Here is a 55,331-nt window from a genome sequence, read left to right as displayed (position 1 = left end):
TCACCCGCGAGGTCCTCCGCGAGGCCGAACCCGACCGGGCCCGCCGACCCCGTGTCCACGGCGGATGAGCCGGGCGAGCACTGCGCGACGAGGCGGGCCGGGCCTTCGACCGGACTGGAACCACCACCCTGCGCGACATCAGCTACCGGCATGAGGCCGGCGGGTGAGCGGGCCTGCGGCCGGATGCGCCGGATGCCGCTTGTACTGCCAGATCAGCCCAGCAGTGCGCTCAAAGAACCGTCGGTGGTGTGCTGTTCCCGGCGCATCGTGCCCCGGGCCAGGTGTACCAGCTCTTCTGGCGTGAGGTCGGTGAGCGTGCGATGGAAGTGTGCGATGAGGTCGCTCGCGGCCCCGGACAGTGCCGCGTCGTCGTTGGGGCGGGCGGGCAGTCCGTCGCCGTCCAGCAGGAGTGCCTGGAGAACTGCGTACAGATGGGCGGAACCGGCCTCGCGGACCGTGAGCGAGAGGTGCGCCGAGGCGCTGCCCCCCGTGGTTTCGGCCCTATGCGCGAACCCGCGCGGTACGTAGAGGACTTCACCCTGCCGCAGAACCACGTCCAGCAACGGCTCGCCCGGGTCGCCGTCCACGCGCTCGGGCTGCCAGTTCCCGTCGGACGGTCCCGGATACACACGCCACCGCTTCGAGCCATGCATCTGCACGGCCAGCACGTCGGTGTCGTCGCGGTGCACAGGACGGCCCTGCGTTCCCGGCGGGGTGAGGAAGAAGAACGCCTCCACCTGGCGTTGAAGGCACTCCGCGAGCCCGTCGGCCAGTTCCCGTACACCTGCGTGCCACTGGTCGACGTACCGCAGAAGGAGTGTCGCTCCCTCCTCGGCGATCAGTCGGCGTACCGCCCCGGCATCCACGTAGCGGTCGTCGATCCTGCCCAGGACGACGCGGGGGGAACAGTAACGCTCTTCCGGTACAGGGCCGTCCTCGTGCACGAGCGTCGCATAGGGGATGGTGAGGAGCCCCGCATCCAGGATCCTGTCCAGCTCGGCGACCGTCAGCACCTCCATCGGGGGCGTACGGGGGTGCAGTACGGCGGGTGTACGGCACCACAGGATGTGGTGAAATGCCTGCTCGTCGTCCACATATCGTTCAAGCCAGTCCATCGTTGCCTCTCCACGCTCCATGCCGTCGGCCCGATCAGACGGTCTGACGGTTGCTGTACGCACGTGGCCGTGCCTGGCCGATGACATCCTCCGGGGTGACTGCATCGAGCTGCGCGCGCAGATGGTCCAGGAGATCGGCGGCGGTGTGCAGCAGGGCGTCATCGTCCAGTGGACGGCCCGGCAGGGCCAGGCCGTCGACGACCCGCGCCAGCAGAGCGGTGCGCAGATGTTCCGCACCGGCTTCCCTCACGACCACCGTCAGATGGGCCGACGAGGAGTCGCCCACGGCCATGGCGGTGTGCGCGAAGCCTCTCGGTACGTACAGCACTTCACCGGGCTCAAGGACCGTGTCCAGCAGTGGCGCTCCCGGATTCTCCTCGCGGACCGGCGCCCAGTCGCCGTCGGCCGGCCCCGCGTACACCTGCCAGTGCTTGGCGCCGCTGAGCTGAATGGCCAGCAGGTCCCCGTCGTCCCGGTGCACCGGACCTCGGCGGCCGGGAAGGCTCAGGAAGAAGAACGCCTCGACGAGTCGGCCGAGCCGCTCGGCGACGCTCCTTGTGAGCTCACGCACCGGGGGATGCCATTGGTCGATGTAACGGAACTGCAGGGTCGCCCGTTCCTCATCGATCAGTCGTCGGACCGCCGCTGCGTCAACGTACCCCTGGGCAGGGCTCCCGGTGATGACGCGCGTCGGACAGAAACGCTCGTCGGCGATGCTCCCCTGAGCGGTGTACAGGCCGACATACGGAACGCGCAGCAGCCCCGCGTCGAGGAGCGCGTCCACGTCCGAGAGTGTCAGCACCTCCAACGGCGGGTCCTGCGGCCGCAGAAGCACCGGTTCCTTCCGCCAATACGTACCCAGGAGCTGCTCCACGTTCGGTACGCACCGTTCCAGCCAGTCCATTGTTCCGTCCCTCTCTGAGCGGACCCGCCGGTGTGAGTACCGGCGGGTCCCGGACGCGCTTGCGCGCACTCGCGTGCGCGTCGGTCAGCCGATCACATGACGTCGGGGTAGCAATCCCCGCACCCGGCCTCGATCTTCTGGTCCGAGGTCGGGGACGCGGCGGCATCCCCGACAGACGGCACGAAGAACGCCCCTCCGGCAACGGCGAGCGCCGCCACGCTCAGCGCGGCACGCTTGGAGATCTCCGCACGCTTCGACGGCTCTACGGCCTGGGAATACGACATGACCACTCCTTTCCCCGGCAGCGGTTTCCGCCGCGCCCGGGTGTTCACTCGGCCCCGGTTCCGAGGCCGAGACAGATCTTGCGTCGGCCCACGTACGGAGGAGAAGCAGTACTGACGTGTTCCATACGCCGCTTACGGATCTCTAATGCGCCCTCTCCTCCTTGGCACTCCAAAAGCGTTTCGCAATTTTTCCCTGGTCAGAGGCTTGTTCATGGATGTGGCTGCCTGATGTTGCGTCAGGTGCGGGATTGGCGTGCCCGTAGTTCGAACGATGGGTTCGCGTACCGGTGCCGCCTCGGGCAGGGCAGCGTTCGGGGGTGATCGAAGATCCTGTAACTGGGTTGTGGGCGGCGGAACTTGAGGACCTTCTACTGCGGGTCGGCGCGAGACCCCTCTTCGCGACGCCACCATGGGCGCCCCCCCTGGTGAAGCTGATCACCAACAACCTGCGCCGGCCCGGGATGACCGCGCCCAGAGCGCCGGCCTCTTCCGCGACCTGCTCGCCCACCACTACGCCGGCGAACAGGTCTCCTGTGCACCGTCCGTAGAGGCCCCTGCCAGCACCTGGGGGAAGAATCCGTACGCCGCTTGAAGGCTCCCCAGGAGGCAGGCACACTCCCGGATCCCCGGGACGTCCAGATCGCCCGCCTGAAGTTCGACAACGACACGCTCAGGGCCCGCACAGTCCGCCAGAACGCGACGATCGGGGACCTGACCGCGTTCAAAACTATCGCGCTGTCTCGCATCGCCGCGCAGCACGAGGAGATCGCCCGCCTGCGCAGCCCGCGGCACGACGCGGGTACGCCGCTTGCCGCCCGCCTTGCGACCGTCCCCCGGGACGGCCGGACCATCGGATCCTGCAGCTGACCCCACCGCGAAGCTCAATGCTCTGCTACGAACGCGATGATCTTCCATAACGCTCCGGACATCGCGGAGATCGTGCGCCAGCTCCAGGAGAAGGGCCAAGAGACCCATCACGCCAGGAGGGTGCGCCAGCGGTCGGCCGACTCCATCATGTCCTCGACGACTCGCTCCAGGAACGTCCCCACCTTGGCCAGCCGCTGCCCCACGGGCGTTTCCAGCCCGAGCGTCTCGGCCGCCGCCATCGCGGCCTGCGCCGACTCGAGCGTCTGCCGCGAGCTGATCACGATCGAGTGGTACCAGGCGTCGTCGTCGACCACGTAGATGTCGCGACGCCGCTGCGGATCGCGCTCGCGCCGGACATATCCCTGCTGGACCAGGAAGTTCACGGCCACGGAGACGGAGGCCGGGCTGACCTTCAGCCTGCGGGTCAGCTCGGCTGCGGTGCGCCTGCCGTCCTCGGACAGCAACAGGTCGACGTGCACACGCGCTGTCATCCTCGGCATCCCCGACCTGACCGCCAGCTCGATGATCTCCTCTTCCATCGTGCCGCCCGGCACTCCGGCCGCGCGTGGGGGTGCCGGTGTGCCGCGCTGCGCCCGCTGGGCCGTCGCCCGGTGCGCCTGCTGGGGCCGGTAGCCGCCGGGGCCGCCGTTGCGTGCGACCTCCCGGCTGATCGTCGAGGTCGGCCGGTCGAGCCGCCTGGCGATCTCGGCATAGGAGAGCCCGTCGGCGAGTCCGGCCGCGATGCGCTGGCGGTCCTGCTGGGTCAACCGTCCTCCTGGCATGCCACCAGTATTGCCTTCGCCTCCATTCATTGCAACGTAGCATTGCATTCGAACCCAGCGTCATTGCATCAATTTACCGCCATCTACCTGCGCAGACACCTTTCGGGCGATTGACGGTATTCCGAATGCAACGTAGCTTTCGATATGCGTCAAACACGTAATGTCGCGAGATGAGGAATGGCCATGAGCGAATCCCTCCACACCGTCACGACGCTGCCGACGGAGCGTCGGCCCGGCTGCCCCTTCGACCCGCCGGCAGAGCTGATCGACGCCCGCCGGCACGGCCCCATCAGCCGCTACACCCACCCCGGCGGGAAGCCCGGCTGGCTGATCACTGGATACGACCTGGTCAGGTCGATCCTGGCCGACTCGCGGTTCAGCTCGCGCAAAGAGCTCCTGAACGTGGTCGACTTCGAGATCCCTCCGGCGCCGCCCGGCGAGTTCCTCCTCATGGACGAACCACAGCACGGGCGCTACCGGAAACCACTGGTGGGCAAGTTCACCGCACGGCGGATGCGACTGCTCACCGAACGCATCGAGCAGATCACCACCGACTGCCTGGACGCCATGGAGAAGACCGGGCCGCCGGCGGACCTGGTGACCGCGTTCGCCAAGCCCATCCCCACCATCATCATCTGTGAGCTGCTGGGGGTGCCGTATCAGGACCGGGACTCCTTCCAGGAACAGATCGACAAGTTCATGAACGGGGAGACGAGCGACGAGGACCTGATAGCGGCCTACACCGCGACCCAGAACTACCTCGCACAGCTGGTGGCCGCCAAGCGAGCGAACCCCACCGACGACGTGCTCAGCGAACTCACCGACAGCGACCTGACCGATGAGGAGCTGCAGGGGATCAGCCTGATCCTGCTGGCGGCCGGGTTCGACACCACCGCGAACATGCTGTCCCTCGGCACCTTCGCGCTGCTGCAGAACCCGGCGCAACTGGCCGCACTGCGCGCCGACCCCGCGCTCACCGACCAGGCCGTGGAAGAGCTGCTGCGGTATCTGAGCGTCGCCAAGACGTTCATGAGGACGGCGCTGGTGGACGTCGAGGTGGGCGGCCGGACCATCGAGGCCGGCACGACGGTCGTCCTGTCGTACAACACCGCCAACCGCGACCCCGAGCGCTTCACCGATCCCCACGTGCTCGACCTCCACCGGCAGGACGGCGGGCACCTGGCCTTCGGCCACGGCACCCACCTGTGCCTGGGCCAGCAGCTGGCCCGCATCGAAATGCGGATCGCCCTCTCCGCGCTGATCAACCGCTTCCCCACGCTGCGCCTGGCCGTACCGGCCGAAGAAGTCGGCCTGCGCCCGGAGACCGCGGACATCTACGGGGTGAAGAGCCTCCCGGTCACCTGGGACGTGTGACCGCGAACCGGTGACGCGTGAGTTCGCGTACGGTCGCCCGCCACCGCTGTGGTTGCTCGCCTGCGGTGATCGCGCCCGCGTCGCCCTCGCCGCCGGCGAACTGGACCCGGTCAACGGCCGGGCCCGACCGTCCCACCGACGCGCCGAGGAGATCTTCAACGAGCTGACCGAACCCGCGCCATGCTCGCCCGACCGGACTTCGTCGCGATCCCTCGGAAGTCCCTCGGACAGCGCTGAAAGCCCCTGAAAGGTCCCAGGAGCGGAGGAGCGGAGGAGCGGCGGACGCCTCTGAGCTGGGTCCGATCCGATCAGGTGCCATCGGTCTCCGTGCGCCGCCCCCCCCGACTGTCGTGAGGCAGGAGGTGGTGCCGGTTGCAGCGTGGGAGGTCGGCGGGCCGCGGGACAGGGTGAGTGACAGCCGGGCAAACCAGTCATCGCGACGGGGTGGAACGCTGCCTCCGAAAGGGGGGCAACCTGCTGCCCTGGTACATCGTGATCGAGAAAGTGCTGGCCGCCGAGTACGCGCGGCTGGGTGTGATCACCGACGCGGAGGCCCGCGCACTGGGCCGGGCGCTGCACACGGCGGACGCCGAGGCGCTCGTGGCCGATCCGCAGGCCGACATGTCGGACATCACCTTCGCCCTGGAGCGGTACGTCGAGCAGCGGCTGCCCCATCCGATTCCGTCCTGGCACGTGGACCGGAGCCGCAACGACCTCCAGGCCACTGCCCAGTTGATGTTCGGGCGGCACGAGCTGACCGGCGTCTCGGACATGCTGCTGGACTTCGGTGCGGCCGTGCACCGGCTGGCGGAGTCGAGCCGTGAACCGCCCATGCCAGGTCACACGCACTTCCAGGCGGCGCAGATCATCACCCCTGGGTACTACCTGGCGGCCGTCTCCGAACAGGTCCTGCACACGCTGCGCCGGCTGCTCTCGACCTACGACGGACTGGATGCCTGCCCGTTGGGCTCGGGCGCCATGGCCGGCCAGGAACTGGCCTGGGACCGCGACCGGATGGCGCGGCTGCTGGGCTTCCAGCGGTCCCAGCCGGTCGCGCTGACCGGAATCGCCTCACGCGGCTGGGTGGCCGAGGTGACCGCCGGCATGGGGGTCCTCGGCGTGGCGCTGAGCCGGTTCGCCATCGACCTGCTGACGTGGGGCAGCAGCGGGTTCGGCTTCATCGACCTGCCGGACGAGCTGTGCGGGATCTCGTCGGCCAGGCCGCAGAAGAAGAACTTCCCGGTGCTGGAACGCATCCGGGGGCGTACGGCGCACCTGCCCACCTACCACCTCGACGCGGTACTGGGCCGGCGGAACACCCCGTACACCAACCTCGTGGAGGTCGGCAAGGAGGCTGGGGCGAACCTGGCGACCGCCTACGCCACGCTTCGGAGCGTGCTCCGGCTGTTCACGGAGGTCGTCGACCGGCTGGCCTTCCGCGCCGACCGGATGCGGGCCGCCTGCGAGCGGGAGTACCTCGGCGGTTTCGCCCTCGCCAACGCCCTCACCCTCCAGGAGGGAGTGCCGTGGCGGCGCGCGCAGGTGGTGGCAGGGGCGTACATCGTCGCGGCGATGGAGGCCGGTCTGTCGCCGGACAAGCCCGACCCGGACCTGCTGCGGAGCATCGCCGGTGAGCGCGGGTTCACCCTCACCGATCCCGCCTCGGCGCTGAGCGCCGTACGGGACGTCGACGCGGGCCTGCGCCGGCCGGCTTCCGCGGGGTCCGCGCACCCGGACGCCACCACCGCCGTCCTGCGTGAACAGGAGGGCGAGTACGCACGGCTGCGCGCGGAGTGGGCGCGGCGGGCCGCCCTGGTGAGCGCCGGCCTGGCGGAAACGGACACCGGCGTCATCTCTGCGACGGCCCCGCTGCGCAGCTGCCTGGCTAGGCTGCGGGCATGAGCGACCTGTACGCCGTGGACCTCGCCCTGGACCTCCGGGCCTCCGCGCCGAGCGCCGTGCTCGCCGATCTGCGATGGCATCTCGGCATCGAGGACGCGGCGGACGGCCCGGCGGATGACACGACAGACGAGATCGGTGACATGTTCCCCCTGCTCGCGGCACGCGGGCCCGCGGCGCGCATCGGCGGAGTCCTGGTCGGTGAGCTGGCCCGGACTGCCGACGGATGGTCCCTGACAGCACGTCAAGAGGTGCACGCCGAATCCCTGCCCGAGCTGGACGCACTGGCGGTGCGGCTTGCGCGGAATTCCGGCACCGAGGGGGTCATCGGGCAGATCCGCTTCTACGAGGAAGATGTCCCCGATCTCCTGGTCAGCAGGGCGGGAGAGCTGGTGAAAATGGCTCTGGCTCCCACGGGAGAAGCATCCGGCTGACCGATCGGCAATCGGCGCAGTCCTTCAGGAGACGCCGAACTGCCCTTCCGGATCGGGGTCGTCCGGCAGTCGGCGTCGCCTTCGATGCTGTCGCAGAACTCAGTCCTCGCTCTTGCGCCAGTCCTTCGTGGGCCGGCCCTCTTCGTCCCATCGGCGGTCCGCCAGCACGGTCGGACCGTCGTCGGCGGGTCTATGGGTTCATGCCTGTCAACCCCGTGATCACGGGTGCAATGGCAGCGAACCCCCTGTGACACGCGCGTGACAGCCGGACGCAGAGACACCGGACCACATCATGGGAGACGATCTCGTTCGGTCCGTCCTCGGGAAAGGTTCTTCATGTCCGATCGCGCCTACGGAAACCGCGGTTCTCTGCTCGCGGTGAGCGACCTTCACGTCGGGATGGCGGACAATCGCCCCATCGTCGAGTCCCTGAGGCCGGATTCGGACGAGGACTGGGTCATCGTCGCCGGTGATGTCGCGGAGAAGGCCGAGGACGTGGAGTGGGCGCTGCGGCTGCTCGCGGGCCGGTACGCCCGGGTGATCTGGACCCCCGGGAACCATGAGCTGTGGACGACCAATCACGACCCGGTCCAACTGCGGGGCCGGGAACGCTACGAGCATCTGGTCGAGCTGTGCCGGAGCCTCGGGGTGTCCACTCCGGAGGACCCGTATCCGCTGTGGCCCGGCCCCGAAGGGCCGGTGGCCGTAGCGCCCGTGTTCCTGCTGTACGACTACAGCTTCCGGGCGCCGGGCACGACGACCAAGGAGGAGTCCCTGGCATACGCGCACGAGACGGGGGTGGTGTGCACCGACGAGTTCCTGCTGCACCCCGACCCGTACCCGAGCCGTGACGCCTGGTGCCGGGCGCGAGTGGCGGAGACCGAGCGGCGTCTCGCCGCACACGATCCGGAGATTCCGCTGGTCATCGCCAGTCACTGGCCCCTGGTTCGCGAACCGATGGCCGTCCTGACGTATCCCGAGTTCGCCCAGTGGTGCGGCACGGAACTCACCGCCGACTGGCACCGGCGCTTCAATGTAGCGGCCATGGTCTACGGCCATCTGCACATCCCCCGTACAACCTGGTACGACGGGGTGCGCTTCGAGGAGGTCTCCATCGGTTACCCAAGGGAATGGCGCAAGCGGGGCCACCCCAAAGGGCTCCTGCGGCGGATCCTCCCGTACGACGACGGCGTCACCGGGACGGGGCCGGTCAGCGATGGCCCAGCACGTTGATCACCCGGCCGTTGGGGTCGCGGACGAAGAAGCGGCGTACGCCCCATTCCTCGTCGTGCAACGGGTACACGATCTCCGCGCCGCCCTCCTGCATGGCGGTGTAGGCCGCGTCCACGTCCTCCACCTCCATGCTCATGTCCGGTGTGACCGGGGCGGTTGCGTCGGCCTCCATGATGCTGATCTGGGCCGAGGGATGGGAGGGAGAGGCGAGCGTCATGATCCAGCCGTGGTTCATGACCTCCTGGAGGCCCAGCAAGCCGTAGAACTCCGCGTTCCGCTTCATCGCGGCGGCAACGGCGGCGTTGGCGTCGGCGTCCGATTCGACACCGGGGCCGGTGGTGGTCCGAATGTTGGTGACGATCCTGCGGACGGACATCGGCAACTCCTGTCTCGGGACTGACCACCCGGCCCCGTCGCGGGTCAGATGACCGGTGGCCGTCCCAGTTTCGTCATCCGCCACACCGTGCGCCACCGCATGGGCTGCCGCCGCCCGCACGGCGTACGGACCCCCTCGGCGAAGCCGCCGGCCCAGGCGCGCAGCCCCGTCGCCGACCGGGTGCGGGCCACGGTCAGGAGGGTCCAGGTGCCCAGGTAGGCCGGGACCAGGGGGAGGGGAAGATTGCGGCGGGCCAGCCAGACCCGGTTGCGGGCCGTCATCCGGTAGTAGACGGAGTGCCTGGCCGGGGAGGTCTTGGGGTGCTGGAGCAGCAGATCGGGCTCGTACAGGATCTTCCAGCCCGCGTCGAGCGCCCGCCAGGACAGGTCCGTCTCCTCGTGGGTGAAGAAGAACTCCGCGGGCCAGGGCCCCGTCTGGGCGAGCATCTCCATGGAGAGGGCGTGGCCGCCGCCCAGGAACGCCGTGACCGGGCCGCGCCGCATCGGGTCGGCGGCGCGCAGGCGCGGGACGTGGCGGCGCTGGGTCTCGCCGTGCTCGTCGGCGATCCGGAAGCCGACGATGCCGAGCCGCGGGTCGGCGGCGTACAGCTCCTGGACCTTGCGGAACACCCCGCCGTCGACCAGGAGCCCGTCGTCGTCGAGCTCGATGACGACATCCACATCGCCGAACTCGGCCAGCTTGCGCAGGGCGACGTTACGGCCACCGGGGCAGCCCAGGTTCTCGTCGAGTTCGATCGCCGTCACACCACCGGACAGGTCGGACAGACCGGGAAACGCGGAGAAGTCCGGGAGCGGTGAGCCGTTGCCCACGACGACGAGCCGGGCCGGCCGGACGTCCTGTCCGGCCACCGAGGCCAGCAGGGCCTCGACCTGCTGCGGGCGATCGCCCATGGTGACGATGGATACGGCGATGCGCGGTCGGGACACGGTAGGCACTCCTGGTCTCGCTGGGTGCCCGCGATCGTAGCCGCAACTCTTCGTCGCCCGATGTTCAGCCGATCGTCGCTGCCGTGTCGTGCCCCGTGACTCCTCGTCGGGGGAGGCCTCGCCCGTCAGCCGGGTGCGCGGGCCTGGCTGGGGACTGATCCGAGGGTGCCGAACAGGCGCTCGCCACGGTCCTCGGCCATGTCGAGCGTGGCCAGCACGGCAGGGGTCGAGATGCTCGGCAGTACGTAATGCAGAAGGACCGAGATCCGTCGCCCCAAGTCCTCGCGCTTACACAGGGCTTGAGACATCACCTGAATGCCGGAGAAGGAACCCGCCAGCATTTCGGCGGTCTCGCGGGCGTCGACGTGCGGCAGGAGTTCGCCCTGGTTCTTCGCGGCGGTCAGCAGGTGTTCGAGCCGGTCTATCCAGGCACGGAAGGGGGTGCCCCGGTCGAGGCCTTCAACCGCCTGATCCATGGCCAGCCCGACGCTGGCGCGTACCAGTGGCTCATGCCGGATCCGGTGGGCGAGCAGCATGCCCTGATCGACCAATTCCTGAAGCTTCGTCAGCTGGGCGGGAAGCGGATCGCTGTCCAGCTGTACGTCCATCACCCCGAGTGCAAGGTCTTCCTTCGAGGTGAAATGGAAGTAGAGCGCACCTTTTGTCACTCCGGCCCGCGCAAGAATTTCACTGATGGTGGCGCTGCTGTAACCGCGTTCGTCGAAGACGGCGGCGGCCGCCACCAGGATTGACCGTCGAGTCTGGATCGCGCGCGCCTGCTGTGCCATCAGCTACGAGTCTCTCTCAGTCGTGGCGTGGTCAGCGCCACTGGGATAAGGCTGGATAGGAAAACCGGACTGTCAGTATCTTACTGCGAGGGCGGCCCGCCCTCCCGGTATGGATCCTCTGGGAGGAAGATTCATGGTTCAGCTCACCTCGCACAGCGCATCGGTGTCCGTCGAGGGCGCAGGCGCCGCTGAATTCACCGTAATCCCCGGAGAGGGCGGGACGGCGTCCGGGGGCAGACATGGGGAGGCGGACTTCCCGAGACACCTGGTTCACCGGTCCGATGCCGAGGATGTCTTTCCCACCGGCTGGACCCCGCAGACCGACACCCAGTTCTCGGTATCGGCCCGTTGGCCGCATGCGCACCGTTTCTTCGCCCCCGTGTCGGGCCGCTACCAGGACCCGCTGCTGATCGCGGAGACCATGCGGCAGACGACGATGCTCCTGGGGCATGCGGCGTTCGACGTCCCGGTCGGGGACCAGTTCGTGATGTGGGAGCTCGCGTACGTCTGCGAGCCCGATCGGCTGCTCCTGGGCGAGGCACCCTGGGACATCACGGTGGATGTGTCCTGCTCCCGGATCCGGCGGCGAGGCCGGAGCATCGGCTCCATGCATGTCGAGCTGCTCCTGCACCGGCTCGGCACCGTCCTCGCCAGAGGCGGAGGGCGTATCAGCTGCACCTCGGCCAAGGCGTACGACAGGCTGCGGGGCGACCGGCAGGACGTGATCGGCGCCCCGATACCCCTCCTGCCCGCCGTCGCACCGGCCGAGGTGGGCAGGAGAGATGAACGCGATGTCGTACTGGCACCGGGTTTGCAGCGGAACGTCTGGCAGCTGCGGCTCGACACCGCGCATCCGACATTGTTCGCCCGGCCCAACGACCATGTGCCGGGCATTGTGCTGCTGGAAGCGGCCCGTCAGGCGGCCGTCGCCGTCACCCCCGGCCATGACTTCCTCCCGGCATCGGTGAAGACCGACTTCCTCCGGTACGTGGAGCTCGACCGACCCTGCTGGATCGAGGCCCGTCCCGTCCCGGCCGGAGACCGCAGTACGACCGGAGTGCACGTCTCGGCGATCCAGGACGGCGAGCCGGTCTTCACCTGCATCCTCGGCTCCCCGAGCGGCCTGCACGGCACAGCCGGGAATCAGGGGAGCCGGCCGGACGACCGGCAGAATGACCAGTCATGACACTGCGCATACTCATCACCGGCGCGACCGGTTTCATCGGCAGCCATGTGGTGGCCGCGGCCACGGCCACCCCCGGTGTCCGGCTGCGGCTGATGACCCACCGGACAGCTCTCACCGCAACGGCAGGTGCGGGGCCCGGCATCGAGACGGTGTACGGGGACCTCGCCGACCCCGCGACGCTGCGCGGCAGCTGCGAGGGCATCGACGCGGTGATCCACTGCGCCTCACGGATCGGCGGCGACGAACCGGCCGCCCGGTCTGTAAATGATCAAGGAACCCGTGCCCTGGCCGAAGAGGCGGCTCGCTGCGGAGTCACCCGGATCGTCCACCTGAGCACGGCATCCGTCTACGGCCGGGGCCCGTTCACCCGGCTGCGGCCCGGACAGGCCGAGCCGGCCCCGGCCTCGGCCACCAGCCTGACCCGCGCCGCCGCCGAACAGCACGTCCTGGCGGCCGGCGGCGTCGTCGTGCGTCCGCACATCGTGTACGGGGCCGGGGACCGATGGGCCGTGCCCGGCCTGGTCGCGCTCGTCCGGCAGCTCTCGGCCGGACTGACCGGATGCGAGGCACGGCACTCGATGATCGACGTACAGACGCTGGGGCGGGCGCTGCTGGGTGCGGCCCTGTCCCCGAAGGAGCCGGCCGGGGTCTACCACGTCAACCACCCCGAACCGGTGAGCTGTTCGCAGCTGCTGTCCACGGTCGTCGACGAGCTGCGGCTGCCCTGGGGAGCCACCGGCATCGATGTGGACACGGCCCGCGAGCGGCTCGCCGACGTCCCGTACGCGCTGCACCACCTCGGCATGCTCGCCGTGGACCACTGGTTCACCGACGAACGGGTCGGCCAGGACTTCGGCTGGGAGCCGGGCGAAGGGTTCGCGACCGCGTTCGCCCGGCACGCGCCGTGGTACCGCCGGCACCTCAGCGGCTGACGGTGCCGAGGCGCCCCCTCGTCAGGCCTCGATCCGGGTACCCGTACCGCTCACCCGCACCCGCGTGTCGCCCGACCGCAGTTCGACCGTGAGTGTGCCGGGGCGGCCCATGTCCTCGCCCTGGTGGAGGGTGAGGACAGCGGTGTCCGGGACGAGGCCCAGGGTGCGCACATAGGCGCCGAAGGCGGCCGCCGCCGCGCCCGTGGCGGGGTCCTCCACCACGCCGCCGACCGGGAACGGGTCGCGGACGTGGAAGACGTCCGGCGCCGCCCGCCACACCAGCTGCAGGGTCGTCAGGTCCAGTCGGCGCATCAGGGCTTCGAGGCGCGCGAAGTCGTAACCGAGGTCGGCAAGCCGCTCACGGGTCGCGGCAGCCAGCACCAGGTGGCGGGCGCCCGCGAAGGCGATCCGGGGTGGCAGGGCAGGGTCGAGATCGGCGGCCGGCCAGTCCAGGGCGGCGAGCGCCTCCGCCAGGTCGTCCGGGGCGATGTCCATGACGTCCGGTTCGACGCTGGTGAGCGTGGCTCGGAGTTCGCCGCCCTCCTGGGCGACGGTGACCGGGACCGTACCTGCGAGGGTGCTGAACACCAGATCGCCGGGGCCGTCGCGCTCGGCGAGTGCGAGGGCCGTCGCCACCGTGGCGTGGCCGCAGAACGGGATTTCGGCCTTCGGGCTGAAGTAGCGGATCGTGTATCCCCGGGCGGCCGACAGCCCTTCGTCGCCCGGCTCGTCCCGCCCGGTCAGAAAGGCCGATTCGCTGTAACCCAGCTCCGCCGCGACGGCGAGCATCGCCGCGTCGTCGAGACCGGACGCATCAAGGACGACACCTGCCGGATTGCCGCCCTCCGGGTCGGCGGAGAAGGCGGTGTAGCGCAGGATCTCGGTACCTGAATTCTGGCTCATGCCGCAGGCCAACCCTGCCGCGGCCCGGGGTATTCCCGCTCCGGCCGGCCGGAGGATGCCCCGAGCCGCGGTTGCCCGGCTCAGTGGCAGTTCTTGGTGCCCTTGCTCGACTTCGTCCAGGAGCAGGAGTCCTGGAGCTTGCCGTTCGGCTTGATCAGCCGGGCCTTGTCACCGGTGTTGTTCCAGACGTACGAACCGCGGTCGCCCGCATCACGGGTGAGGTGATGCGGGCAATCATTTGCGGCGCCAGTGGCAGTTGTACCAACGCCGATACAGTGCCGAAGGGTGCCGTTGTTCCGGTGTTGCCCTTCAGCTTTTGACGTCCTTTGGGGCCGGGGGCCCCGGACTCCGGCCTGCCGCGACGTGGCACCGGAACGGCTTCCTCGGGTTCCTGCTTCGCAGGCCCCTGCCGCACCGCAAGATGCGGTCTTACATGGGCCTCCACAGGCGTCACTTCCCGCCCGCCCGGCGGTAGGCCTGCCGGCGCCGTCGACTGACACGGTAACGCTGACAACGGTTCCGCATGGTTTCCGGCGGGATGGGCTGCAGCACACCCGAACCAGCGTTGTTCCGGGCGTCTGTTCGTTTCGTGGGTGGGGTGGCCGGACTCGTGGCTGTGGGCCCCGTCAGCCGCGGCCCACGTACGGCATCGCCGTCGCCAGTACCGTCGCGAACTGCATGTTCGCCTCCAGGGGCAGCTCCGCCATATGGAGCACCGTCCGGGCCACGTCCGCCGCCGCCATCACCGGCTCCACCGCCAGTTCACCATTGGCCTGAAGGGTGCCGGTCCGCATCCGCTCCGTCATGTCCGTGGCGGCGTTGCCGATATCGATCTGACCGCAGGCGATCCGGTACGGACGGCCGTCCAGGGACAGCGACTTCGTCAGGCCCGTCATGGCGTGCTTGGTCGCGGTGTAGGCGACCGAATGCGGGCGTGGTGCGTGGGCGGAGACCGAGCCGTTGTTGATGATCCGGCCGCCCTGCGGGTCCTGCGCCTTCATCAGCCGGTACGCCGCCTGCGCGCAGAGGAACGCGCCCGTCACATTCACGTCCACCACCGAGCGCCAGTCCTCCACGGACAGGTCCTCGACCGGGACGGAACGCGGGCCGAACGTACCCGCGTTGTTGAAGAGCAGATCGAGTCGGCCGAAGCACTCCCGTGCCGAGGAGAAGAGCGCGTCCACGTCCTCGGGGCGTGACACATCGGTGGGGACGGTGATCACCCGGGCGTTCTCCCCGGCCAGCGCGGCGGTCTCGGTGAGGGGTTCCGGGCGCCGGCCCGCGAGAGCCACCGACCAGCCGGCGCCGGCCAGGGCGAGAGCCACCGCGCGGCCGATTCCGGATCCCGCGCCCGTCACGACGGCCGTCTTCGAGTCGGAATTCAACAGTTTGTTGCTCATGGGGCCGCAGCGTACGCCCTGCCGTCCCGCGGGCCGCGTGGGGCCACACGGGGTCAGGACGGCGTATGCGGCGGCGGGTTCACGTCACGGAGGGCCGGGCTTGATGATCATGGTCTCCGTCGCGTATGCGCACTTTGTCGTGGGCATCCATTCCCGCTGTATTCCTTATCCGCGCGACGCCGGAGCGACGCGAACACGACAGCCGCTCGATGTGCTGGTCCGGTGCACTGTCCGAGTGCACCACCAGCCAGGGGAGGGACAGATGACGCACTCATCGCACCAGCAGGAGACGCGCGACGCCGCCAGGCATGTCGGACGCCGCCGCTTCCTCACCGCCACCGGTACCGCTGCCGCGCTGGCCTTCTCGGTCAATCTGCCGGCCGCGGGCACCGCGAGCGCCGCCGAGCTGGACGGCCGGAGGATCGGCGAGGACCCGTTCACCCTCGGCGTCGCCTCGGGCGACCCGCAGCCCGACTCGGTCCTGCTGTGGACGAGACTCGCACCACGCCCGTACGAGACCGGCAGCGGACTTCCCCAGTCCCGTATCGAGGTGAGCTGGGAACTCGCCCGCGACGAGCGCTTCTCCCGCATCGTCCAGCGAGGGTCGGCCGCCGCCCACCCGGAGTTCGACCACAGCGTCCACATCGAGGTCAAGGGCCTCGAAGCGGACCACGTCTTCTACTACCGCTTCCGCACCGGTACGTGGATCAGCCCCGCCGGCCGGACCCGCACCGCGCCCGCCCCCGACGCCCGCAACAGCGCGCTGCGCCTGGCCGCCGTCTCCTGCCAGGCCTACCACGACGGCTACTTCACCGCGTACAGGCACCTCGCCCAGGAGGACGTCGACGTCGTCTTCCACCTCGGCGACTACCTCTACGAGTACGCCGTCAACGCGACCGGCGGAGCCCGTAACTACACGGACCGCAAACTCCCCGCCCACTTCAACCGGGAGACGGTCACGCTGGAGGACTACCGGCTGCGGTACGGCCTCTACAAGTCCGACCCCGATCTGCGCGCCGCCCACGCCGCGCACCCCTTCGTCGTCACCTGGGACGACCACGAGACCGAGAACAACTACGCGGGCGACATCCCCGAGAACGGCGTACCGCCGGAGGAATTCCTGCTGCGGCGCGCCGCCGCCTACCGGGCGTACTGGGAGAACCAGCCGCTGCGCACCCCGCAGCAGCCGACCGGCCCGGACATGAAGCTCTACCGGCGCCTGCAGTTCGGAAGCCTCGCCCAGTTCGACATCCTCGACACCCGTCAGTACCGCAGCGACCAGGCCTACGGTGACGGCTGGCACAGGCCCGGACCGGAGTCCGAGGACCCCTCGCGCACCCTGACCGGCGCCACCCAGGAGCGCTGGCTGCTCGACGGCTGGCACGCCTCACGGGCCACCTGGAACGTCGTACCGCAGCAGGTCACCTTTGCTCAGCGGCGCGATGTCCCCACCGACGCCTATCTGCTCTCCATGGACGCGTGGGACGGCTACCCCGCCTCCAGGGACCGGATTCTGAAGGGGGCCGGGGCCGCCGGGATCGACAACCTGATGGTGCTGACCGGCGATGTGCACGTCGGCTACGGCTTCGACCTGAAGAAGGACTTCGACGACCCGTCGTCCCGCACCGTCGGCACGGAGATCGTCGCCACATCCATCACGAGCGGCAAGGACGGTACGGACAAGCCGGCCGGCTGGAACAACCAGATGCGGGCCAACCCGCACATGAAGTTCTTCAACGGCCGCCGCGGATACGCGCTCATCACGCTGGGCCTGAAGCAGGCGCGCGCCGACTACCGCACGGTGCCGGCCGTCACCACGCCCGGTGCGCCCGTGACGACGGCCGGATCGTTCGTCACGGAGGTGGGCAACCAGGGCCTCACGCCCGCGTAGGACCGACCGGCACATGGGGGGTGGGAGAAGGAGCGGGGCCGGGTGCGTGCCCGGCCCCGCGCCGCCGCCTTCCATCTGCCGGTCGGTCCAAGGCCCTTCTCGGACAGGTCCCGGTCAGAGGACGCCGTCGGCCGGGTAGCGGACGCCGATGCGGTCACGTACCGCGTCGAGCGTCCGCATCACGGCAAGGGAACCGTCCAGCGGCACCAGCGGCGACTCCGTCTCGCCCGCCCGCAGCGCCCGCGCCACCTCGGCCTGCTCGAACTGCATCCCGCGCAGCCCCTCGCCCGCCGCCCCCGCGGTGAACTCCTCCGGCTCGCGCCCCTCCCGGTGCAGCACGAACCGTTCCGGGTAGAAGAAGCCGCGCGGGAAGTCGATCCGCCCCTTCGTGCCCGTGACCGAGGCGGTCAGCGGCGTCTCCGCGACGATCGAACAGTTCAGCAGCGCCGAGGCGCCCGCCTCCGACCAGCCCAGCAGCATCGCGGTGTGCAGATCGACGCCCTCGGGGGAGAGCAGCGCGTCGGCCTGCACCCGGTCCGGCTCGCCCAGCAGCAGATGCGCGAACGACACCGGATAGACCCCGAGGTCCAGCAGCGCGCCGCCGCCCAGCGCCGGGTCGCGCAGCCGGTGTTCGGGACCGAAAGGACCCGCGAGCCCGAAGTCGGCCTGCACGGTACGGATATCGCCGATGGCGTCGTCCCGCACCAGCTCCGTCATGCGCCGGATGACCGGGTTGCAGTACGTCCACATGGCCTCCATCAGGAAGAGGCCGCGGTCCCGGGCGAGCTTGACCAGCTCGTCCGCCTCCCGCGCGTTGAGCGTGAACGCCTTCTCGCACAGCACGTGCTTTCCGGCCTCCAGACAGAGCGCGGCCGCCTCCCGGTGCGCCGAGTGCGGTGTCGCGACGTACACCACATCGACCTCGTCGTCGGCGGCGAGATCGGCCCAGCTACCGTACGCCCGGGGTATCCCGAACCGCTGCGCGAACGCCTTCGCCGCGGCGTCCGTACGGGATGCGACGGCCACCACCTCCGCGTCCGGCATCGACCGCAGGTCCTCGGTGAACGTCGCGGCAATACCGCCGGTCGCCAGCACGCCCCAACGCACAGCCCTGCTCATGCCTGTCATGCCTGCTCCCCAAAAAGGTCTCGACCTGTCCGGCTGAGCTGAGAGCATAGAGGCGGATTCAACGACATGGAGATGAGAATGCCGGAGAGCGGCGCAAGCCGGGCCCAGCAGGAACGTACACACATATCGACCACCCAGACCGTGGCCGCGGAGTCCGCGGCCACCGGCGCACCTCCCGGAAATCCGGCCGCCACCGACGCGGCCCGGCGCACCGGGCTCCTCGTCACCCTGGTCCTGGGCGGCCTCACCGCACTGCCGCCGCTCTCCATGGACATGTACCTCCCGGCCCTGCCCGCGGTCACCGAGTCCCTGCACGCCCCCGCCGCGACCGTGCAGCTCACCCTCACCGCCTGCCTCACCGGCATGGCGCTCGGGCAGGTCGTCGTCGGACCGATGAGCGACCGGTGGGGGAGGCGCCGGCCACTGCTCCTCGGCATGATCATCTATGTCGTCGCCACCGCGATCTGCGTCTTCGCCCCCACCACGGAACTCCTCATCGGCTTCCGCCTCCTGCAGGGCCTGGCCGGTGCTGCGGGGATCGTCATCGCCCGTGCCGTGGTGCGCGACATGTACGACGGAGTGGAGATGGCCAGGTTCTTCTCCACCCTGATGCTGATCTCCGGCGTCGCACCGATCGTCGCACCGCTGATCGGCGGACAGGTGCTGCGGTTCACCGACTGGCGGGGGATCTTCGCCGTCCTCACCGTCGTCGGCGTGGTGCTCACCCTGGTCGCCTGGAAGTGGCTGCACGAGACCCTGCCGCCGCACGACCGGCACACCGGCGGCATCGGCGACGCGCTGCGCACCATGCGCGGGCTGCTCGCCGACCGGGTCTTCACCGGCTACATGCTCGCGGGCAGCCTCGCCTTCGCCGCCCTCTTCGCGTACGTGAGCGCCTCGCCGTTCGTCGTGCAGGAGATCTACGGGGCCTCGCCGCAGACGTTCAGTCTGCTCTTCGGCGTCAACTCGGTCGGCCTGATCGTCGTGGGCCAGATCAACGGCAAGGTGCTGGTCGGCCGGATCAGCCTGGACAAGGCGCTCGCCTTCGGGCTCTCGGCCATCGTGCTGGCCGCGGCCGCGCTGCTGCTGATGACGTCCGGGGTCTTCGGGCACGTGGGCCTGGTCCCGGTCGCGGCCGGGCTCTTCGTGCTGATGTCGGCGATGGGGCTCGCGATGCCCAATACGAACGCACAGGCCCTGATGCGTACGAAGCACGCCGCCGGGTCCGCCTCCGCACTGCTCGGTACGTCGTCGTTCCTGATCGGCGCCGTCGCCTCGCCGCTCGTCGGGATCGCGGGCGAGGGGACGGCCGTTCCGATGGCTGTCGTGCAGCTGGTGTGCGCGGTGGGTGCGATGGCCTGCTTCCTGGGGTTGTGCCGGCCCTGGCAGCGGGTTTCGTAGCCGGGGCCGGGTTCAGCCCCGGGTCTCGCCGCTGATCAGGTCCGGTCCGAGGTGGCGGGAGGCGACGAAGACGACCGCCGGGTTGTAACAGCGGGGTCCGGTGCGGCGCGAGCGTGTTTCCGCAGGCCCGGTCGGACCGAGTGGTACGCCCGGGACTTGTCCGGCCGATCATGTGCGCAGCCGTACCCGGTGCAGAATCCCGTCAATCACCTGCCCAGCTCGTTCAGACGTACGCGCGTCGGTGCTTGGACTGGTGGCACCGTGCGGTTCGGGGGTTCAGTGGCGGTGTCCGGGCCAATGTGAGTCGTCCCAGCGTTCGGGGCCGGCGAGGCTGAGCAGTTGTATCTGGTGGAGTAGCTCTTCGGGGGCGCCGTGGGCCCGGAGCCGGGCGGGGGCATGACGCAGTAGCCAGGCTGTCAGCTCGGCGCACATGTCTTCCTCGTTGTGCCAGGTGCTCCAAGGGAGTTGATCTCCCCGAAGGTCGTACTCCCAGTAGGTCACGGCTTCGGCCAGGTGCTGGTCGGCCGTGGTGTGATTCTGTGCCTCCCAGGTGTGGAGCCAGGGGCTGAGCGTGGCGGATGCCTCGGCGGCCAGTGCGAGGACCTGGTACGCGGGCACGGCGGGGTCCGGCTCGGTGAGAGTGCGGGCCCACCAGGCGTGCAGAAATTCTCGTACTGCCGCGGCCTGTTCGGCGGGCCACTGCTGCCACTCGGCGCGGTGGAAGGTGCGTCCGGCTTCCTCCATGCCGAAGAGGGGTTCGATGAGGCCGGTGGTGAGGGCCGCGGCGAACTGGGGCAGGATCCGGCGGAGCACAGATGCCTTGTAAGTCCAGTCGGTGGCCTGCCAGGTGCGACGCAGAAGGTCGGGGTCCAGCACCGCGTCCGGCGCCTTCAGCTGCGCGAGGTCTTCCGCACTGCCCCAGTGGCACTCACAGTTGTACTCGTCGGGGTGGGCGGTCATCCCGCGAAAGACAGCGGTCAGGCTGTCCAGCGCGGCGTCGAGACGAAAGCGTGCAGGCATCTGGGCGAGGTTCGTCATGGGCTTCGCCTTCGGGGACTCCGGGAGCTTGCGCCGCCCGAAGACAACTAACCTACAGGGCCGGGCCCCTCACGGCACATCCCTTCTCCGCGAGCGCTGACGACCGTCCCAGGACCACGTCACACGATCGGCGACAGAGCCCATTCATCCGTACGCGGACAGGGGCGTTCAGGCGCACGCCGACATCACGATGAGGCCGGTCAGCAGAAGCGCGCTGCCGGACAGGGTCCCCCACCGACGGGTGTCGGGGTCGCTGAGCACCAGCAAGAAGAGCACCTGCCGGCACAGGGCGAAGGCAACCACCAACTGGCACCAGCCGTAGAGGCGGGGGCGGCGGACCGGCCGCCGGTTCGTGGGGAGCACCCAGCCACGGGTAACCGCCGCTACGCCGGAGGCGGCGATGAGCAACGCCGGCAGAACAAGAGGTATGGCCAGGCAGAGCTTCATGGGCCCTCCCTGCGCACCGGACCCGCGCCGGACGCCCGCGTGATCAAGACACCCGCCGCGCTGTGCGTCCACACGCTTTCCCGCAACCCTCAGGATCGGCCGGACAGGTCCTAGTCCGCGCTCGGGTAGCCGATCAGATGCGGGCGGTCCTTCTCGTCCGTCCAGCGGAACAGGCCGACGCCGTCCGACGTCACCGCGCCCGGAACCCGCTGGTTCGAGGGCAGGGCGCCCGTCGTGCCGCTCCTGATCGCCACCGCGACGGGGGTGCCGCCGCCGGCCAGCACGTCGGCCGCGTTGCGTGCGTTCGCCGCGCCGTAGGCGATGCCCTCGTCGGTCACGGAGGCGAGCGTCAGCGGCTTCGTGCCGTCCGTACCCTCGAAGCAGAACCCCCGCTTCGTCAACAGGTCGAAGGCGAGCGGCCCGGCCACCAGGAAGTTGCCCGAGGGGGCGGAGACCAGCTGCGGGTACTGGCCCGGCTTAATCGCAGGCTTGCTGCACTCCACCGAAGCGAGGGGCTTGCCCGTCTCCATGTCCTGCACCGTCCACAGGTCATGGGTGGTGGCGCGCTTCGCCCCCTTCGCGAGCTGCCACTTCGCCAGTACCAGGCCCGGGATCACCGATGTCGGGATTCCGCTGAGCCGGTCGGTGCCCTTGGGGGCGACATTGCGGCTGAACCAGCCGCCCTGCACCCAGAATTCCTTGGCCCCGCTGACCAGCAGACCCTTCTTCGTCAGCCCGCGCACCTCGGTGAGCTGCTTGCAGGTCGTGCAGCCCTTCGGGTACTTGAGCGCGGGGGCGGTGATCTCCGACACCCGGCCGGTCACCGGGTCGACCACGGCGCTGTTCGTCCGGCCGTCGCTGATGAGGATGCCGGGGCCGGTGGTGGTGACCGTGGGTACGGAGTTCCACGGCACCTCGATGCGCTGCCGGGAGCCGTCCTGCACGTTGTAGACATCCAGCGAGATGATCGTGTCGGCGGGGGTCAGCGCGTTCTCGCCGACCTTCCCGTACGACCACGTGACGAAGTACTCGTGGTCGTCCACGGTGACCGGGAGGAGCCTCGGGAAGTGCTGCGGGGAGGGGGGCCGCCAGCTCTCCCCGTGCCAGCCGGCCTCCCCGGTCTCCGCGTCGATGGTCCGCAGCTGGTACTTGGTGTCCGAGACCCGCACGAGATAGGCGAGGCTGCCCGTCGTCCGGGAGAGCGCGTAGTCGGGCGAGGTGCCGATGAGCTCCCAGCCGTGCTCGGTCGCGAACACGGAGGGGACGGTGAGCTGTGTCACCGGGGCCGAGCTCACCTTGACCTGCTTCTTCGGCTTGGCGGAGCTCTTCTCGCCGCTGCCGCAGGTGGCCAGCAGAAGAAGCATGGCAAGCACGAGTACTCCGCCGACCAGAACCAGGCGCACGATCTTCTGTCTCATGGTTTCCCTCGATGGGCGATCCCGACCTCGCGCCGGTCAGCGTAGCAACTTGCGTAGGCGCCGGGGCAGTTCGTATGCGCTGCTGTTCGCTGCGGGTGCCGGGTCGCAAAGGGGTCCGCCGCCTTTGCCTACAATTCGTCGGTGAACGCCACCCTCCCCACCGCGGAAGCCCTGCGCGCGGCGCTGGCCGGACTGCTCGACGGGCTGCCGCCCAAGCAGGCCGCCCAGGCCGTCGACCGGCTCATCGCCAACTACCGCGGGACCACCCCCACGGACGCCCCGGTGCTACGCGACCGTTCCGACGTCGCCGCGTACGCCGCGTACCGGATGCCCGCGACCTTCGAAGCTGTACGATCCGCGCTCGCCGCACTCAAGGAGGCCGCCCCGGACTGGGCGCCCGCCACGCACACCGACATCGGCGGCGGCACCGGAGCGGCGAGCTGGGCCGTGGCGGGAGCCTGGGAGGGGCCGAGGACGACCGTCCTGGACTGGGCCGAGCCCGCACTCGCCCTCGGCCGGGAGCTGGCCGCGATCTCCGGCATCCCCGCCCTGCGTACTGCCGAGTGGCGCCGGGCCCGGATCGGCACCGGCCTCGAACTCGCCCCCACGGACCTGATCACCGTCTCCTACGTACTCAAGGAGCTGACGGCGGACGCCCGCGCCGGCCTCGTCGACACCGCGGCGGCCGCCGCACAGGCGGTCGTGGTGGTCGAGCCGGGCACCCCCGACGGCTACGCCCGGATCATCGAGGCCCGCGACCGGCTGATCACCGCCGGGCTGGAGGTCGCCGCGCCCTGCCCGCACGACGACGCCTGCCCCATCGAGCCGGGCACGGACTGGTGCCACTTCTCGGCCCGGGTCAGCCGCTCCTCGCTGCACCGGCAGGTCAAGGGCGGCTCGCTGCCGTACGAGGACGAGAAGTTCAGCTATGTCGTGGCGACCCGCTTCCGGACGGAACCCGTCCGCGCGCGGGTCACTCGCAAGCCGCAGATCCGCAAGGGGCAGGTGCTGCTGGACCTGTGCACCCGTGACGAGGCCCTGCAGCGCTCCACGGTCACCAAGCGGCACGGCGAGCTGTACCGGGCCGCCAGGGACATCGCGTGGGGCGACGAGTGGCCGCCGCGCGACGCGGGTGAGCCCGGCGCCTGAGCGCGGCTGACGCCCGCGACTGCCGGCCCCCCGGCTACCCGCGCAGCTCCTGCGTGCAGCACTTCACGCTGCCGCCGCCCTTCAGCAGCTCGCCCAGATCCATCGGCACCGGCTCGAAGCCGCGCGCCCGCAGCGGATCGAAGAGCCCCGTGGCGGCCTGCGGCAGCAGCACATGGAGCCCGTCGCTCACCGCGTTCAGGCCGAGCGCAGCCGCATCCGCCTCCTCGGCGATCAGTGCGTCGGGGAAGAGCCGCGCCAGCACCGAACGGCTGCCCGGCGAGAAGGCGCCCGGGTAGTACATGATCTCGTCGCCCGCGTCGTCGAGCACGGACAGAGCCGTGTCCAGGTGGTAGTAGCGCGGGTCGACCAGATCGAGCCCGACCACCGGGCGCCCGAAGAACTCCTGCGCCTCGTCGTGCGAGAGGGGGCTGGACCGGAAGCCCCGCCCGGCCAGGATGTACGAAGCGGTGACCGCGAAGTCGCCCTCGCCCTCGTTGACGTGGGCCGGTTCATGGATCTCGGTGAAGCCGTTGTCCCGGAACCACTCGCGATGGGCCCCGGCCTCCTCGTACCGCTCCTGGTACGCGAACCGGGCGCCGAGCACCCGGCCGTCGATGACGGTGGCGCCGTTGGCGGCGAAGACCATGTCGGGCAGTTCGGGGCGGGGGGTGAGCAGCTCCACGGTGTGTCCGAGGGCGCGGTAGCGGTCGCGCAGGTCCTCCCACTGGGTCTGGGCCAGGGGGAGATCCACGGGCTTGCTGGGGTCCATCCATGGGTTGATGGAGTACGTCACCCTGAAGTGGGCCGGGGCGCACATCAGGTAGCGGCGGGGTGTGGCTTCACGAGGCAACTAGGGCTCCTCACGAAAAGCAGGGGTCGCCTGCCGGGGACTTCGCACGGGTGTGTGCGTGAGCCCATGGTCCGCTTTCCGGAGCCCGCGCGCAGTGATCCGATCGGGTGATTCCGCACGGTGATGAGATGACACGTATCGACTCGTGCCGCTGCTAGATTTTCCGGCATGGTAGAGAACCGGCCACCCGACTCCAGCCGCCGCAGCGAGCGCTCGCGCCGTGCGATCTACGACGCTGCGCTCGGCCTGGTCGGTGAGGTGGGCTACCCGAGGACCACTGTCGAGGCCATCGCCGCTCGGGCCGGCGTCGGGAAGCAGACGATCTACCGGTGGTGGCCCTCCAAGGCGGCCGTCCTCCTGGAGGCCTTCGTCGCGCTCGGTGACCGGGCCGCCGAGGAGAACGGCGCGGGTGACGTGCAGGGGCTCCCGGACACCGGTGATCTAGCGGCCGACCTCAAAGTCGTTCTGCGGGCCACCGTCGACGAGCTGACCGACCCCGCCTTCGAGGCGCCGACCAGGGCGCTGGCCGCCGAGGGGATCGTCGACCCGCAGCTCGGCGCCGAATTCGTCCAGAAGCTGCTCGATCCTTCACTCCGTCTGTACGTCGCACGGCTGAGGGCCGCCCAGGAGGCGGGTCAGGTGCGCGCCGACATCGACCCGCGGATCGCCCTGGAACTCCTCGTGGGCCCGCTCACCCACCGTTGGCTGCTGCGCACCCTCCCGCTCACCCATGAGTACGCGGACGCGATCGTCGACTACACCCTGCGCGGGCTGACGCATCCCTGAGACGCACCCGTCATTTCGTGACAAGAACTGGCATAGCGCCCAGCTCATGGTGTCGTCCCCCGTACCCCGCTTCGGGACTCTGGCCACCCGAGGCGCAGGATGGTGGGACCATGGGCAGGGGCAACGCTGAGGTAAGGGGATAGATGGGCGCCGATTTCGGCCGTTATCGCGGCTCAGAGAGCAAATTTTCCCAATGGCTTCGCCGTCGACCCAAACCGCAGCAGAGCGAGGTCGACGACACCGCCCGGGAGGCGCTGCTCCTGGCTGTCGCCGAGGCCGGAATGCCGATCGCGCCGGCCGCCCATCCGGTCGGCTACCGATGTTCGTGCGAACGCATCGGCTGTCCCACCCCCGCCCGGCACCCCATCTCCTTCGCCTGGCAGACGCAGTCCACCACCGACCGCGCCCAGATCGAGCGCTGGGCCCGCAGCCAGCCGCAGGCCAACTTCATCACCGCGACCGGCATGATCCATGACGTTCTCGACGTGCCGCTGTCCGCGGGCAGCCAGGCACTGGAACGGCTCCTCGCCGCAGACATCGACGTCGGCCCCGTCGCCCGGTCCGGCGACGACCGGATGCTCTTCTTCACCGCCACCCGCGGTACGCCCGAGGACGAGGACGAGTGGTGGCCGTGCGAGCTGGACTGCCACCCCGAGACCATGGACGAGCATCCGGGACTGCGGTGGCACTGCCGCGGCAGCTACGTACTCCTGCCGCCGGCCAGGCTGCCCGGTGAGCTGGATGTGCAGTGGGTGCGGGGGCCGGAGAACCCGCTGCCCGATCCGCTGACGCTCCTGGAGACGCTCACCGATTCGTGCGCGCAGTACGCGGACGCGGCGGACCAGAGCGATCTGGACCACGACTCGGTGGCGTGGCCGCTGAGCCGCTAGAGGCATGACCGGGGCCGTCCGGTGGGCCGCTTCGTCCTCAATCGCCGGACGGGCTCAACGACGCCCTCAATCGCCGGACGGGCTTGATCCTGCCCCGGTTACGACCCCTTCGCCGCCGTCAGGCCCGGCAGCCGGTTCAGCATGACCACCTTGCCGTCCCCGGCGCCCTTCTTCGGAACGAACACCAGCTCGCTGGAGACCCGCTCCTTGGTGAGGGTGGACTTCACCTCACCGGTCAGCAGCGCCTCCACATCCGCGTTGAGCGGCGGACGCAGGCCCTTTGCCGCGGTCTGCCGTTCGAAGTGCTTGCTGCTGAAGAAGACCAGCGCCCCGCCGTCGTCCGTCTTCAGGCCGAGCGGGGCGAACGTACCGCTGTCCAGCGGCTGGTCGATGTACTGGTACGAGAAGCCCGCCCGACGGGTGGTGCGGCGCGCGTCCCGCCAGCCCGAAGTGGCGGCGCCGGGGGCGAAGACGTCCGGGGTGCCGTTCTGCAGGTACTCCGTGTACTGGGTGCCCAAGTCCTCCGGCGCCACGGCCAGTTCGGAGCTGTCCGCGGCCACCGGCTCGGCCAGGCCGTCGCTGTCCTTCGTGAAGCCGGGCAGCTGGGACGGTGTGACGACCGACAGATAGGAGGCCTTCCACCCCGCGTCCGGCCCGGACTTGACGAAGACGACCAGCCAGCGGGTGTCCAGCTTTCCGCTGTCCTCGTCGCGGTTGGAGTCGGTGTCCGCGAGGAACCACCGCGGCCAGCCGGCCTTCTTCGGGATGAGATATCTGGCGTCGGTCAGCTCCAACGGCGTGTGGTTCGCGTTGCCGTCCGGATTGTTCTTCTGCCGTGCCTTCAGCCCGGCCTGATTGATCGCGCCGAGCGGGCCCGTGACCCGGTCCGCGTCCAGGGCCGGGTCGTAGGCCTTGTCCGCCGCGTTGTACGCGGTGGTGAAGGCCTTCAGTGCCTGTGCGGCCTCAGACCTGGTTGCCGCCGGCACCACTTCCAGCTCGCCGTGCACCGTCACGCACCCGCTCGCCGTCATGGACAGCACCGTCGCCGTCGCGAGCCCCGTCGCCAGCCGAATCGGCCTCAGGCTTCTCATCCGTTGCTTTCTGCGCCTTCTGATCCGTCGCCCCCACTGACCGTCCGAACCCTACCGGGGCGAGGAACAGTGCGAGAGTAGGGATCAGATACAGCGCCCACACCGTGATCTGAAGAACGGTCGGGTCGGGCTGGAAGTTGAACGTGCCCTTCAGCAGCGTGCCGTACCAGCTGTCCGGCGGAATCGTGGCGCTGATGTCGAACGCCTTGTTGTGGATGCCGCCCAGGAACTCGGCTTCCTGCAGGTCATGGACGCCGTACGCGAGCACGCCCGCGGCGACGATCACCAGCATGCCGCCGGTCCAGGTGAAGAACTTCGACAGGTTGATCCTCAGCGCACCGCGGTAGAACAGCCAGCCCAGCACGACGGCGGCCGCGATGCCGAGGAACGCGCCGATCATCGGGTGCCAGCCGTCGTCCGCCGCATGCACCGCACGCCACACGAACAGCGAGGTCTCCAGGCCCTCCCGGCCCACCGCGAGGAGTGCCGTGGCGACCAGCGCGCCGGTGCCCATCGCGAGTGCCGCGTCGAGCTTGCCGTGCAGCTCCGTCTTCAGATGCCGCGCGGTGCGCCGCATCCAGAAGACCATCCAGGTGACCAGGCCGACCGAGACGATCGACAGCGAACCGCCGAGCGCCTCCTGGGCCTTGAACGTCATCTCCTGCGAACCGAATTCGAGGCCGGCACCGAACGCCAGGCTGACGACGATCGCGATACCGACGCCGATCCAGATCGGCACCAGTTTGTTCTTGTTGCCGGTCTTCACCAGATAGGCGATGAGGATGCAGACGACCAGGCTGGCCTCAAGGCCTTCGCGCAGGCCGATCAGGAAGTTGCTGAACACGTTTCGGTTCTCCTTATTTCCGCTTCGAGTCCCCAAGAGGGACGGGCAATCGGGGGGCGTCGCGGGGCCGGGCGCGCGCATCTGCGGCGTTGTCGTCAATCACCGACGCTCCGCGCTGACTCGATCCTCCGCCTTGCAGCTGCACGCACCCAGCCCCGCTCCTTCTCCCACCCCCCAATTGCCCGTCCGTCTACGAGAGCAGCGCCCGGCCCCACCAGTCGTCCTTGTCACGGACGCCCGGCGGGACGGCGAAGTGTGCCGAACCCACGTGCTGGATGTACTCGTTGAGTGCGTCGTGCGCCGCGAGGCGGCGCTGCAGCGGAATGAATGCTTTGCGGACATCGCGCTGGTAGGCGAGGAAGAACAGCCCGGCGTCGAGCCGGCCGAGGCCGTCCGTACCGTCGGTGAAGGAGTAGCCGCGGCGCAGGATCGTCGCACCGTCGTTGCTGTCCGGGTGGGCGAGCCGCACATGCGCGGTCGGCAGCATCGCCTTCAGGAACGGCTCGTCGTGCTCCTTGGACTTGCCGACCGCGGCTCCCTCGCCCTTGTCGCGGCCGAAGACGTCCTCCTGCTCCTGGAGCGATGTGCGGTCCCAGGTCTCGATGTGCATCCGGATGCGCCGGGCCACCAGGTACGAACCCCCGGTCATCCAGCCCGCGTCCTCCTTCTCGCCCACCCACACGTGTTTGTCCAGGGCGGCGGTGTCGGTGCCGGAGATGTTCCGGGTGCCGTCCTTGAAGCCGAACATGTTGCGCGGGGTCTGTGCGTCCGGCGTCGTCGAGGACGTCTTGCCGAAGCCCAGCTGGGACCAGCGGATCGCGGTGCGGCCCATGCCGATCCTGGCCAGGTTGCGGATGGCGTGCACCGCGACCTGCGGGTCGTCCGCACACGCCTGGACGCAGAGATCGCCGCCGCTGCGGGCCGCGTCGAGATTGTCGCCGGGGAACTTCGGCAGATCGACGAGCGCCTCGGGACGCCTGTCCTCCAGGCCGAACCGGCCCTTGGCGAAGAGCGAGGGGCCGAAGCCGATGGTGAGCGTGAGCCGGGACGGCTTGAGCCCCAGCGCCTCGCCCGTGTCGTCCGGCGGGGCCTGTGCGAGACCGCCGTAAGCACCGTCGCCGACCGCGTGACCGGCCGTCATCCGCTCGGCCGCCCGCGTCCACTCCTTGAGCAGTGCGATCAGCTCGGCGCGGTCCTTCGTCGTCACGTCGAACGCGGCGAAGTGCAGCCTGTCCTGTACGGCGGTGGCGATACCGGCCTGGTGCGGACCGTGGAACTGCACGGCCGCACCGCTGTCCGCGGCCGGCACTGCGTCGCTCTCCGTACGCACCGCGGCGACCGCGCCACCGGCCGCGACCGCGCCCAGCGCAAGACCGGCGCCGCCCCAGCCGAGCAGTGCCCGACGGGACGGGGCACGGCCACCGGCCTCGGCGGCGGTTGCCCCGGCGGCGTTGTCCACGGCGGTGTTCTGCGTCTTCTCCGACATCCCGAAGTCTCCCCGCTCGTTACTTCGTCACCGCGGCGGCGAGCTTGGACAGCGGCTCGGCCAGCGCGTTGACGGCGTCCGAAAGCTCCTTGCGGTCCGCCTTGCCGACCTTCTCGTACGAGGTGAACTCGTAGGAGGTCTTGTCCTTGCGGTACTTGTCCAGCAGCGTGTTCAGCGCCGCGAACTGCTTGTCCAGTGACGCCGTCAGCGCCGGGTCGTTCTTCGACGCGATCGGCTTCAGCAGCTCGTAGGACTTCTCCGCACCCTCGACGTTGCCCTTGAAGTCGATCAGGTCGGTGTGGCTGTAGCGCTCTTCCTCGCCGGTGACCTTGCCGGTCGCGACCTCGTCGAGGAGTTCCTTGGCGCCGTTGGCCATGGAGGTCGGGCTGATCTCCGCCGTGCCGACCCGCTTCTGCCAGTCGAGCAGGTCCTTGTAGAGGACCGGTGCAAGGGCCTTCTCCTCCGCGCCCAGCTTCTTGTCCTGCCACAGCGCCTTCTCCAGGCGGTGCCAGCCCGTCCACTTCTGGCCGTCCTCCAGGCCGTCCTCGCGGAGGTCGACCTTCGGGTCGATGTCGCCGAAGGACTCGGCGACCGGCTCGGTGCGCTCCCAGCCGAGACGGGAGTCGGCGTAGACCTTCTTGGCGGCCTCGATGTCACCGGCGGCGACGGCGTCGGTGAAGGCCTTGGCCTTCGGCAGCGTCTCGTCGGCCTGGGCCTGGACGTACGTGCGGTAGGCGGCGACGGCCTTGTCCATCTCGGGGCTGCGCTCGGCCGCGTTGGCGCCGGTGACCTCGATCTCCTGCCGGATGCCGTTGCCCTTCATGCCGGGCTTGCAGACTACGTTGTACGTGCCGGCCTTCACCTCAGCCGTGATGTTGGCCTGGGTGCCGGGGCCGATGTTCTCGCGCTCGGCGACGATGCGGTCGTCCGGGAACAGTACGTAGACCTCGGTGACCTTCGAGCCCTTGTTCTGCACGGCCAGCTCGATGTGACCGGCCGGCAGCTTCTTCTTCGACACCTCGCAGGAGTCGTCCTTCGCGACGACCTGTACGGCTCCGTCGCCCTTGCCGTCACTCTTCTGCGCGCAGCCCGTGACGGCGGTCAGGGCTACCACGGTGGCGGCAGCGGTGACGACGGAGGAACGAACGGCTCGCATACGGGCTCCACAGAGGATGAAGGAGAAGCAGGAGAAGATCGGACAAAGACGGGTGAGGCAGACCTAACTTAGCCGAGGCTTGCCTCACCGATACCCTCCCGTGCAGTGATTCAACTCTCACCCGCGTGATGGGGGAACGAGGTGATCACGAGTGACCCATGGGAGGCTCATGGAAGGGTCAAGCGATGGTCAAGCGGTTCTTGTCGATACGACGAGGGTCGCCCCGGTCCGCGGATGCGGGAACACCTCCAGATCGTGCAGCACGTCGACGACCGCTTCCCCGGCGCGTGTTGTCGTGGCGGCCGGTGCCGGAGCCGTGATTGCCATTCGTCTTCGTACCGCCTGATCCGTCCGCACCGCAGGACACCACCGTCCGATACCACCGCCCGGGGGCGGCCCAGTTGTACGGCCGTCACCCGGGCGGTGTTTGAATGCCCGCGTGAGCGACAGCGACTTCGACGTACCCGCAGGCATCGACGTACTGCGCGTGTTCTGCGGCCCGGACGGCCGGCACGGCAACGCCCTCGGGGTCGTACGCGACGGGCGTACGTACCCCGACGAGGCATCCCGGCAGGCGCTGGCCGGTCAACTCGGCTTCAGCGAGACCGTGTTCGTCGACGACCCCGAGCGCGGGCACGTCGACATCTACACCCCGGGTCTCCGCCTCCCCTTTGCCGGGCATCCGCTCGTCGGCGCCGCCTGGCTGCTCGATCTGGAGATCCTGGAGCTGCCGGTCGGGGAGATCTTCGCCCGTCAGGACGGGGAGTTCACCTGGATCACCGCCCGCCCCGAGTGGGCGCCGCCACGCATGCTGGAGCGGTACGCATCCGTTGCCGAGGTCGAGGCGCTGACCGGGCCGCCACCGGGCGAGGGCTGGCTGTACGCATGGGCCTGGGAGGACGAGGCGGCGGGCCGGGTCAGGGCAAGGGCGTTCCCGAGGCGTATCGATGAGCGCGGCGTCAGCCGCTCCGGTGGAGCCGGGGCTTGCGCCGGGGGCATTGTGGAGGACGAGGCGACGGGCGCGGCGGCCCTGCTGCTCAGCGCGGAGCTCGGCCGCGCTCTCAACATCACGCAAGGACGCGGCTCCCAGATCCTCACCGCACCCGCACCGGACGGCACGGTGGAGATCGGGGGCCGCGTCACGTTGGCGTTTCGGTCGAGCCCTTCCGGCGATTGAGGACAGAGCGGCACGGCGGCCCGGGCCGGCCGACTGGCACCGGTCAACCCCTCCTCCTGGTTAGGCTTACCTAAGTCAATGGCTTCCCGGCAGGCTGTCGGTAAAAACGACACGCCCGGTTCCGCTTCCGCGCGGGCGCAGCGGACGCGGCGGGAGCAGGGAGGAAGGCGGCGGAGCACGCGAAAGCGGCCGCCCGGAGGCGGCCGCTTTCGCAGGGGGCTGTCCGCGTGTTTACGGGAGCGTCAGGATCTCGGCGCCCGTCTCCGTCACCACCAGCGTGTGCTCGAACTGAGCGGTGCGCTTGCGGTCCTTCGTCACCACGGTCCAGCCGTCGTCCCACATGTCGTAGTCATGGCTGCCCAGCGTCAGCATCGGCTCGATGGTGAACGTCATCCCGGGCTGCATCACGGTGGTCGCGTGCGGGCTGTCGTAGTGCGGAATGATCAGACCGGAGTGGAACGAGGAATTGATCCCGTGCCCGGTGAAGTCCCGCACCACCCCGTACCCGAAGCGCTTCGCGTACGACTCGATGACCCGCCCGATCACATTGACCTGCCGGCCCGGCCGGACCGCCTTGATGGCCCGGTTCAGCGACTCCTCGGTGCGCTCCACGAGCAGCCGGGAATCCTCGTCCACATCGCCGCAGAGGTACGTGGCGTTGTTGTCGCCGTGCACACCGTTGATGTATGCCGTGACGTCGAGGTTCACGATGTCGCCGTCGCGCAGCACCGTGGAGTCCGGGATGCCGTGGCAGATCACCTCGTTGAGCGAGGAACAGAGCGACTTGGGAAATCCGCGGTAGCCGAGCGTCGACGGATACGCTCCGTGATCGCACATGAACTCGTGGGCGACCCGGTCGAGTTCGTCCGTCGTGACGCCCGGGGCGATGTGCTTCGCGGCCTCCGCCATCGCCTGCGCGGCGATCCGCCCCGCGATGCGCATGCGCTCGATGGTGTCGGCGTCCTGGATCTCCGGTCCGGTGTACGGGGTAGGGGCCGGCTTGCCCACGTATTCGGGGCGCCGGATGTTTCCGGGTACGGAACGGATGGGAGTGATCTCCCCGGGTACGAGCAGCGACTGGCCAGACATGTCAGCGAGTCTAACCAGCGTGCTTGGGGCAGCATGGCCCCGAGGGAAGGAGCCGATGATGGCCCTGTTCAAGAAGCGCACGGTCGGCAAGCCGGGCGAGTGGTACTACTGCCTGCATCATCAGAAGGTCGAGGAGGGCCCCGAGTGCCCGGCCAAGGACCGTTTCGGGCCGTATGCCTCCCGTGAGGAGGCGGAGCACGCGATGCAGACGGCGCAGGAGCGGAATCTTGAGTGGGAGACGGATCCCAAGTGGCACGACCAGGCCACGCCGCCCGACCCGGAGGCGTGACCGGGGGGCTCCGGCCGGGGGGCTCCGCCTCCCTGACCCCGCTCCTCAAACGCCGACGGGGCTGGACTCTCTGGCCCCGCGCCTGCGTACCGCGTCCTCGTCCGCCTCGGAGCCGTACGTCAGCAGCTTCGGCAGCGCTGCGGTGAGCAGCGCGACCGAGGCGACGCACGCCACACCCCCGCTCCAGACCACGGAGCGGGTCCCCGTCCAGCCCGCCATCGCACCGGCCCGCACCTGGCGAGAGATCGGGCAGCAGAGCGGAGAGCCGGGCGGTCGGGGAGGGAGCTGAGGTCACGAGGGCTCATGGTCCGGCGCCGTAGGCGCCCTCTGCGAAAGATTTTGGCGGCGGCCGGGGCGGCCGGCCGCTCCCGCCGCGGCACCCCGGACTCTCACCACCGGGCCGGTGGTGGCGCCGTCAGCTGGTCGGCGAGCCGGGACAGCCGGTCCCGGAAGCGGCGGCCGCGCGGCGCGGGGGCGCTGTTCTCCCCGGCCGCCGCGCTCACCAGATGCTGCACGGTGTCCAGATCGACATCGTCGCTGCCGGTCACCGCGAGCGTCTCGTGGGCGAGCCCCCGCACCTCCGGGTCGCCGTCGTCCAGCGAGAGCACCGTCGCCCCGGCCCGGCGGGCGCCGTGCACCCGCTCCAGCAGCCCGGCGCCGGGCCGCTCCGGGGCCACCAGGAGCAGCGTCTCGCCCCGCCCGGCCGCCTCGATCCTGCACAGACCGACGGCCAGATGCGCCGGATTGCCCGGCTCCACCCGGTGGCGTACCAGGGTGGGCGTCAGCTCGGGCAGCCCGGACCAGGTCGACTCGTCGACCAGATGGGCCGCCAGATGCCACGGCTCGTACACCGCAGTCCCCACCAGCAGCAGCCCGCCGCCGTGCGGGACGACGGACGACCTGAGCGCCCCGGCGAACCGCCGGGCCGCCGCGGGCCACTCGGTCCCGGCGAGCACTTCACGCAGCAGGGCGACGCGTACGGCATCCATGGCCCGGCATCATGCCGCAGGTCCTGGCCCCGCCACCGGCGAACGACGGCGGAACCATCCGAACGGGCCCTGCGGAGCGGTCCGGACCGCTCCGGCCGACGACGGAGCGGTCCCCTCCGACGCGGGCAGTAGTGTCGAGGCCATGACTACGAATGACAGTGGCAGCGCACCCAAGCCCCCCGCCAAGGACCCCTGGGACCTCCCCGATGTGTCCGGGCTGACCGTCGGCGTGCTCGGCGGCACCGGACCGCAGGGCCGCGGGCTCGCCTACCGGTTCGCCCGCGCCGGGCAGAAGGTGATCATCGGCTCCCGTGCCGCCGACCGCGCACAGACCGCCGCCGACGAGCTGGGCCACGGCGTCGAGGGCGCGGACAACGCCGAGTGCGCCCGGCGCAGCGACATCGTGATCGTCGCCGTGCCGTGGGACGGCCACGCCAAGACCCTGGAGTCGCTGCGGGACGAGCTCGCGGGCAAGCTCGTCATCGACTGCGTCAACCCGCTCGGCTTCGACAAGAAGGGCGCCTACGCGCTGAAGCCCGAGGAGGGCAGCGCCGCCGAGCAGGCCGCCGCCCTGCTGCCGGAGTCCCGGGTCGCCGCCGCCTTCCACCACCTCTCGGCGGTGCTTCTTCAGGACGAGGCCATCGAGGAGATCGACACCGATGTGCTGGTGCTGGGCGAGGCCCGCGCCGACACCGACCTGGTACAGGCGCTGGCGGGCCGGATTCCCGGCATGCGCGGCATCTTCGCCGGGCGGCTGCGCAACGCCCACCAGGTCGAGTCGCTGGTCGCCAACCTGATCTCGGTCAACCGCCGCTACAAGGCGCACGCGGGTCTGCGCACCACCGACGTCTGAGCCGGACACGTTCCCGGTGCACCCTGCGGCGAGCGGAAAGGGGCATGGGGGACACTGGACGGGACCGTGCATCACCCCGGACAGGAGCCGCCCCCCATGCCCCGCCTCGCTCTCTACGCCATCGCCGTCTGCGTTCTGGCCGTCGTCGCGGCCGTGATCTCGTTCGTCCAGGGCAGCTGGCTCGGGATCGTCTGGGTGCTGCTGGCCGGGCTCTCGTCCAACATGGCGTGGTTCTACCTGCGCCGGCAGCGTGCACAGACCGCCGGTTAGAGGTTGAGCGAGCAGACCGGATCGGCCGTTCGCCAGAAGCGGTAGGCGTCGAAACCGCAGTACGTCGTGAACTCGCTGATGCCCAGTGCCCGCAGCAGGGCGTGGATCGCGTCGAAGAACGCGTGGTTGACCTCGGGGATCCACAGGATGCCGAAGACCGCGATCAGCCCGAACGGGGCGAACGGCTCGACCTGCCGGCGGATCCGGTACGAGAGCCAGGGCTCGATCACTCCGTAACCGTCCAGCCCCGGGACCGGGACGAAGTTGAGGATCGCCGCGGTGACCTGGAGCAGTGCCAGGAAGCCCAGCGCGTACTGGAAGACGACCGGGACGCCGTCCAGCGCGTGCAGCCGGAACGGTGCCGTGCAGAGAAACGCGAACAGTACATTCGTCAGCGGTCCGGCCGCCGAGATCAGGCTGTGCTTCCAGCGCCCGCTGATCCGGCCCCGCTCGATGAAGACCGCACCACCGGGCAGACCGATACCGCCCATGATCACGAACAGCACCGGCAGCACGATGCTCAGCAGTGCATGGGTGTAGGCGAACGGATTGAGCGTCAAATAGCCTTTGGCGGTGACTGTCGTGTCGCCACTGTGCAGTGCGGTGCGGGCGTGGGAGTACTCGTGGAGGCAGAGTGAGACGACCCACGCTGCCGTGACGAAGACGAAGACCGCGACACCCGAAACCAATGCGAAGCCCGTCCAGACAGCCCAGCCCGAAACGGCTATGACCGCGACGATTCCGAGGAAGACCGGGCTGACACGACGCCCTGCTGCGGCGGTACAAGTGCTCATGGACCGAGAGTAGCGGCGGCTGTTGAGCTGTCCAGAGGGGTGAGGCTGTAGCGGCCCGGGTTACGACAGGTCCAGCGATCGGGCGAAGCGCTGCTTCAGATCCTTGGGCAGACGAAGGACGTGCCCACCTCTGGCCTGAGGGTGGCACTCGACCGTGATGCCTGCCTGAACAAGGTCATTCGCGACAGTAGTTGTGTCTCTGCCTCGCCACCGCTCGGCGAAGGTCATTCCGATTTCGGCATACTCCCAGCGATCCTGTCTGTCTTCTTCTGATGAGTGCAGTCGATCGAGCTCTTGTCGCAGCCCGGTGAGCGCCTGCTCCCCTTTCGTCCGGAGAGCCTCTGAACTGTAGATGCCACCCGGTAGTAGTTGCGCCACGTGATAGTTGATCGCAGCCTCGATTGCCGCGAGCCGCTCGACCGACCCCTCGCCCGGGACGTAGATCCGCCTGGTGACCGGCTCGTGGCCGATCTCTGAGAGGATCATTTGGGTGACCGGACCGATGATTTCATCGTTCGGTTCGAATACGTACCCCTTGCATGCAGGGGAGCCCACGCGTGACAGACAGCGGATCTTGCTCGTGACGCGCTCGGAACCGTCTCGCCGTTTCTTCCTGGTGACGTGCAGCTGAAGGTTCTTGCCGCAGCCGCCGCACTTGACCACACCCAGGAAAGGCGTTCTGGGCGACGCCGGCTTGCTCGCGGAGACAGAGGCAGCGGCCAGGGCATTCTGCAGCTTGTGCCAGTTCTCCTCGGTCAGGATGGGGTCAGCCATGCGAACAGGCTGTCCCCGTTCATCACGAACCAGGACCTTCTTCTGGTACTTCTTCCCTGACACCGGCTCGTTCCGGGTTTTGAGGCCACGAAGGGCAGGGGAAGTGAGGATCTTCTTCAGGGTGACCGGGTGCCAGATGTAGTCCCGGTCGATCTTGCGCCTGCCGTAGGAGTCGGCCGGGGACGGCACGCCACGGTTCTCGAAGTCCCTGCAGATGGCGTTGATCGGTTCGCCGGCGATGACCCGGTGGGCGGCCTCCTGCACGACTGGAGCCGTGGCGGGGTTGATTTCCAGGTAGCGCCCTCTGTCCTTCTCGTAGGTCCTGTAACCGTAGGGCGGTGAGCCGCCGCCCCAGCGTGGAGTGGCCAGCAGGTGCTGACGCATCGACGTGACCCGCTCGGATGCTGCGAGGGACTCCATCTGCGCGAACGACGCGATCATGGAGGCCATGGCCTCTCCGGACGGGGCGGTGAGATCGAAGGGCTCGGTGACGGAGGTAATTGACTTGCCGCCGTGACCCCGTGCCCAGTCGATCAGGTCGCAAAGATCGCTGACCTTGCGTACGAGGCGGTCCAGCCGCCAAACGACGATGACATCGAACTCGGGTGCCCGATCGTCCAGCCATGACGAGAGCTGGGGCCGCTGCCACGGAGTGGAGCGCGAGGCGGATTCGAAATCTTCGGCGGTACCGACGACGTGCCATTTGCGGCGTGCGCAATAGGCAACGCATTCCTTGAGCTGACGCTCTGGGCTGGTGGTGGCTTCTGTCTCCGTCGACAGACGGACAACGATGAGGGCCCTTGGCTTTCTCGACATATCAAGAGGCTAACCATTGTTTACCTAAGAGTCTGAGAGTTGCGTAATCTACTCAGTGTGCACGGGGCGGGGAGCCCTGTTCGGCAGCAGGGACAATAGGCCCGTGCGCTACTGCATCCTCGGCACGACCCAGGCACTCCGCGACGACGGCACGGCCGTCGCCATCGGCGGGGCACGGCTGCGCGCCCTGCTCTCCGTCCTCGCTCTGCGTCCCGGCCGCACCGTCCTGGCCGCCGTGCTCGTCGACGAGGTATGGGACGGCGACCCGCCGGCCGACGCGGTGGGCGCCCTGCAGGCGCTCGTCGGCCGGCTCCGGCGGGCCCTCGGCCATGCCGCGATCACCTCCGGGGAGAGCGGCTACCGGCTCGCCGCCGAGCCGGACGCGGTCGACCTGTACCGCTTCGAGCGGCTCGCGGGGGAGGGGGCGCGGGCGCTGGAGGAGGGCGATGCGGCGAAGGCCCAGGCCGTGCTCGACGACGCGCTCGCCCTGTGGCGCGGACCTGCCCTGGCCGATCTGCCCGACCGCGGCGCCGTTGCGGCCCGCTGGGCGGCCCGGCGCCTGGACGCCCGCCGCAGCAGGCTCGCCGCGGCCCTCGCGCTCGGCCGCGCGGACGAGGCCCTGCCCGAACTGGCCGCGCTCTGCGCCGAGCACCCGATCGACGAACCCCTCCAGGCGCTGCGGCTGCGGGCCCTGCGCGATGCCGGGCGCACGGCACAGGCGTTGGCCGCGTACGACGAGGTGCGCACCGTGCTCGCCGACCGCCTCGGCAGCGACCCCGGAGCCGAACTGCGCTCCGTGCACGCGGAGTTGCTCCGCCAGGACCCGCTGCGACCGGTCGCGGCGGCAGCGGCGGCCGAGCCGCACCGGCCCTCCCGTACCCGAACCTCCACCGCCCCGCAGGGAAACCTCCGGGCCAGGCTCACCAGCTTCGTCGGGCGCGAGGACGACATAGAGGCCCTGCGCGAGGACCTCTCGCACGCCCGGCTCGTCACCCTCCTGGGCCCCGGTGGCGCGGGCAAGACCCGGCTCTCCCAGGAGGCCGCCGAATCCGTCGGGCCCGCCTGGCCGGACGGCGTCTGGCTGGCCGAACTCGCCCCCGTCGACGACCCCGAGGCCGTACCGGAGGCAGTGCTGACCGCGCTCGGCGCCCGCGAGACCGTGCTGCGCGGAGCGGGCGCCGAGGAACTCCGGGTAGCCGAGGGGAACGCGGGCGACCCCCTCGTACGCCTCACCGAGCACTGCTCCCGGCGCCGCATGCTGCTGCTCCTGGACAACTGCGAGCACCTCGTCGGGGCCGCCGCCGCCCTCGCCGACCATCTGCTCGCCCACTGCCCGGACGTCACCGTGCTCGCGACCAGCCGTGAACCCCTCGGGGTACCGGGCGAGTTCGTCCGACCCGTCGACCCGCTGCCCGACCCGATGGCGCTACGGCTTCTCGCCGACCGCGGCGCCGCCGCGAAGCCCGGCTTCCGGATCGACGCGGACGAGGGGACCGCGGCTGCCGCCGCCGAGATCTGCCGCCGCCTCGACGGACTGCCGCTCGCCATCGAACTCGCCGCGGCCCGGCTGCGGATGCTCACCCCGCGCCAGATCGCCGACCGGCTCGACGACCGGTTCCGCCTGCTCACCAGCGGGGCCCGTACTGTACTGCCCCGTCAGCAGACCCTGCGCGCCGTCGTCGACTGGTCCTGGGACCTCCTCGACGCCTCCGAACGCGCCGTCCTGCGCCGGCTGTCGGTCTTCGCCGGCGGTTGTACCCTGGCCGCGGCCGAGGCCGTCTGCGCGGACGGGCCGCAGGACGCGCGCGAGGTCGCCGGGCTGCTCGGCTCGCTCGTCGACAAGTCCCTCGTCGTCGCCGCGCCCGCCGACGACGGCGAGATGCGCTACCGGCTGCTGGAGACCGTCGGTGAGTACGCCGCCGAACGGCTCGACGGGGCCGGGGAGCGGGACACCGTGGAACGGCACCACCTGGTGTACTTCCGGGAGCTGGCCCGTACCGCGGAGCCCGGACTCCGCGGCGCCGGACAGCGCTCCGTCATCGAACTCCTCCAGCGCGAGTACGAGAACCTCCGCACCGCCCTGCGCCGCGCCGTCGCCGCCCGCGACGAGCAGGAGGCGCTGTGCATGGTGCTCTCGCTGTCCTGGTACTGGCAGATGCGCGATCTGCGCACCGACGCCCTGCAGTGGGCCGACGCGGCCGCCGCACTGGGCCCCGACCCCTTCGCCCAGCCCGTCGAGCCCGCGCCCTCCCTCCACGAACGCTGCACCGACGCGCCGCCGCCCATGAGGCCCGAGCTGCTCCAGGAAGCCCGGCGCCAGGTGGCTCTGATCCAGCTGGTCAGCATGGACCACGCCAAGGACGAGTGGACCGACGAGAAGAGCATGGCCCGGCTGCGCGTCATCGCGGGCACCTACCGTGCGGGCCAGCCGCAGACCTGCCGTACCCCGGCATCGCTCTGGTTCTTCGCGGTCCTGCTCACCGGGGAAATGAGCGATCTGCGCGAGCTGCTGGACGCAACGGTGCGCGCCAGCCGGGAGTTCGGCTACGAGTGGGAGCTGGCCGCGGCCCTCCAGATGCGGGCCAATGTGCTGGCCAACCGGTCCGAGTGGGCGAGTGGCGCACAAGCGGATGCCGACGAGAGCCTGGAGATCTTCACCCGGCTCGGCGACGACTGGGGCGCCGCCGAATCGCTCTCCTCCCGGGGTGAGGCCAACGAGAAGCGGGGCGAGTACACCCGCGCGGCCGAGGACTTCCGGGCCGCCATCGGATTCGCGGAGAAGCTCGGCGCCCAGTCCCAGGTGTCGATCCTGCGCGCCAGATACGCGTCCGTGCTCACCGAACTGGGCCGCGGCGACGAGGGCGAGGCGATCCTGCGGGAGGTGCTTGCCGCGGGGCACGAGGCGATGCCCGCCGCTCGGATCTATCTCGCCATGTGGCTCGGCCGCAGCTACCGTACGGGCGAGGCGCGCGAGCAACTGGTGTTGCTGCGCGAGGAGTTCCGTTCCGAGACGGTGGCGTTCTTCGAAGGGTTCGTGCTGGGCGCAATGGCCTGGCTGGACAACCAGGACGGGCTGTACGCCGAAGCCCTGCCCCGGGGCCTGAAGGCGCTGATGCGACCCCGGGACCCGCTGTCGCAGATGATGGAGCCTCAGATGTCCGTCCTCCATCTCGTCACCCTCGCACGGGCGTTGGGTGGAATCGGCGGCGAGCGCCGGGCCGCGCTCGCGGCCCGGCTGCTGGGGGCCTGCAAGGGGCTGCTGCCCAAGGGCCATATGCCGACGTCGATGGAGCGGCACGACTACGCCCAGGCGGAGGAACTGGCCGTCGCCGTCCTCGGCCGGGCCGCCTACGACGCCGCGTACGCCGAGGGCGGCGGCCTCTCCCTGGAGGAGGCCACCGCCCTCGTCGACGCGTACCGGGGCTGAGACCGGCCGGACCCCGGCCGGACCGCCGGTCAGGACTTCTTGCGGAACTTGGCGACCGCGAGCGGAGCCGTCACCGCGGTGATCGCCACTGCCCAGCCGAGCGTCAGCCACACCGAGTGGGCGACCGGCCCGCCGATCATCAGCCCGCGTGCCGCGTCCGCAAGATTGGACAGCGGGTTGTAGTCGGTGAACGCCTGGAGCCAGCCTGGCATCGTCGCGGTCGGGGCGAAGATCGAAGAGCCGAACTGCAGTGGAATGAGCACCAGCATCCCCAGTCCCTGAACCGCCTGGGCCGTCTTCAGGGACAGCCCGAGCAGGATGAAGATCCACATGATCGCGGCGCCGAACGCCGCCGAGAGACCGACCGCTGCGAGCAGGCCGAACACCGAGGTCTTCAGCTCCATGCCGAGCAGGAAGCCCATGCCGAGCAGGATCGCCGTGGCGACCATCATCCGGCCCAGCTCGACCACGATCTTCGCGATGAGGACCGAGGAGCGGGCGATCGGCATCGTCCGGAACCGGTCCATGACCCCCTTGCGGAAGTCGTCGTTGACACCGGTGCCGACCGCGGTGGCGATGTTCATGCCGATCATCGCCATCAGACCGGGGATCACGTAGTTGATGTACGTCTGCCGGTCACCGCCCAGGCTCGCGCCGATGGACCCGCCGAAGACGTACACGAACAGCAGAGTGAAGATGATGGGCATCAGCAGCACATCGAACATCGACTCCGGATCCTTCTTGATCTGGAGCAGATTGCGCCGCATCAGCGCCCCGATGTGCCGCATGTTGCCGCGCAGCCCGATCCGGCCCTCGCCGTCGGTCGTCCTCGGCCGAGCGGAAGCGGTGGCATCGGCGGGGGTGGGTTTCAGAGTCGTCGTGCTCATGCCGCGACCTCCTCGGGGATCGTGTCGGTGACGGAGGAGCTCTTCTCGCCGGTGATGGCCAGGAAGACCTCGTCCAGGCTGGGCAGCGCGGTGGCGACGTGCGCCAGCGAGAAGCCCCGGGTGCCGAGCAGGCCGATGACGGCCGTCAGCTGCTCGTCGCTGAGGATCGGTACGTACAGCAGTCCCTCGTCCGGGACGGCCTGCGCGCCCGCCACCCCGTCGAGTCCGGCCTCCCTGAGCGCGTGCGCCATCGCGGCCAGCTGCGCCGGGTGCGAGGGCCGGATCTGCAGGGTGCGGCCGCCGACCTTCGCCTTCAGCTCGTTCACCCCGCCACTGGCGATGATCCTGCCCTTGTCGATGACGGTGAGCTCATTGGCGAGTTGCTCGGCCTCTTCCATGTACTGGGTGGTGAGCAGGACGGTCGCCCCCTCCGCGACCATCCGCTGCACCTCGTCCCAGACCTCGTTACGGGTCCGGGGGTCGAGCCCCGTCGTCGGCTCGTCCAGATAGAGGACGGCCGGGCTGCCGATCATCGAGGCGGCCAGGTCGAGCCGGCGCCGCATGCCGCCGGAGTAGTCCATCGCGGCACGCTTGGCCGCGTCGGTGAGGGAGAACCGTTCCAGGAGCTCGTCGGCCCGGGACCGGGCGGTCTTGCGCGGCAGGTCGAGCAGCCGCCCGATCATGTAGAGGTTCTCCCAGCCGGAGAGCTTCTCGTCGACCGAGGCGTACTGCCCGGTCAGACCGATGGTGCGACGCAGCTGCCGGGGCTGCTTCACCACGTCGTAGCCCGCCACGGTGGCGTGTCCGGCATCGGGGATGATCAGGGTGGACAGGCAGCGTACGAGCGTGGTCTTACCGGCGCCGTTGGGGCCGAGCACACCGAGCACAGTGCCCTCGCGGACATCGAGGTCCACGCCGTCCAGAGCCTTGGTCGAGCCGTAGTGCTTGACCAGCCCCCGGACCTCGACGGCGTTCGGGCCGCTCCTGGGGTTCTTGTCGATTCGCGTCATGTCCACCATGGGACCAGGCGCCACCGACAGTCCACCGACAACAGGCCGACAGCCCGCCGATGGGGGATGCCGGCGGGCTGTCGGTGGTGCGGGCAGTGGCCCTGCCCAGGGCCTGATCAGCAGGATCGGCCCAAGGGCCTTTCCTGCCGGTCAGGCCCGGGTGGAACTAGTGGAAGGTGTGCTCAGGGGCCGGGAAGCTGCCTCCCACGACCTCCTCGGCGAACTCCTTCGCCGCGTCACCGAGCACCTTGCGCAGGTTCGCGTACTGCTTGGTGAAGCGCGGTACCTTGCCGCCGGTCAGCCCGACCATGTCGGTGTAGACCAGCACCTGGGCGTCCGTGTCGGGACCGGCGCCGATGCCGACGGTCGGAATCTGCAGGGTGCGGGTGACCTCGGCGGCCAGCTCGGCCGGTACGAGCTCCAGGACGACGGCGAACGCCCCCGCGTCCTGCACGGCCTTGGCGTCGCGCAGCAGCTGCTGGGCCGCCTCCTCGCCGCGGCCCTGCACCCGGTATCCCATCGCGTTGACGGACTGCGGGGTCAGACCGATGTGGGCCATGACCGGGATACCGGCGTCGACCAGCAGCCGGATCTGCTCGTGGCTGCGCTCACCGCCCTCCAGCTTGACCGCACCGACACCGGACTCCTTGATCAGCCGGGTTGCGTTGCGCAGGGCCTGGACGGGCCCTTCCTGGTACGCCCCGAAGGGCAGATCGGCGACGATCAGGGCGCGCTCGGTGCCCCGTACGACAGCGGCGGAAAGGATGGCGATCTCGTCCATCGTGACGGGCACGGTGGTCTCGTAACCGAGGTGACAGTTGCCCATGGAGTCGCCGACGAGCATGACCGGGATACCGGCCTCGTCGAAGACGGACGCGGTCATCGCGTCGTAGGCGGTGAGCATGGGCCACTTCTCACCGCGCTCGGTGGCGGCGGCGATGTCATGGATGGAGATACGGCGGGTGCTCTTGCCCCCGTACAGCGCCTTGCTGCTGTCGGTGGGGGCACCCGCGGGGGATGCGGCGGACTTGTTCTGCGCAGCCTGAAGCGACATTGCCAACGGCTCCTTCGTCATCTCGAGGCGCCCTGACGGCGTCCCCGGACCGGTTCCATGGTGGCATCCCGCGGCCGTCCGCGGGAAGTGGGCCCGCACACGTCCCCGGAAGGCGCCCACCCGGTAAAGACTTTATAATACGAGACGGTATCGTATCGAAATCATATAGGCTCCTGGCATGCCAATACCGTCGGGCGCTCGCGCCGCCCTGCCCCAGGTCCCCGAGGCGGTCCACCGCCGCCGTTGGGCGATCCTCGTCGTTCTGATGTTCAGCCTGCTCATCGTGGTACTGGACAACTCGATCCTGAACGTCGCGGTCAAGACCATCGCCAGCCCCGCACCCACCGGCCTCGGTGCCACCCAGAGCGAGCTGGAGTGGGCGATCAACGCCTACACGCTCGTTTTCGCCGGACTCCTCTTCACCGCGGGCCTGCTCGGTGACCGCATCGGCCGCAAGAAGGTGCTGCTCTTCGGCATCCTCCTCTTCGGCGTCGGTTCCGCCCTCGCCGCCATGTCCGGCTCGCCCGGCGAGCTGATCACCTGGCGTGCAGCGATGGGCTTCGGCGCGGCGTTCGTCATGCCGGCCACGCTCGCCGTCCTGGTGAACGTCTTCGAACGCGACGAGCAGCCCAAGGCCATCGGCATCTGGGCCGGCAGCGTCGGCCTCGCCATCGCCATCGGCCCGGTCACAGGCGGACTGCTGCTCGAACACTTCTGGTGGGGCTCGATCTTCCTGGTCAATGTGCCCGTGGTGATCGTCGCGCTGATCGCGATGGCGGTGCTGGTGCCGGACTCCAAGGACCCGAACCCGGGCCGGACCGACCCGCTCGGTGTCATGCTGTCCATCGTCGGTCTGGTCCTGCTGGTGTACGGCATCATCCGCGGCGGCCAGCTCGCCGACTTCGCCGACCCCACCGTGCTCCTCTCGATCACCGGCGGTCTGGTCGTCCTGGCCGCATTCGTCCGGCACGAGAAGCGCACCAGCCACCCGGCCATCGACATCTCGTACTTCAAGGAGCCGTCGTTCGCCGCGGCCGTTGCCGCAATAGCGCTCGTCTTCTTCGCGCTGATGGGCGTGACCTTCTTCTCCGCCTTCTACATGCAGAGCGTGCGCGGCTGGAGCGCGCTGCAGGCCGGCCTGCTGATCCTGCCGCTGGCCGCCGCCCAGATGATCTTCGCGCCGCGGGCCCGGCTGGTCGTCGAGCGGTTCGGCGCCCGCGTGGTCTGCACCGTCGGCATGCTGCTGGTCGCGCTCGGCCTCGCGGCGTTCGCGCTGTTCGACGCCACCACGCCGGTCTGGGTGCTGTGCGTGCTCTTCTTCGTCCAGGGCACGGGCATGGCGCATGTGATGACGCCGGTCACGGTCTCGGTGATGCAGGCACTGCCAAGGGAGAAGGCCGGTTCCGGATCGGCCGTCAACAACACGTTCCGGCAGGTCGGCGGGGCGCTCGGCATAGCAGTGCTCGGCTCGGTGCTCTCCACCGTCTACCGCGGCGACATCGAGGGGCACCTCGATGCGCTCCCGGCCGGTGTCAGGGAGGCCGCGGGGGAGTCGATCGAGGCGACGCTCGGCATCGCGGACAAGCTGGGCCCGGCGGGTGCCCCGCTGGTCGCCGCGGCGAACGACGCGTTCCTGAAGGCGATGCATGTCACCGCCATCGGTTCGGCGACCATCGCTCTGGTGGGCGCTCTCGTGGTCGCGATGTTCCTGCCGGGGAAGACGCCCGCCGGACAGAAGTCCGGCGAGGGCGAACGGTCGGTACGTGCCGGGGCGGGCCGGTGACAGCCACGGCCCCGGAGAGCCGAAAACTCCGCCCCAGGGTTCCGGGCGGCCCCCGGAACCCTGGGGCGGCTCACAGAGGCACCGCCGGCGTGGGCGAGAATCGGAACGGCGGACGGTGCGGCGAGAGGTGGATTCACGTGCAGGCAGAGGCACAGGTACAGGGCCAGGACTGCCCGGTCCGGGAGGATCCGGAACCGCGAAGGGGCCGGCCGCGCAGTGCGGCGGCCGAGCGGGCGATCCTGGACGCCGTCGTCGAACTGCTGGAGGCCGGTGAGCCCCTCGCCGGCCTGTCCATCGAGCGGATAGCCCGGACCGCCGGGGTCGGCAAGGCGACCATCTACCGGCGATGGAGCGGCAAGGAGGAGCTCTTCGTCGATGTCCTGCGAGACATCGAGCCCCCGGAACCCACCGTCTCCGGCACCGCCGGACTCGACGACCTGCGGCTGCTGCTGGAGTCACTGCGCAGGCGCGGCCTGGCCCAGCGCTCCTCCGTCCTGCTCCACAACGTCTTCGCGCAGATGAAGAGCCACCCCAAGCTGTGGTCCGAATACCAATGCACCGTCATAGCCCCCCGCCGCGCCGCCATGCTGGCCGCCGTGCAGCGGGCGGTCGACGCCGGGGAGCTCCGCGGAGACCTGGACGTGGAACTGATGGACGACCTGTTCCTGGGGCCCATGCTCGTGCGCACCATTCACCGGCCCGAAGCGCCGCTGCCCGAGGATCTCGCCGACAGCATCATCCAGGTTCTGACCGAGGGCCTCGCCCCCCGGCCCGCCGCCGACGACCGACACCCCGGACCCGCCCGAGTGTGATCGTTCTGTCACAAGCCCCCGCAGATCCTTCCTGGTCGGAACCCGCCGGACCCCGTCCTTCGTCCTCGTGGCAGTACAGCCGTCGTGGACGGCAGGAAACACGCCGCCCATCGCCTAGGGTCGAGGGCGCGGCGACATGCACGGCAAGGCAGTGAGGACAGCGCGATGGTGCAGGCGTACGGAGCGGACACCGGGAACGACCGTGCGGAGCCGCGGCGCACCGGGGCCGGATCCCGTTTCCGGGACCTGCGCGACAGATGGACCCGCGACAAGGGCATCTGGCGGCGCGGAATCGTCCTTGCCGTCTGCGCGGTCCTCCTCACCCTCGTGATGGTCTTCCACGCCGACATCCCGAACACCATCGGCAACCTGGGCAGCCTCACCGAGACGTTCCTGCCGTGGATCGGCGTGTTCATCCCGCTGCTGCTGATTCTGGGCCTGGTGCGCCGCTCGGCGACCGCGCTGATCGCCTTGCTGCTGCCGGTCGTGGTCTGGCTCAATCTCTTCGGCGGGCTGATGCTCTCCGACAAGTCGGGCAGCGGCGGCGACCTCACCGTGGCCACCCACAACGTCAACGCCGACAACCCCGACCCCGCGGGCACCGCCCGGCAGGTCGCGGACTCCGGTGCCGACATCATCGCCCTGGAGGAGCTGCCGAGCGGCAAGGTGTCGGCGTACGAGGCGGCGCTCGCCGACCGCTTCCCGTACCACTCGGTGCAGGGGACCGTCGGTCTGTGGAGCAAGTACCCGATGAGCGACACCCGGCCGGTCGACATCAAGATGGGCTGGACCCGGGCGATGCGTTCCACGGTGACGACGCCCAAGGGTGAGGTCGCCGTCTACGTGGCCCATCTGCCGTCCGTTCGGGTCAAACTGCACGCCGGATTCACCGCCAACCAGCGCGACGACAGCGCGGACGCCCTGGGCGAGGCCATCGCCGACGAACGGCTCGGCAAGGTGATCCTGCTCGGTGACCTCAACGGCACGATGAACGACCGCTCGCTCAACGAGGTCACCTCCCAGATGAGGTCCACCCAGGGCGCGGCCGGCGACGGGGTCGGCTTCAGCTGGCCGGCGTCGTTCCCGATGGCACGGATCGACCAGATCATGGTGAAGGGCGTCGAGCCGATGTCGTCGTGGACGCTCCCGGCGACGGACAGCGACCACCTTCCGATCGCGGCGCGCGTGGAGCTGTGACCGGCGGCCGGTCCGGTTCCAGCGGGCTCGGGGGCGTTCAGTGCCTCACCCCCGGTCGGTCCGGGTGCCGGGAAGCGCGAGCCTGCCCGTACGGGCGAGGACGACAACCAAGGCGGCCATGGCCAGCCAGCCGGGCCAGCCCGCGAGGCTCATATGCAGCGGCTCCAGCGGGGCGTCCGGTTCGGCGAACTCCCTGACCATGCTCACGCTGGCCGAGCTGACGAAGGCATGGCCGACCACCGCCGGTACCACCGATCCGGAGGCCAGCCGCAGCCAGGTGAAGACCGGCAGCGCGAGGCCGCAGCTCACCAGCATCGCGGGCACGGCGACGTACCACGGCTCACCGGGGTACTGCCCGCCCATCAGCAGGGTCGGCAGGTGCCAGAGCGCGAAGGCGGCACCCGTGCCCAGATAGGCGCGCAACGCACGCGTGGTTCCCTTCCCCTGAGCGAGCCGGGGGAGCAGATACCCCTGCCAGCCCAGTTCCTCACCGAAGAACAGCGGCAGGGACAGCAGCATCTGTACGAGCGCCGTTCCGGCCCAGGCGGTCGCCCCGCTCCAGCTCACACCCTCGAAGGGATAGACACCCGCCGCCGTGCCGATGGCGAGCGTCGCGACGGTGAGACCGGCCGGGACCGCGACGGCCGTCAGCAGCCACCCCACCGCACGGGGCCACGGCTCGGAAGACGCAGCGCGAGCGCGTCGCGCACCCGGCTGGTCACCCGGTCCCGGTCACCCCGACTCGCGCCACCGATTGGTGATCGGCAGCCGCCGGTCCTTGCCGAAGCCCTTCGGGGAGATCTTCGTGCCCGGCGGGTACTGCCGCCGCTTGTACTCCGCCGTGTCCACCATCCGCAGCGTCTTCATGACCAGCGCCTCGTCGAACCCGGCCGCGACGATTTCGTCCAGGCCCTGGTCCCGGTCGACGTACAGCTCCAGGATCCGGTCCAGTACGTCGTAGTCGGGCAGCGAGTCCGTGTCGACCTGTCCCGGGCGCAGCTCGGCGCTGGGCGGCTTGGTGATGGACGCCTCCGGGATCGGAGGGGTCTGCCCGCGTTCCTCGGCGGCGCGGTTGCGCCACTTCGCGAGGCGGAAGACCGACGTCTTGTAGACGTCCTTGATCGGGCCGTACGCCCCGACCGAGTCGCCGTAAAGCGTCGAGTAGCCGACCGCCAGCTCGGATTTGTTGCCCGGCGCGAGGACGATCTGGCCCTCCTGGTTGGAGACGGCCATCAGCATCGTGCCGCGCAGCCGGGACTGGAGGTTCTCCTCGGCAAGGCCGGTGAGCCCCAGCGAGCCCATGTACGCGTCGAACATCGGCTCGATCGGTACGGTGCGGAAGTTCAGCCCGGTACGGCGGGCCAGCTCGGCCGCGTCGCCCTTGGAGTGGTCCGAGGAGTACTTCGACGGCATCGAGATGCCGTACACGTTCTGTGCGCCCAGCGCGTCGCAGGCGATGGCCGCGACCAGCGCCGAGTCGATCCCGCCGGAGAGTCCGATCAGCACACTGCTGAAGCCGTTCTTGGCGGCGTAGGCACGCAGGCCCACGACCAGCGCCGAGTACAGCTCCTCGTCGTCGTCGAGCCGCTCCGCGTAACCGCCGGTCAGCTCCGTGTCGTACGCCGGGAGGGGCTCCTCGCAGAGCACCACGTGGTCGATCCGCAGCCCGTCGTTCACGACACCGGACGGCGCCTCGGCCGCGGCGGCCGGCAGGTCGAGGTCGAGGACGACGCTGCCCTCGGCGAACTGCGGGGCGCGGGCGATCACTTCGCCGTTCCGGTCGACGACGATCGAGTCGCCGTCGAAGACCAGCTCGTCCTGGCCGCCGATCATCGCCAGATACGCGGTCGTGCAGCCGGCCTCCTGGGCCCGCTTGCGGACCAGTTCCAGCCGGGTGTCGTCCTTGTCCCGCTCGTACGGCGAGGCGTTGATCGACAGCAGCAGCCCGGCGCCGGCGGCCCGCGCGGCCGGCACCCGGCCGCCGTCCTGCCAGAGGTCCTCGCAGATCGCGAGCGCCACATCGACGCCGTGGACCCGCACGACCGGCATCGAGTCGCCCGGCACGAAGTACCGGAACTCGTCGAAGACACCGTAATTGGGGAGGTGGTGCTTGGCGAAGGTCAGCGCGACCTGCCCGCGGTGCAGCACCGCGGCGGCGTTCTGCGGGGCGCCGGCGGGCTGCCCGTAGCGCGGCTGGGCCGTCTCGGAGCGGTCGAGGTAACCGAGGACGACCGGCAGCTCCCCGAAGCCCTCCGCGTCGAGACGGGCGGCGAGCGCGCGCAGTGCCTGACGCGAGGCCTCGACGAAGGACGACCGCAGGGCCAGGTCCTCGACGGGGTAGCCGGTCAGCATCATCTCGGGGAACGCCACCAGATGGGCGCCCTGTTCGGCGGAGTGCCGGGTCCAGTGGACGATCGCCTCGGCGTTGCCGGAGAGATCACCGACGGTCGAGTCGATCTGATTCAGTGCGAGGCGTAGTTGAGGCACGCGCACCAGTGTAATCGTCTGACTGACGCAATGTCCTGGCGGGCCGCGCAATCGCGGAGCCGCCCGCCAGGAACGGGTCAGTGGTGGTAGCCGACGACCGTCATCATGCCCACGTCCGAGTGGTAGATGTTGTGGCAGTGGAGCATCCACAGACCCGGGTTGTCCGCGTCGAACTCGACGGCCATTGAGCTGTGCGGCCGGACGATCACGGTGTCCTTGCGCGCCCACGCGGCCTGCCCCCGCCGGGAGGCCCGGCGCTCCGGCCCGGCGGGTCCCACCAGGCCGAACGAGTGCCCGTGCAGATGGACGGGGTGCCACATCGACGTGACGTTGTAGAACTCCAGCCTGACCCGCTCGCCCGCCCTGACCGGATGGCGCTGTCCGGGGTTGTACGGCTTGCGGTCGAAGGCCCAGTCGTACGCTCTCATGCTGCCGGTCAGCTTGAACCGCAAGGTCCGGTCGGCCTTGCGGACGGACAGCGCCACGGATTCGTCCGGCGACAGGTCGAACGCCTCCACCAGCTTTCCGTCCAGCTCCTTCGGCCGTACGGAGGCGGTGGGCGCCGTGCCCTTTCCGGTGCGGAGCAGGGCCAGCGCCGACGCCCGCTTGCCCTCGGCGAGCGCGGTCAGCGGGAACACCCCGTCCCCGGCGGTGACCACCACGTCGTACCGCTCACCCATGCCCAGCAGCAGGGCGTCCGTCGTGGTGTGCCGGACCGGGTAGCCGTCGGTGTGGGTGATCGTCATCCGGTGGCCGCCGAGCGCGACACGGAAAGCGGTGTCGCCGCCCGCGTTGATGATGCGAATCCGGATCCGGTCGCCGGGTTTGGCGGTGAAGGAGGTGGGGGCCTTCGGGATGCGGCCGTTGATCAGGTAGTGCGGGTAGTCGACATTGCCCCCGTGGCTGTCGAGCAGTTCGCTGAACGAGTTCTTCATGACACGGGAGGGCCCGGAGCGGCGCTTGGCGGACTTGGGGGACTTGGGGGAACCTCCGTGCCCGGTGTCGCCCGAATCGCTCTTGTCGTCCATGCCGCTCTTGTCGCCCATGCCGGCATGGCCCATCCCGTGGCCCATGCCGCCCCGGCCCCCGCTGAGTTCGTCGAGCACCCCGTCCGGCGTGGAGCCGTCCACCCCGTCGACCCAGTCGTCGAGGACGACGACCCACTCCTTGTCGTACTTGAGGGGCTCCTTGGGATCGTCGACGATCAGTGGCGCGTACAGACCGCGGTCCTGCTGGACGCCCGTGTGCGGATGGAACCAGTACGTTCCCGGGTGCGGCACCTTGAAGCGGTACGCGTACTCGGCGCCCTGCTTGATGGGCGGCTGGGTCAGGTCGGGTACGCCGTCCATGTTGTTGCGCACATTGAGCCCGTGCCAGTGCAGGCTGGTCGTCGCCGGAAGGTGGTTGGCGAGGGTGAGCGCCAGGCTGTCGCCGACCGCGACCCGGAGTTCCTTGCCGGGCAGCCGGCCTTCGTAGGCCCAGGAACTGACGACGAGCCCGCCACCCAGATCGAGGCGGGACGGGGTGGCGGTGAGGTGGATCTTGTGTTCGGGGCCGTGGCCCCGCTTGGCCTCGGCCGCGGCGACCTCCTCCCCGTCGGGGGTGACGTACTCGCCCCTGGGCTGGGGGGCGGTCCCGTGGTTCGCACCGCCGTGGCTCGTGCCGCCGGCGTTCGCGCCGCCGGCCTTCGTACCGCTGCGGGCCGTGTCGGATTCGCCGGAGCAGGCGGCCAGGACTGCCGTACCGGCAGTGGCGACAGCGGCGCCGAGCACGGCGCGTCGGGTGGGTGGAGTACGCATGGCGGAAGCACCTCGGGGTGTTGTCGGTATTTCGGTCTGCTGGGGGAGGGGGAGGCACCCCTCCTATATGCACAGCACCGACAACGAAGCGAGATGGGCCCGGCCCGGCCGGGAAACCGGCCCCGCGGTCGGCGACACCCGCGCCACGACGCCCCTGAGGAGGTGAGCGATCCCGATGAGCAGCACAACGGACAGCGACAACTGTCCGTATGTCGCACATCTACTCAGGGTCATGTCGAGCACCCTACCCCCACCCCGTATGCGCCGCGCGCGGAAACGTATCGCCGCAGCAATACAGGGCCCGGTGGCGAGAACGCACAGCGACCCGGCACCCCTCGTGGGCAAGGGGCACCGGGTCATTGGGCTGGGTGATCGTGGACCGGTCAGCCGGGGGCGTAGACCTTCTCCACCCAGTGGGCGATCTGCTCGTCGGAGAGGTGATGCGCCAGGTCGGCTTCGCTGATCATGCCGATCAGCCTCTTGTTCTCGACCACGGGAAGCCGGCGGATCCGATGGGTCTGCATCTCCTCCAGAACCATGTCCACACCCGCCTCCGCGTCGATCCAGCGAGGGGTGCCCTGGGCGAGGTCGCCTGCGGTCATCTTCGACGGATCGTGTCCCATCGCCACACAGCCGACCACGATGTCGCGGTCCGTGAGTATGCCGATCATCCGGTCCTGTTCGCCTTCGGCCGAGATGGGCAGCGCACCCACTTTGTGGTCGCGCATCAGCTGTGCGGCGCGGTCGAGTGTCTCGTGCGCGGGGATCCACGTGGCCCCGGTGTGCATGATGTCCTTGGCGGTGGTCATGAGGGATTCCTCCTGCGTGCCGGTGGGCATGCTGTACGACCCCGAGCGAACCCATCGTCATGGGCCCGTTCGGGGCACGCGACCGCTATCACCCGTTCGGGTGCATATGCGGCTCGGAGGGAATCTTTCAGGACCGGGGCTTCGCGCCTCGTGCCGCCAGCATCCGGGCCATCATGTCCAGCTCGGACTGCTGGGCCTCGACCATTCCCTGGGCCAGCCGCTTCTCCACCTTCACCGTGCACAGCCGGGCGCAGCCGCGGGCCATGTCGATGCCGCCCTTGTGGTGGTCGGTCATCAGCTGGAGGTACAGGATCTCGGCCTTCTTGCCGTTCGCCCTGCGGAGCCGGTCCAGCTCGGTCCTGGTGGCCATACCGGGCATGAGGGAGCCGTCATGGGCCCGGAAACCGGCGGCCCCCGTGCCCGCCATCCCGTCCATTCCTTCCATGCCGTCCATCGTGTGTCCCTCGTGCCCCGCCGCCATCCAGGCCATCGGCTCCTGCCCGGCGGCCGCCTTCGGCAGCTCCCACAGGTCCAGCCAGCCGAGCATCATGCCCCGCTGGTTGGCCTGCGTATTGGCGATGTCGTACGCGAGACGGCGTACCTCCTCGTCCTTCGTACGGTCACGCACGATGAAGGACATCTCGACGGCCTGCTGATGGTGAACCGCCATGTCGCGGGCGAAACCGGCGTCCGCCGAGTCCACCACGGGTGTGCGCGGGGCGGGCGCGGCGGCGTGGTCCGCGTGGTCGTCCCGCGCGGAGGCGACCGTCGCCACCCCCGCGAACAGCAGCGCGAGCACGACGGCGGAGCCCGCCACCCACTGGATGCGCCGGTCGCGTTTCACCACGGTCACTGGGCCCCCAGCCCGCCCGTGCACGCGGCACCGGGCTCGGGCGTCTGCGGCCCCTGGACGAACTCGGCGAAGAACTGGTCGACCCGCCGGTCGTCGGCGCTGTCCACCGTCACCTGATTGCCCCAGGCACTCAGCATGATCGTCCCGGCCTGGCCCTCGTACGGGCTCATCAGCGAGTACGGTGTCCTGCCGACCCGCTCGGCCAGCTTCGCCACATCGGCGTCCGAGGCCTTGTCCGTGTACGTCACCCACACCGAACCGTGCTCCAGCGAGTGCACGGCGTTCATGTCGGGGATCGGCTTTTTGTATACCTCGCCGTCGCAGTTCATCCATACGGGGTTGTGGTCACCGCCGACCGGGGGCTTCATCGGGTACGTGACCGGCGTGGTGACGTGGTTGCGGGTCAGCTTCTTCGCGTCCCACGTCTTCAGCCCCTCGATCGGCTCGGTGGCGAGCTTCTTCTGCTCGGCCGCGGACGCCTTGACATCGTCCGCCTGAACGGCCTTCTTCTTCTCCGACGCCTCGGACTTGTCCAGCACCATGTACGAGCCGAAGCCGACCAGGCCCACGACGACGAGGACGCTCAGGCTTATGGCCAGGACACGGTTGCGGCGCTCCCGCGCGCGGTCGGCGTTGCGCATGTGCTCTATGCGGGTCCTGCGGTCGAAGCTCATGTCGTCAGGTCCTTCTGCAAAGGGGCGGGAAGGGACAAGAAGCGGTCGGGAAAACCAGTGCGTACCGGGCAGTTGCGAAGCCGCTCCGCCCCGTGCACACCATGGGCGCCGATCGTAGTGGGTGGCCGGGTGCTCCATGTCACGTCGTGTGCGTAATCTGGGTGAAATCCCGGGTCGTGATACTGGAGCTTCTCCCCTACCCCCGGCGGTGGTGCACGGACCGTCTGAACTGCAAGGATGTGGCTATGGACAAGCAGCAGGAATTCGTCCTCAGGACGCTTGAGGAGCGCGACATCCGCTTCGTACGGCTGTGGTTCACAGATGTGCTCGGCTACCTCAAGTCCGTTGCCGTGGCCCCCGCCGAGCTGGAACAGGCGTTTGACGAGGGCATCGGCTTCGACGGCTCGGCCATCGAGGGCTTCGCCCGGGTGTACGAGTCCGACATGATCGCCAAGCCGGACCCGGGTACGTTCCAGATCCTGCCGTGGC

At 69.6% G+C, this 55,331-nt stretch carries 52 protein-coding genes and 2 pseudogenes (1 of these 54 cut by a window edge); 21 read left to right on the top strand and 33 right to left on the bottom strand.

Going from position 1 to position 55,331, the window contains the following annotated elements; genetic code table 11:
- Positions 1 to 212: 212 nt before the first annotated feature.
- From ACZ7IB_RS00530 to ACZ7IB_RS00520, 3 genes are all read right to left on the bottom strand, one after another.
- Positions 213 to 1,115 (bottom strand): JmjC domain-containing protein, encoded by a 903-nt coding sequence (locus tag ACZ7IB_RS00530; RefSeq protein WP_470907981.1) that lies wholly within the window; start codon positions 1,113 to 1,115, stop codon positions 213 to 215.
- Between the two features lie 34 nt (positions 1,116 to 1,149).
- Complete coding sequence (locus ACZ7IB_RS00525; RefSeq protein ID WP_470907980.1) at positions 1,150 to 2,019, bottom strand: JmjC domain-containing protein; 870 nt, start codon at positions 2,017 to 2,019, stop codon at positions 1,150 to 1,152.
- Between the two features lie 92 nt (positions 2,020 to 2,111).
- Positions 2,112 to 2,303, bottom strand: a complete 192-nt coding sequence (locus tag ACZ7IB_RS00520) for a hypothetical protein (RefSeq protein ID WP_470907979.1) — start codon at positions 2,301 to 2,303, stop codon at positions 2,112 to 2,114.
- 588 nt (positions 2,304 to 2,891) lie between these two features.
- On the opposite strand from ACZ7IB_RS00520, the gene ACZ7IB_RS00515 reads away from it, so the two are divergent.
- Entirely contained in the window at positions 2,892 to 3,170 is a 279-nt protein-coding gene (locus tag ACZ7IB_RS00515) for a hypothetical protein (protein WP_470907977.1), read from the top strand.
- Between the two features lie 107 nt (positions 3,171 to 3,277).
- Here ACZ7IB_RS00515 and ACZ7IB_RS00510 read toward each other — a convergent pair whose 3' ends face one another.
- Positions 3,278 to 3,952: a helix-turn-helix domain-containing protein gene (locus ACZ7IB_RS00510; protein ID WP_470907975.1), complete on the bottom strand. Its 675-nt coding sequence runs from the start codon at positions 3,950 to 3,952 to the stop codon at positions 3,278 to 3,280.
- Positions 3,953 to 4,135: 183 nt separating this feature from the next.
- Between ACZ7IB_RS00510 and ACZ7IB_RS00505 the strand changes: the two genes are divergently transcribed.
- From ACZ7IB_RS00505 to ACZ7IB_RS00490, 4 genes are all read left to right on the top strand, one after another.
- Positions 4,136 to 5,326, top strand: a complete 1,191-nt coding sequence (locus tag ACZ7IB_RS00505) for a cytochrome P450 (protein ID WP_470907973.1) — start codon at positions 4,136 to 4,138, stop codon at positions 5,324 to 5,326.
- A 492-nt stretch (positions 5,327 to 5,818) separates the two neighbouring features.
- Positions 5,819 to 7,228 carry a lyase family protein gene (locus tag ACZ7IB_RS00500; RefSeq protein ID WP_470907971.1) on the top strand — a complete coding sequence of 470 codons (1,410 nt, stop codon included), beginning with the start codon at positions 5,819 to 5,821 and terminating at the stop codon, positions 7,226 to 7,228.
- Positions 7,225 to 7,659, top strand: a complete 435-nt coding sequence (locus tag ACZ7IB_RS00495; protein WP_470907969.1) for a hypothetical protein — start codon at positions 7,225 to 7,227, stop codon at positions 7,657 to 7,659. Before ACZ7IB_RS00500 ends, ACZ7IB_RS00495 begins: the two co-directional genes overlap by 4 nt.
- A gap of 336 nt (positions 7,660 to 7,995) precedes the next feature.
- A complete protein-coding gene (locus tag ACZ7IB_RS00490; protein WP_470907967.1) occupies positions 7,996 to 8,892 on the top strand; it encodes a metallophosphoesterase family protein in 897 nt (298 codons plus the stop codon).
- Here ACZ7IB_RS00490 and ACZ7IB_RS00485 read toward each other — a convergent pair.
- The 3 genes from ACZ7IB_RS00485 to ACZ7IB_RS00475 all read right to left on the bottom strand — a co-directional run bounded on the left by ACZ7IB_RS00485 (position 8,870) and on the right by ACZ7IB_RS00475 (position 11,003).
- Complete coding sequence (locus ACZ7IB_RS00485) at positions 8,870 to 9,175, bottom strand: VOC family protein (protein WP_390099141.1); 306 nt, start codon at positions 9,173 to 9,175, stop codon at positions 8,870 to 8,872. The two genes, ACZ7IB_RS00490 and ACZ7IB_RS00485, sit on opposite strands and share 23 nt — an antisense overlap.
- 137 nt (positions 9,176 to 9,312) lie before the next feature.
- A complete protein-coding gene (locus ACZ7IB_RS00480) occupies positions 9,313 to 10,215 on the bottom strand; it encodes a glycosyltransferase family 2 protein (RefSeq protein WP_470907965.1) in 903 nt (300 codons plus the stop codon).
- Between the two features lie 125 nt (positions 10,216 to 10,340).
- Entirely contained in the window at positions 10,341 to 11,003 is a 663-nt protein-coding gene (locus ACZ7IB_RS00475) for a ScbR family autoregulator-binding transcription factor (protein WP_470907964.1), read from the bottom strand.
- A gap of 133 nt (positions 11,004 to 11,136) precedes the next feature.
- Here ACZ7IB_RS00475 and ACZ7IB_RS00470 point away from each other — a divergent pair, with 133 nt between their 5' ends.
- Together ACZ7IB_RS00470 and ACZ7IB_RS00465 are read left to right on the top strand one after the other, a co-directional pair.
- Entirely contained in the window at positions 11,137 to 12,189 is a 1,053-nt protein-coding gene (locus ACZ7IB_RS00470; RefSeq protein ID WP_470907962.1) for a ScbA/BarX family gamma-butyrolactone biosynthesis protein, read from the top strand.
- Positions 12,186 to 13,121: an NAD-dependent epimerase/dehydratase family protein gene (locus ACZ7IB_RS00465; RefSeq protein ID WP_470907961.1), complete on the top strand. Its 936-nt coding sequence runs from the start codon at positions 12,186 to 12,188 to the stop codon at positions 13,119 to 13,121. The genes ACZ7IB_RS00470 and ACZ7IB_RS00465 overlap by 4 nt, the downstream gene beginning before the upstream one ends.
- A 21-nt stretch (positions 13,122 to 13,142) precedes the next feature.
- On the opposite strand, the gene ACZ7IB_RS00460 is transcribed toward ACZ7IB_RS00465, so the two are convergent.
- The 3 genes and pseudogenes from ACZ7IB_RS00460 to ACZ7IB_RS00450 form a co-directional block, all read right to left on the bottom strand.
- On the bottom strand, positions 13,143 to 14,024 hold the full coding sequence (locus tag ACZ7IB_RS00460) for a PhzF family phenazine biosynthesis protein (RefSeq protein WP_470907959.1): 882 nt from the start codon (positions 14,022 to 14,024) through the stop codon (positions 13,143 to 13,145).
- Between the two features lie 80 nt (positions 14,025 to 14,104).
- Positions 14,105 to 14,230, bottom strand: a pseudogene (locus ACZ7IB_RS00455) (lamin tail domain-containing protein); the annotation flags it as partial.
- Positions 14,231 to 14,650: 420 nt separating this feature from the next.
- Entirely contained in the window at positions 14,651 to 15,424 is a 774-nt protein-coding gene (locus ACZ7IB_RS00450; RefSeq protein ID WP_470907957.1) for an SDR family oxidoreductase, read from the bottom strand.
- Between the two features lie 262 nt (positions 15,425 to 15,686).
- Here ACZ7IB_RS00450 and ACZ7IB_RS00445 point away from each other — a divergent pair, with 262 nt between their 5' ends.
- Complete coding sequence (locus ACZ7IB_RS00445; protein WP_470907956.1) at positions 15,687 to 17,315, top strand: alkaline phosphatase D family protein; 1,629 nt, start codon at positions 15,687 to 15,689, stop codon at positions 17,313 to 17,315.
- 114 nt (positions 17,316 to 17,429) lie between these two features.
- Here ACZ7IB_RS00445 and ACZ7IB_RS00440 read toward each other — a convergent pair whose 3' ends face one another.
- On the bottom strand, positions 17,430 to 18,434 hold the full coding sequence (locus tag ACZ7IB_RS00440) for a Gfo/Idh/MocA family protein (RefSeq protein ID WP_470908728.1): 1,005 nt from the start codon (positions 18,432 to 18,434) through the stop codon (positions 17,430 to 17,432).
- Between the two features lie 87 nt (positions 18,435 to 18,521).
- On the opposite strand from ACZ7IB_RS00440, the gene ACZ7IB_RS00435 reads away from it, so the two are divergent.
- Positions 18,522 to 19,844 (top strand): multidrug effflux MFS transporter, encoded by a 1,323-nt coding sequence (locus ACZ7IB_RS00435; protein WP_470907954.1) that lies wholly within the window; start codon positions 18,522 to 18,524, stop codon positions 19,842 to 19,844.
- 276 nt (positions 19,845 to 20,120) lie between these two features.
- Here ACZ7IB_RS00435 and ACZ7IB_RS00430 read toward each other — a convergent pair whose 3' ends face one another.
- The 3 genes from ACZ7IB_RS00430 to ACZ7IB_RS00420 all read right to left on the bottom strand — a co-directional run bounded on the left by ACZ7IB_RS00430 (position 20,121) and on the right by ACZ7IB_RS00420 (position 22,747).
- The gene (locus ACZ7IB_RS00430; RefSeq protein WP_470907952.1) at positions 20,121 to 20,882 is read right to left on the bottom strand and encodes a hypothetical protein; all 762 of its coding nucleotides are present in this window, start codon (positions 20,880 to 20,882) and stop codon (positions 20,121 to 20,123) included.
- 168 nt (positions 20,883 to 21,050) lie between these two features.
- Positions 21,051 to 21,329, bottom strand: coding sequence for a hypothetical protein (locus ACZ7IB_RS00425; protein ID WP_470907950.1), 279 nt, complete (start codon positions 21,327 to 21,329; stop codon positions 21,051 to 21,053).
- A 110-nt stretch (positions 21,330 to 21,439) separates the two neighbouring features.
- Positions 21,440 to 22,747 (bottom strand): hypothetical protein, encoded by a 1,308-nt coding sequence (locus ACZ7IB_RS00420; protein WP_470907948.1) that lies wholly within the window; start codon positions 22,745 to 22,747, stop codon positions 21,440 to 21,442.
- 141 nt (positions 22,748 to 22,888) lie between these two features.
- Here ACZ7IB_RS00420 and ACZ7IB_RS00415 point away from each other — a divergent pair, with 141 nt between their 5' ends.
- Positions 22,889 to 23,896 carry a small ribosomal subunit Rsm22 family protein gene (locus tag ACZ7IB_RS00415; RefSeq protein WP_470907947.1) on the top strand — a complete coding sequence of 336 codons (1,008 nt, stop codon included), beginning with the start codon at positions 22,889 to 22,891 and terminating at the stop codon, positions 23,894 to 23,896.
- A 34-nt stretch (positions 23,897 to 23,930) separates the two neighbouring features.
- On the opposite strand, the gene ddaH is transcribed toward ACZ7IB_RS00415, so the two are convergent.
- Positions 23,931 to 24,746, bottom strand: a complete 816-nt coding sequence (gene ddaH, locus ACZ7IB_RS00410) for a dimethylargininase (protein ID WP_383973721.1) — start codon at positions 24,744 to 24,746, stop codon at positions 23,931 to 23,933.
- Positions 24,747 to 24,914: 168 nt separating this feature from the next.
- On the opposite strand from ddaH, the gene ACZ7IB_RS00405 reads away from it, so the two are divergent.
- Positions 24,915 to 25,532, top strand: coding sequence for a TetR/AcrR family transcriptional regulator (locus tag ACZ7IB_RS00405; protein ID WP_470907945.1), 618 nt, complete (start codon positions 24,915 to 24,917; stop codon positions 25,530 to 25,532).
- Between the two features lie 143 nt (positions 25,533 to 25,675).
- Positions 25,676 to 26,422, top strand: a complete 747-nt coding sequence (locus tag ACZ7IB_RS00400) for a bifunctional DNA primase/polymerase (protein WP_402000193.1) — start codon at positions 25,676 to 25,678, stop codon at positions 26,420 to 26,422.
- A 98-nt stretch (positions 26,423 to 26,520) separates the two neighbouring features.
- Here ACZ7IB_RS00400 and ACZ7IB_RS00395 read toward each other — a convergent pair whose 3' ends face one another.
- From ACZ7IB_RS00395 to efeO, 4 genes are all read right to left on the bottom strand, one after another.
- On the bottom strand, positions 26,521 to 27,453 hold the full coding sequence (locus tag ACZ7IB_RS00395) for an SCO2278 family lipoprotein (protein WP_470907943.1): 933 nt from the start codon (positions 27,451 to 27,453) through the stop codon (positions 26,521 to 26,523).
- Entirely contained in the window at positions 27,386 to 28,357 is a 972-nt protein-coding gene (efeU, locus tag ACZ7IB_RS00390) for an iron uptake transporter permease EfeU (protein WP_470907941.1), read from the bottom strand. The genes ACZ7IB_RS00395 and efeU overlap by 68 nt, the downstream gene beginning before the upstream one ends.
- A gap of 190 nt (positions 28,358 to 28,547) precedes the next feature.
- Positions 28,548 to 29,843 carry an iron uptake transporter deferrochelatase/peroxidase subunit gene (gene efeB / locus ACZ7IB_RS00385; RefSeq protein ID WP_470907940.1) on the bottom strand — a complete coding sequence of 432 codons (1,296 nt, stop codon included), beginning with the start codon at positions 29,841 to 29,843 and terminating at the stop codon, positions 28,548 to 28,550.
- 19 nt (positions 29,844 to 29,862) lie between these two features.
- On the bottom strand, positions 29,863 to 30,999 hold the full coding sequence (gene efeO / locus ACZ7IB_RS00380; protein ID WP_470907938.1) for an iron uptake system protein EfeO: 1,137 nt from the start codon (positions 30,997 to 30,999) through the stop codon (positions 29,863 to 29,865).
- Between the two features lie 439 nt (positions 31,000 to 31,438).
- Between efeO and ACZ7IB_RS00375 the strand changes: the two genes are divergently transcribed.
- Positions 31,439 to 32,176, top strand: a complete 738-nt coding sequence (locus ACZ7IB_RS00375; protein ID WP_470907937.1) for a PhzF family phenazine biosynthesis protein — start codon at positions 31,439 to 31,441, stop codon at positions 32,174 to 32,176.
- A gap of 231 nt (positions 32,177 to 32,407) precedes the next feature.
- Here ACZ7IB_RS00375 and map read toward each other — a convergent pair whose 3' ends face one another.
- Entirely contained in the window at positions 32,408 to 33,265 is an 858-nt protein-coding gene (gene map, locus ACZ7IB_RS00370) for a type I methionyl aminopeptidase (protein ID WP_470907936.1), read from the bottom strand.
- 58 nt (positions 33,266 to 33,323) lie between these two features.
- Here map and ACZ7IB_RS00365 point away from each other — a divergent pair, with 58 nt between their 5' ends.
- Entirely contained in the window at positions 33,324 to 33,554 is a 231-nt protein-coding gene (locus tag ACZ7IB_RS00365; protein ID WP_470908727.1) for a hypothetical protein, read from the top strand.
- A gap of 45 nt (positions 33,555 to 33,599) precedes the next feature.
- On the opposite strand, the pseudogene ACZ7IB_RS00360 reads toward ACZ7IB_RS00365, so the two are convergent.
- Together ACZ7IB_RS00360 and ACZ7IB_RS00355 are read right to left on the bottom strand one after the other, a co-directional pair.
- A pseudogene (locus ACZ7IB_RS00360) lies at positions 33,600 to 33,791 on the bottom strand (hypothetical protein); the annotation flags it as partial.
- Positions 33,792 to 33,943: 152 nt separating this feature from the next.
- Positions 33,944 to 34,543, bottom strand: a complete 600-nt coding sequence (locus ACZ7IB_RS00355) for a hypothetical protein (RefSeq protein ID WP_470907934.1) — start codon at positions 34,541 to 34,543, stop codon at positions 33,944 to 33,946.
- Between the two features lie 142 nt (positions 34,544 to 34,685).
- On the opposite strand from ACZ7IB_RS00355, the gene npdG reads away from it, so the two are divergent.
- Positions 34,686 to 35,396: an NADPH-dependent F420 reductase gene (gene npdG, locus ACZ7IB_RS00350; protein WP_470907933.1), complete on the top strand. Its 711-nt coding sequence runs from the start codon at positions 34,686 to 34,688 to the stop codon at positions 35,394 to 35,396.
- A gap of 96 nt (positions 35,397 to 35,492) precedes the next feature.
- Complete coding sequence (locus ACZ7IB_RS00345; RefSeq protein ID WP_351253271.1) at positions 35,493 to 35,666, top strand: hypothetical protein; 174 nt, start codon at positions 35,493 to 35,495, stop codon at positions 35,664 to 35,666.
- Here ACZ7IB_RS00345 and ACZ7IB_RS00340 read toward each other — a convergent pair.
- Positions 35,663 to 36,460 (bottom strand): site-2 protease family protein, encoded by a 798-nt coding sequence (locus tag ACZ7IB_RS00340; protein ID WP_470907931.1) that lies wholly within the window; start codon positions 36,458 to 36,460, stop codon positions 35,663 to 35,665. The two genes, ACZ7IB_RS00345 and ACZ7IB_RS00340, sit on opposite strands and share 4 nt — an antisense overlap.
- A gap of 60 nt (positions 36,461 to 36,520) precedes the next feature.
- Entirely contained in the window at positions 36,521 to 38,050 is a 1,530-nt protein-coding gene (locus ACZ7IB_RS00335; RefSeq protein ID WP_470907929.1) for a recombinase family protein, read from the bottom strand.
- A 103-nt stretch (positions 38,051 to 38,153) separates the two neighbouring features.
- On the opposite strand from ACZ7IB_RS00335, the gene ACZ7IB_RS00330 reads away from it, so the two are divergent.
- Positions 38,154 to 41,477, top strand: coding sequence for a BTAD domain-containing putative transcriptional regulator (locus tag ACZ7IB_RS00330; RefSeq protein WP_470907928.1), 3,324 nt, complete (start codon positions 38,154 to 38,156; stop codon positions 41,475 to 41,477).
- Between the two features lie 29 nt (positions 41,478 to 41,506).
- Here the strand turns inward: ACZ7IB_RS00330 and ACZ7IB_RS00325 are convergent, their stop codons facing one another.
- The 3 genes from ACZ7IB_RS00325 to panB form a co-directional block, all read right to left on the bottom strand.
- Positions 41,507 to 42,364 carry an ABC transporter permease gene (locus ACZ7IB_RS00325; protein WP_470907926.1) on the bottom strand — a complete coding sequence of 286 codons (858 nt, stop codon included), beginning with the start codon at positions 42,362 to 42,364 and terminating at the stop codon, positions 41,507 to 41,509.
- Positions 42,361 to 43,383 carry an ATP-binding cassette domain-containing protein gene (locus tag ACZ7IB_RS00320; RefSeq protein ID WP_470907924.1) on the bottom strand — a complete coding sequence of 341 codons (1,023 nt, stop codon included), beginning with the start codon at positions 43,381 to 43,383 and terminating at the stop codon, positions 42,361 to 42,363. The genes ACZ7IB_RS00325 and ACZ7IB_RS00320 overlap by 4 nt, the downstream gene beginning before the upstream one ends.
- A 157-nt stretch (positions 43,384 to 43,540) precedes the next feature.
- Positions 43,541 to 44,428 carry a 3-methyl-2-oxobutanoate hydroxymethyltransferase gene (gene panB, locus ACZ7IB_RS00315; RefSeq protein WP_470907923.1) on the bottom strand — a complete coding sequence of 296 codons (888 nt, stop codon included), beginning with the start codon at positions 44,426 to 44,428 and terminating at the stop codon, positions 43,541 to 43,543.
- 178 nt (positions 44,429 to 44,606) lie between these two features.
- Here panB and ACZ7IB_RS00310 point away from each other — a divergent pair, with 178 nt between their 5' ends.
- The 3 genes from ACZ7IB_RS00310 to ACZ7IB_RS00300 all read left to right on the top strand — a co-directional run bounded on the left by ACZ7IB_RS00310 (position 44,607) and on the right by ACZ7IB_RS00300 (position 48,220).
- The gene (locus ACZ7IB_RS00310; protein WP_470907922.1) at positions 44,607 to 46,211 is read left to right on the top strand and encodes a DHA2 family efflux MFS transporter permease subunit; all 1,605 of its coding nucleotides are present in this window, start codon (positions 44,607 to 44,609) and stop codon (positions 46,209 to 46,211) included.
- A gap of 131 nt (positions 46,212 to 46,342) precedes the next feature.
- Complete coding sequence (locus ACZ7IB_RS00305) at positions 46,343 to 47,023, top strand: TetR/AcrR family transcriptional regulator (protein WP_470908725.1); 681 nt, start codon at positions 46,343 to 46,345, stop codon at positions 47,021 to 47,023.
- 165 nt (positions 47,024 to 47,188) lie between these two features.
- Positions 47,189 to 48,220: an endonuclease/exonuclease/phosphatase family protein gene (locus ACZ7IB_RS00300; RefSeq protein WP_470907921.1), complete on the top strand. Its 1,032-nt coding sequence runs from the start codon at positions 47,189 to 47,191 to the stop codon at positions 48,218 to 48,220.
- A 45-nt stretch (positions 48,221 to 48,265) separates the two neighbouring features.
- Here ACZ7IB_RS00300 and ACZ7IB_RS00295 read toward each other — a convergent pair whose 3' ends face one another.
- From ACZ7IB_RS00295 to ACZ7IB_RS00270, 6 genes are all read right to left on the bottom strand, one after another.
- Positions 48,266 to 48,883 (bottom strand): CPBP family glutamic-type intramembrane protease, encoded by a 618-nt coding sequence (locus ACZ7IB_RS00295; protein WP_470907920.1) that lies wholly within the window; start codon positions 48,881 to 48,883, stop codon positions 48,266 to 48,268.
- 69 nt (positions 48,884 to 48,952) lie between these two features.
- Positions 48,953 to 50,707, bottom strand: coding sequence for an NAD+ synthase (locus ACZ7IB_RS00290; RefSeq protein WP_470907918.1), 1,755 nt, complete (start codon positions 50,705 to 50,707; stop codon positions 48,953 to 48,955).
- A gap of 77 nt (positions 50,708 to 50,784) precedes the next feature.
- Complete coding sequence (locus ACZ7IB_RS00285; RefSeq protein WP_470907916.1) at positions 50,785 to 52,506, bottom strand: multicopper oxidase family protein; 1,722 nt, start codon at positions 52,504 to 52,506, stop codon at positions 50,785 to 50,787.
- 383 nt (positions 52,507 to 52,889) lie between these two features.
- Entirely contained in the window at positions 52,890 to 53,315 is a 426-nt protein-coding gene (locus tag ACZ7IB_RS00280; RefSeq protein WP_470907914.1) for a CBS domain-containing protein, read from the bottom strand.
- 127 nt (positions 53,316 to 53,442) lie between these two features.
- A complete protein-coding gene (locus ACZ7IB_RS00275; protein ID WP_470908724.1) occupies positions 53,443 to 54,162 on the bottom strand; it encodes a DUF305 domain-containing protein in 720 nt (239 codons plus the stop codon).
- A gap of 2 nt (positions 54,163 to 54,164) precedes the next feature.
- Positions 54,165 to 54,842 (bottom strand): DUF3105 domain-containing protein, encoded by a 678-nt coding sequence (locus ACZ7IB_RS00270; protein WP_470907912.1) that lies wholly within the window; start codon positions 54,840 to 54,842, stop codon positions 54,165 to 54,167.
- A gap of 245 nt (positions 54,843 to 55,087) precedes the next feature.
- Here ACZ7IB_RS00270 and glnA point away from each other — a divergent pair, with 245 nt between their 5' ends.
- Positions 55,088 to 55,331, top strand: partial view of a type I glutamate--ammonia ligase gene (gene glnA, locus ACZ7IB_RS00265; RefSeq protein WP_093897617.1) — the 5' portion only. It continues 1,118 nt past the right edge of the window; only the first 244 of its 1,362 coding nucleotides appear in the window; it begins with the start codon at positions 55,088 to 55,090; its stop codon lies off the right edge, out of view.

Source organism: Streptomyces sp. NPDC037301 (assembly GCF_055602785.1).
Note: the sequence above shows the minus strand (reverse complement) of the source record. Positions and strands in the feature narration are given on the sequence as shown.

Excerpts from the sequence above, each read along its gene's own strand:
- ACZ7IB_RS00530 (WP_470907981.1), bottom strand. The coding sequence starts at position 1,115 with ATGGACTGGCTTGAACGATATGTGGACGACGAGCAGGCATTTCACCAC.
- ACZ7IB_RS00525 (WP_470907980.1), bottom strand. The coding sequence starts at position 2,019 with ATGGACTGGCTGGAACGGTGCGTACCGAACGTGGAGCAGCTCCTGGGT.
- ACZ7IB_RS00520 (WP_470907979.1), bottom strand. The coding sequence starts at position 2,303 with ATGTCGTATTCCCAGGCCGTAGAGCCGTCGAAGCGTGCGGAGATCTCC.
- ACZ7IB_RS00510 (WP_470907975.1), bottom strand. The coding sequence starts at position 3,952 with ATGCCAGGAGGACGGTTGACCCAGCAGGACCGCCAGCGCATCGCGGCC.
- ACZ7IB_RS00505 (WP_470907973.1), top strand. The coding sequence starts at position 4,136 with ATGAGCGAATCCCTCCACACCGTCACGACGCTGCCGACGGAGCGTCGG.
- ACZ7IB_RS00495 (WP_470907969.1), top strand. The coding sequence starts at position 7,225 with ATGAGCGACCTGTACGCCGTGGACCTCGCCCTGGACCTCCGGGCCTCC.
- ACZ7IB_RS00490 (WP_470907967.1), top strand. The coding sequence starts at position 7,996 with ATGTCCGATCGCGCCTACGGAAACCGCGGTTCTCTGCTCGCGGTGAGC.
- ACZ7IB_RS00485 (WP_390099141.1), bottom strand. The coding sequence starts at position 9,175 with ATGAAGCGGAACGCGGAGTTCTACGGCTTGCTGGGCCTCCAGGAGGTC.
- ACZ7IB_RS00475 (WP_470907964.1), bottom strand. The coding sequence starts at position 11,003 with ATGGCACAGCAGGCGCGCGCGATCCAGACTCGACGGTCAATCCTGGTG.
- ACZ7IB_RS00470 (WP_470907962.1), top strand. The coding sequence starts at position 11,137 with ATGGTTCAGCTCACCTCGCACAGCGCATCGGTGTCCGTCGAGGGCGCA.
- ACZ7IB_RS00465 (WP_470907961.1), top strand. The coding sequence starts at position 12,186 with ATGACACTGCGCATACTCATCACCGGCGCGACCGGTTTCATCGGCAGC.
- ACZ7IB_RS00460 (WP_470907959.1), bottom strand. The coding sequence starts at position 14,024 with ATGAGCCAGAATTCAGGTACCGAGATCCTGCGCTACACCGCCTTCTCC.
- ACZ7IB_RS00450 (WP_470907957.1), bottom strand. The coding sequence starts at position 15,424 with ATGAGCAACAAACTGTTGAATTCCGACTCGAAGACGGCCGTCGTGACG.
- ACZ7IB_RS00445 (WP_470907956.1), top strand. The coding sequence starts at position 15,687 with ATGACGCACTCATCGCACCAGCAGGAGACGCGCGACGCCGCCAGGCAT.
- ACZ7IB_RS00440 (WP_470908728.1), bottom strand. The coding sequence starts at position 18,434 with ATGAGCAGGGCTGTGCGTTGGGGCGTGCTGGCGACCGGCGGTATTGCC.
- ACZ7IB_RS00435 (WP_470907954.1), top strand. The coding sequence starts at position 18,522 with ATGCCGGAGAGCGGCGCAAGCCGGGCCCAGCAGGAACGTACACACATA.
- ACZ7IB_RS00430 (WP_470907952.1), bottom strand. The coding sequence starts at position 20,882 with ATGACGAACCTCGCCCAGATGCCTGCACGCTTTCGTCTCGACGCCGCG.
- ACZ7IB_RS00425 (WP_470907950.1), bottom strand. The coding sequence starts at position 21,329 with ATGAAGCTCTGCCTGGCCATACCTCTTGTTCTGCCGGCGTTGCTCATC.
- ACZ7IB_RS00420 (WP_470907948.1), bottom strand. The coding sequence starts at position 22,747 with ATGAGACAGAAGATCGTGCGCCTGGTTCTGGTCGGCGGAGTACTCGTG.
- ACZ7IB_RS00405 (WP_470907945.1), top strand. The coding sequence starts at position 24,915 with ATGGTAGAGAACCGGCCACCCGACTCCAGCCGCCGCAGCGAGCGCTCG.
- ACZ7IB_RS00400 (WP_402000193.1), top strand. The coding sequence starts at position 25,676 with ATGGGCGCCGATTTCGGCCGTTATCGCGGCTCAGAGAGCAAATTTTCC.
- ACZ7IB_RS00395 (WP_470907943.1), bottom strand. The coding sequence starts at position 27,453 with ATGACGGCGAGCGGGTGCGTGACGGTGCACGGCGAGCTGGAAGTGGTG.
- efeB (WP_470907940.1), bottom strand. The coding sequence starts at position 29,843 with ATGTCGGAGAAGACGCAGAACACCGCCGTGGACAACGCCGCCGGGGCA.
- efeO (WP_470907938.1), bottom strand. The coding sequence starts at position 30,999 with ATGCGAGCCGTTCGTTCCTCCGTCGTCACCGCTGCCGCCACCGTGGTA.
- map (WP_470907936.1), bottom strand. The coding sequence starts at position 33,265 with ATGTCTGGCCAGTCGCTGCTCGTACCCGGGGAGATCACTCCCATCCGT.
- ACZ7IB_RS00365 (WP_470908727.1), top strand. The coding sequence starts at position 33,324 with ATGGCCCTGTTCAAGAAGCGCACGGTCGGCAAGCCGGGCGAGTGGTAC.
- ACZ7IB_RS00355 (WP_470907934.1), bottom strand. The coding sequence starts at position 34,543 with ATGGATGCCGTACGCGTCGCCCTGCTGCGTGAAGTGCTCGCCGGGACC.
- npdG (WP_470907933.1), top strand. The coding sequence starts at position 34,686 with ATGACTACGAATGACAGTGGCAGCGCACCCAAGCCCCCCGCCAAGGAC.
- ACZ7IB_RS00345 (WP_351253271.1), top strand. The coding sequence starts at position 35,493 with ATGCCCCGCCTCGCTCTCTACGCCATCGCCGTCTGCGTTCTGGCCGTC.
- ACZ7IB_RS00340 (WP_470907931.1), bottom strand. The coding sequence starts at position 36,460 with ATGAGCACTTGTACCGCCGCAGCAGGGCGTCGTGTCAGCCCGGTCTTC.
- ACZ7IB_RS00335 (WP_470907929.1), bottom strand. The coding sequence starts at position 38,050 with ATGTCGAGAAAGCCAAGGGCCCTCATCGTTGTCCGTCTGTCGACGGAG.
- ACZ7IB_RS00325 (WP_470907926.1), bottom strand. The coding sequence starts at position 42,364 with ATGAGCACGACGACTCTGAAACCCACCCCCGCCGATGCCACCGCTTCC.
- ACZ7IB_RS00320 (WP_470907924.1), bottom strand. The coding sequence starts at position 43,383 with ATGGTGGACATGACGCGAATCGACAAGAACCCCAGGAGCGGCCCGAAC.
- panB (WP_470907923.1), bottom strand. The coding sequence starts at position 44,428 with ATGTCGCTTCAGGCTGCGCAGAACAAGTCCGCCGCATCCCCCGCGGGT.
- ACZ7IB_RS00310 (WP_470907922.1), top strand. The coding sequence starts at position 44,607 with ATGCCAATACCGTCGGGCGCTCGCGCCGCCCTGCCCCAGGTCCCCGAG.
- ACZ7IB_RS00300 (WP_470907921.1), top strand. The coding sequence starts at position 47,189 with ATGGTGCAGGCGTACGGAGCGGACACCGGGAACGACCGTGCGGAGCCG.
- ACZ7IB_RS00285 (WP_470907916.1), bottom strand. The coding sequence starts at position 52,506 with ATGCGTACTCCACCCACCCGACGCGCCGTGCTCGGCGCCGCTGTCGCC.
- ACZ7IB_RS00280 (WP_470907914.1), bottom strand. The coding sequence starts at position 53,315 with ATGACCACCGCCAAGGACATCATGCACACCGGGGCCACGTGGATCCCC.
- ACZ7IB_RS00270 (WP_470907912.1), bottom strand. The coding sequence starts at position 54,842 with ATGAGCTTCGACCGCAGGACCCGCATAGAGCACATGCGCAACGCCGAC.